Source organism: Cognatishimia sp. 1_MG-2023 (assembly GCF_030548175.1).
Taxonomy (GTDB): domain Bacteria; phylum Pseudomonadota; class Alphaproteobacteria; order Rhodobacterales; family Rhodobacteraceae; genus Cognatishimia.
The window spans coordinates 55709-112942 of the sequence record NZ_JAUORX010000001.1 but is presented as its reverse complement, the minus strand read 5'-3'; the positions used below and the strand labels follow the sequence as shown (position 1 = coordinate 112942).

52 protein-coding genes and 4 tRNA genes (2 of these 56 only partly in view) are annotated in these 57234 nt (G+C 52.4%); 26 read left to right on the top strand and 30 right to left on the bottom strand.

The window, feature by feature from the left end; genetic code table 11:
• The 4 genes from Q4544_RS00585 to Q4544_RS00570 all read right to left on the bottom strand — a co-directional run.
• Positions 1-449: the 5' portion of a DUF502 domain-containing protein gene (locus tag Q4544_RS00585; RefSeq protein WP_303503165.1), read on the bottom strand. 301 nt of this gene lie to the left of the window's left edge; only the first 449 of its 750 coding nucleotides appear in the window; it begins with the start codon at positions 447-449; the stop codon falls past the left edge of the window.
• Between the two features lie 72 nt (positions 450-521).
• A complete protein-coding gene (locus Q4544_RS00580; protein ID WP_303503163.1) occupies positions 522-1436 on the bottom strand; it encodes a pseudouridine-5'-phosphate glycosidase in 915 nt (304 codons plus the stop codon).
• Positions 1433-2326, bottom strand: coding sequence for a PfkB family carbohydrate kinase (locus Q4544_RS00575; protein ID WP_303503162.1), 894 nt, complete (start codon positions 2324-2326; stop codon positions 1433-1435). Before Q4544_RS00575 ends, Q4544_RS00580 begins: the two co-directional genes overlap by 4 nt.
• A 45-nt stretch (positions 2327-2371) precedes the next feature.
• A complete protein-coding gene (locus Q4544_RS00570; protein ID WP_303503160.1) occupies positions 2372-3160 on the bottom strand; it encodes a DUF4198 domain-containing protein in 789 nt (262 codons plus the stop codon).
• Here Q4544_RS00570 and Q4544_RS00565 point away from each other — a divergent pair.
• Positions 3159-4298, top strand: a complete 1140-nt coding sequence (locus tag Q4544_RS00565) for a HupE/UreJ family protein (RefSeq protein WP_303503158.1) — start codon at positions 3159-3161, stop codon at positions 4296-4298. The genes Q4544_RS00570 and Q4544_RS00565 overlap by 2 nt on opposite strands.
• 59 nt (positions 4299-4357) lie before the next feature.
• Here the strand turns inward: Q4544_RS00565 and Q4544_RS00560 are convergent, their stop codons facing one another.
• Together Q4544_RS00560 and Q4544_RS00555 are read right to left on the bottom strand one after the other, a co-directional pair.
• Positions 4358-4978, bottom strand: coding sequence for a thiamine phosphate synthase (locus Q4544_RS00560; RefSeq protein ID WP_303503156.1), 621 nt, complete (start codon positions 4976-4978; stop codon positions 4358-4360).
• A 66-nt stretch (positions 4979-5044) separates the two neighbouring features.
• The gene (locus Q4544_RS00555; RefSeq protein WP_303503155.1) at positions 5045-5374 is read right to left on the bottom strand and encodes a TfoX/Sxy family protein; all 330 of its coding nucleotides are present in this window, start codon (positions 5372-5374) and stop codon (positions 5045-5047) included.
• Positions 5375-5491: 117 nt separating this feature from the next.
• On the opposite strand from Q4544_RS00555, the gene Q4544_RS00550 reads away from it, so the two are divergent.
• The 3 genes from Q4544_RS00550 (at position 5492) to Q4544_RS00540 (ending at position 8981) form a co-directional block, all read left to right on the top strand.
• Positions 5492-6238, top strand: a complete 747-nt coding sequence (locus Q4544_RS00550; RefSeq protein WP_303503153.1) for an RNA methyltransferase — start codon at positions 5492-5494, stop codon at positions 6236-6238.
• A 124-nt stretch (positions 6239-6362) separates the two neighbouring features.
• A complete protein-coding gene (gene ctaA, locus Q4544_RS00545) occupies positions 6363-7502 on the top strand; it encodes a heme A synthase (RefSeq protein ID WP_303503152.1) in 1140 nt (379 codons plus the stop codon).
• 3 nt (positions 7503-7505) lie between these two features.
• The gene (locus Q4544_RS00540) at positions 7506-8981 is read left to right on the top strand and encodes a carboxypeptidase M32 (RefSeq protein WP_303503151.1); all 1476 of its coding nucleotides are present in this window, start codon (positions 7506-7508) and stop codon (positions 8979-8981) included.
• A gap of 63 nt (positions 8982-9044) precedes the next feature.
• Here Q4544_RS00540 and gyrA read toward each other — a convergent pair whose 3' ends face one another.
• On the bottom strand, positions 9045-11789 hold the full coding sequence (gene gyrA, locus Q4544_RS00535; protein WP_303503150.1) for a DNA gyrase subunit A: 2745 nt from the start codon (positions 11787-11789) through the stop codon (positions 9045-9047).
• A gap of 152 nt (positions 11790-11941) precedes the next feature.
• The gene (locus tag Q4544_RS00530) at positions 11942-12880 is read right to left on the bottom strand and encodes a radical SAM protein (protein WP_303503149.1); all 939 of its coding nucleotides are present in this window, start codon (positions 12878-12880) and stop codon (positions 11942-11944) included.
• Between the two features lie 178 nt (positions 12881-13058).
• Here Q4544_RS00530 and zwf point away from each other — a divergent pair, with 178 nt between their 5' ends.
• The 3 genes from zwf to pgi are packed head-to-tail and all read left to right on the top strand — an operon-like array spanning position 13059 to position 16788.
• Positions 13059-14507, top strand: coding sequence for a glucose-6-phosphate dehydrogenase (zwf, locus tag Q4544_RS00525; RefSeq protein WP_303503148.1), 1449 nt, complete (start codon positions 13059-13061; stop codon positions 14505-14507).
• A complete protein-coding gene (gene pgl / locus Q4544_RS00520; protein ID WP_303503146.1) occupies positions 14504-15178 on the top strand; it encodes a 6-phosphogluconolactonase in 675 nt (224 codons plus the stop codon). Before zwf ends, pgl begins: the two co-directional genes overlap by 4 nt.
• A gap of 2 nt (positions 15179-15180) precedes the next feature.
• Positions 15181-16788, top strand: coding sequence for a glucose-6-phosphate isomerase (gene pgi, locus Q4544_RS00515; RefSeq protein ID WP_303503144.1), 1608 nt, complete (start codon positions 15181-15183; stop codon positions 16786-16788).
• A 66-nt stretch (positions 16789-16854) separates the two neighbouring features.
• Here the strand turns inward: pgi and Q4544_RS00510 are convergent, their stop codons facing one another.
• The 3 genes from Q4544_RS00510 to Q4544_RS00500 are packed head-to-tail and all read right to left on the bottom strand — an operon-like array spanning position 16855 to position 19183.
• Positions 16855-17928 (bottom strand): methyltetrahydrofolate cobalamin methyltransferase, encoded by a 1074-nt coding sequence (locus Q4544_RS00510; RefSeq protein ID WP_303503142.1) that lies wholly within the window; start codon positions 17926-17928, stop codon positions 16855-16857.
• A 9-nt stretch (positions 17929-17937) separates the two neighbouring features.
• A complete protein-coding gene (locus Q4544_RS00505) occupies positions 17938-18861 on the bottom strand; it encodes a methylenetetrahydrofolate reductase (RefSeq protein ID WP_303503140.1) in 924 nt (307 codons plus the stop codon).
• 25 nt (positions 18862-18886) lie between these two features.
• A complete protein-coding gene (locus Q4544_RS00500; protein WP_303503138.1) occupies positions 18887-19183 on the bottom strand; it encodes a virulence factor in 297 nt (98 codons plus the stop codon).
• 242 nt (positions 19184-19425) lie between these two features.
• Here Q4544_RS00500 and Q4544_RS00495 point away from each other — a divergent pair, with 242 nt between their 5' ends.
• On the top strand, positions 19426-20538 hold the full coding sequence (locus Q4544_RS00495) for a Ppx/GppA phosphatase family protein (RefSeq protein ID WP_303503137.1): 1113 nt from the start codon (positions 19426-19428) through the stop codon (positions 20536-20538).
• Between the two features lie 49 nt (positions 20539-20587).
• Positions 20588-21292: an RlmE family RNA methyltransferase gene (locus tag Q4544_RS00490; protein ID WP_303503135.1), complete on the top strand. Its 705-nt coding sequence runs from the start codon at positions 20588-20590 to the stop codon at positions 21290-21292.
• A 14-nt stretch (positions 21293-21306) separates the two neighbouring features.
• Here Q4544_RS00490 and Q4544_RS00485 read toward each other — a convergent pair whose 3' ends face one another.
• Complete coding sequence (locus Q4544_RS00485) at positions 21307-21483, bottom strand: hypothetical protein (RefSeq protein ID WP_303503133.1); 177 nt, start codon at positions 21481-21483, stop codon at positions 21307-21309.
• Between the two features lie 121 nt (positions 21484-21604).
• Positions 21605-21680: transfer RNA gene (locus Q4544_RS00480), tRNA-Val, on the bottom strand.
• Between the two features lie 334 nt (positions 21681-22014).
• Here Q4544_RS00480 and Q4544_RS00475 point away from each other — a divergent pair.
• The 3 genes from Q4544_RS00475 (at position 22015) to Q4544_RS00465 (ending at position 23358) form a co-directional block, all read left to right on the top strand.
• A tRNA-Asp gene (locus Q4544_RS00475) sits at positions 22015-22091 on the top strand.
• Between the two features lie 47 nt (positions 22092-22138).
• A tRNA-Asp gene (locus tag Q4544_RS00470) sits at positions 22139-22215 on the top strand.
• Between the two features lie 189 nt (positions 22216-22404).
• A complete protein-coding gene (locus Q4544_RS00465) occupies positions 22405-23358 on the top strand; it encodes a serine hydrolase (protein ID WP_303503131.1) in 954 nt (317 codons plus the stop codon).
• A 163-nt stretch (positions 23359-23521) separates the two neighbouring features.
• Here the strand turns inward: Q4544_RS00465 and Q4544_RS00460 are convergent.
• Positions 23522-23611 (bottom strand) — tRNA-Ser (locus tag Q4544_RS00460).
• A 150-nt stretch (positions 23612-23761) separates the two neighbouring features.
• Complete coding sequence (locus Q4544_RS00455; RefSeq protein WP_303503129.1) at positions 23762-25138, bottom strand: M20/M25/M40 family metallo-hydrolase; 1377 nt, start codon at positions 25136-25138, stop codon at positions 23762-23764.
• Between the two features lie 219 nt (positions 25139-25357).
• On the opposite strand from Q4544_RS00455, the gene hemA reads away from it, so the two are divergent.
• From hemA to ispG, 3 genes are all read left to right on the top strand, one after another.
• Entirely contained in the window at positions 25358-26581 is a 1224-nt protein-coding gene (gene hemA, locus Q4544_RS00450; protein ID WP_303503128.1) for a 5-aminolevulinate synthase, read from the top strand.
• Positions 26582-26694: 113 nt separating this feature from the next.
• Positions 26695-27885, top strand: coding sequence for a helix-turn-helix domain-containing protein (locus Q4544_RS00445; RefSeq protein ID WP_303503126.1), 1191 nt, complete (start codon positions 26695-26697; stop codon positions 27883-27885).
• Positions 27886-27966: 81 nt separating this feature from the next.
• The gene (gene ispG, locus Q4544_RS00440; RefSeq protein WP_303503124.1) at positions 27967-29088 is read left to right on the top strand and encodes a flavodoxin-dependent (E)-4-hydroxy-3-methylbut-2-enyl-diphosphate synthase; all 1122 of its coding nucleotides are present in this window, start codon (positions 27967-27969) and stop codon (positions 29086-29088) included.
• Positions 29089-29094: 6 nt separating this feature from the next.
• On the opposite strand, the gene Q4544_RS00435 is transcribed toward ispG, so the two are convergent.
• Complete coding sequence (locus Q4544_RS00435) at positions 29095-29835, bottom strand: DsbA family protein (RefSeq protein ID WP_303503123.1); 741 nt, start codon at positions 29833-29835, stop codon at positions 29095-29097.
• A 9-nt stretch (positions 29836-29844) separates the two neighbouring features.
• Entirely contained in the window at positions 29845-31209 is a 1365-nt protein-coding gene (locus Q4544_RS00430) for a M48 family metalloprotease (RefSeq protein WP_407063018.1), read from the bottom strand.
• A 23-nt stretch (positions 31210-31232) separates the two neighbouring features.
• Between Q4544_RS00430 and Q4544_RS00425 the strand changes: the two genes are divergently transcribed.
• The 5 genes from Q4544_RS00425 to Q4544_RS00405 all read left to right on the top strand — a co-directional run bounded on the left by Q4544_RS00425 (position 31233) and on the right by Q4544_RS00405 (position 38446).
• Entirely contained in the window at positions 31233-32384 is a 1152-nt protein-coding gene (locus tag Q4544_RS00425; RefSeq protein ID WP_303503120.1) for a pyridoxal phosphate-dependent aminotransferase, read from the top strand.
• Between the two features lie 60 nt (positions 32385-32444).
• Positions 32445-33671 carry an N-acetylmuramoyl-L-alanine amidase gene (locus tag Q4544_RS00420; protein WP_303503118.1) on the top strand — a complete coding sequence of 409 codons (1227 nt, stop codon included), beginning with the start codon at positions 32445-32447 and terminating at the stop codon, positions 33669-33671.
• A 101-nt stretch (positions 33672-33772) separates the two neighbouring features.
• A complete protein-coding gene (locus Q4544_RS00415; protein WP_303503117.1) occupies positions 33773-36319 on the top strand; it encodes a penicillin-binding protein 1A in 2547 nt (848 codons plus the stop codon).
• 98 nt (positions 36320-36417) lie between these two features.
• Positions 36418-37539, top strand: coding sequence for a peptide chain release factor 2 (prfB, locus tag Q4544_RS00410; RefSeq protein WP_303503115.1), 1122 nt, complete (start codon positions 36418-36420; stop codon positions 37537-37539).
• Between the two features lie 136 nt (positions 37540-37675).
• Complete coding sequence (locus Q4544_RS00405) at positions 37676-38446, top strand: DUF2189 domain-containing protein (RefSeq protein WP_303503113.1); 771 nt, start codon at positions 37676-37678, stop codon at positions 38444-38446.
• A 43-nt stretch (positions 38447-38489) separates the two neighbouring features.
• On the opposite strand, the gene ilvN is transcribed toward Q4544_RS00405, so the two are convergent.
• The 4 genes from ilvN to Q4544_RS00385 form a co-directional block, all read right to left on the bottom strand.
• Positions 38490-39053, bottom strand: coding sequence for an acetolactate synthase small subunit (gene ilvN, locus Q4544_RS00400; protein ID WP_303503111.1), 564 nt, complete (start codon positions 39051-39053; stop codon positions 38490-38492).
• 11 nt (positions 39054-39064) lie between these two features.
• Positions 39065-40819 (bottom strand): acetolactate synthase 3 large subunit, encoded by a 1755-nt coding sequence (locus Q4544_RS00395; RefSeq protein WP_303503110.1) that lies wholly within the window; start codon positions 40817-40819, stop codon positions 39065-39067.
• A gap of 293 nt (positions 40820-41112) precedes the next feature.
• Positions 41113-41757 (bottom strand): response regulator transcription factor, encoded by a 645-nt coding sequence (locus Q4544_RS00390; RefSeq protein ID WP_303503109.1) that lies wholly within the window; start codon positions 41755-41757, stop codon positions 41113-41115.
• Positions 41754-43181, bottom strand: a complete 1428-nt coding sequence (locus Q4544_RS00385) for a cache domain-containing protein (protein ID WP_303503107.1) — start codon at positions 43179-43181, stop codon at positions 41754-41756. The genes Q4544_RS00390 and Q4544_RS00385 overlap by 4 nt, the downstream gene beginning before the upstream one ends.
• Positions 43182-43428: 247 nt before the next feature.
• On the opposite strand from Q4544_RS00385, the gene Q4544_RS00380 reads away from it, so the two are divergent.
• The 3 genes from Q4544_RS00380 to Q4544_RS00370 all read left to right on the top strand — a co-directional run bounded on the left by Q4544_RS00380 (position 43429) and on the right by Q4544_RS00370 (position 47925).
• Positions 43429-44514, top strand: a complete 1086-nt coding sequence (locus Q4544_RS00380; RefSeq protein WP_303503104.1) for a TRAP transporter substrate-binding protein — start codon at positions 43429-43431, stop codon at positions 44512-44514.
• A gap of 103 nt (positions 44515-44617) precedes the next feature.
• The gene (locus tag Q4544_RS00375; protein ID WP_303503102.1) at positions 44618-45553 is read left to right on the top strand and encodes a TRAP transporter small permease subunit; all 936 of its coding nucleotides are present in this window, start codon (positions 44618-44620) and stop codon (positions 45551-45553) included.
• 17 nt (positions 45554-45570) lie between these two features.
• The gene (locus tag Q4544_RS00370) at positions 45571-47925 is read left to right on the top strand and encodes a TRAP transporter large permease subunit (protein WP_303503101.1); all 2355 of its coding nucleotides are present in this window, start codon (positions 45571-45573) and stop codon (positions 47923-47925) included.
• A gap of 76 nt (positions 47926-48001) precedes the next feature.
• On the opposite strand, the gene Q4544_RS00365 is transcribed toward Q4544_RS00370, so the two are convergent.
• From Q4544_RS00365 to Q4544_RS00355, 3 genes are all read right to left on the bottom strand, one after another.
• Positions 48002-48823 carry an arginyltransferase gene (locus tag Q4544_RS00365; protein ID WP_303503099.1) on the bottom strand — a complete coding sequence of 274 codons (822 nt, stop codon included), beginning with the start codon at positions 48821-48823 and terminating at the stop codon, positions 48002-48004.
• A gap of 71 nt (positions 48824-48894) precedes the next feature.
• Complete coding sequence (locus Q4544_RS00360; RefSeq protein WP_303503098.1) at positions 48895-49344, bottom strand: RDD family protein; 450 nt, start codon at positions 49342-49344, stop codon at positions 48895-48897.
• 65 nt (positions 49345-49409) lie between these two features.
• Positions 49410-49835, bottom strand: a complete 426-nt coding sequence (locus Q4544_RS00355) for a DUF2852 domain-containing protein (protein WP_303503096.1) — start codon at positions 49833-49835, stop codon at positions 49410-49412.
• 329 nt (positions 49836-50164) lie between these two features.
• Here Q4544_RS00355 and aroQ point away from each other — a divergent pair, with 329 nt between their 5' ends.
• Both aroQ and Q4544_RS00345 read left to right on the top strand, forming a co-directional pair.
• Entirely contained in the window at positions 50165-50602 is a 438-nt protein-coding gene (gene aroQ, locus Q4544_RS00350; protein WP_303503094.1) for a type II 3-dehydroquinate dehydratase, read from the top strand.
• Positions 50603-51364, top strand: a complete 762-nt coding sequence (locus Q4544_RS00345; protein WP_303503092.1) for a LuxR family transcriptional regulator — start codon at positions 50603-50605, stop codon at positions 51362-51364.
• Positions 51365-51740: 376 nt separating this feature from the next.
• Here the strand turns inward: Q4544_RS00345 and tsf are convergent, their stop codons facing one another.
• From tsf to Q4544_RS00320, 5 genes are all read right to left on the bottom strand, one after another.
• Positions 51741-52616, bottom strand: a complete 876-nt coding sequence (gene tsf, locus Q4544_RS00340) for a translation elongation factor Ts (protein ID WP_303503090.1) — start codon at positions 52614-52616, stop codon at positions 51741-51743.
• Positions 52617-52690: 74 nt separating this feature from the next.
• Positions 52691-53464 carry a 30S ribosomal protein S2 gene (gene rpsB / locus Q4544_RS00335; protein WP_303503088.1) on the bottom strand — a complete coding sequence of 258 codons (774 nt, stop codon included), beginning with the start codon at positions 53462-53464 and terminating at the stop codon, positions 52691-52693.
• A 235-nt stretch (positions 53465-53699) separates the two neighbouring features.
• Positions 53700-54539, bottom strand: coding sequence for a 1-acyl-sn-glycerol-3-phosphate acyltransferase (locus tag Q4544_RS00330; protein ID WP_303503087.1), 840 nt, complete (start codon positions 54537-54539; stop codon positions 53700-53702).
• Entirely contained in the window at positions 54540-55280 is a 741-nt protein-coding gene (locus Q4544_RS00325; RefSeq protein WP_303503085.1) for a GNAT family N-acetyltransferase, read from the bottom strand.
• A gap of 151 nt (positions 55281-55431) precedes the next feature.
• Positions 55432-55623, bottom strand: coding sequence for a DUF3553 domain-containing protein (locus Q4544_RS00320; RefSeq protein ID WP_303503083.1), 192 nt, complete (start codon positions 55621-55623; stop codon positions 55432-55434).
• Positions 55624-55653: 30 nt separating this feature from the next.
• Here Q4544_RS00320 and Q4544_RS00315 point away from each other — a divergent pair, with 30 nt between their 5' ends.
• Positions 55654-56235 carry a histidine phosphotransferase family protein gene (locus tag Q4544_RS00315; protein ID WP_303503081.1) on the top strand — a complete coding sequence of 194 codons (582 nt, stop codon included), beginning with the start codon at positions 55654-55656 and terminating at the stop codon, positions 56233-56235.
• A gap of 4 nt (positions 56236-56239) precedes the next feature.
• On the opposite strand, the gene Q4544_RS00310 is transcribed toward Q4544_RS00315, so the two are convergent.
• On the bottom strand, positions 56240-57234 hold the 3' portion of the coding sequence (locus Q4544_RS00310) for a glutamate-5-semialdehyde dehydrogenase (RefSeq protein WP_303503079.1). It continues 271 nt past the right edge of the window; only the last 995 of its 1266 coding nucleotides appear in the window; its start codon lies off the right edge, out of view; its stop codon occupies positions 56240-56242.

Below are 57234 nucleotides of genomic sequence, written 5' to 3'. Positions count from 1 at the left end.
AAGCTGCGATCTGCCTGCGCAAATACGGTTTCCGCGATCTGTTTCACACCAGAATAGATAGACCGCACCACTGGCATCCGACCCACTAGGTTTTCGCCATAGCGGATCATGGATCTGCCGATCAGACCCTTTGCGATCCAACCCATAAACACGGTGAACAGTAAAAAGAAAACAACGCCAACGCCGCGGATGTTGATCGAATTGCCTTCGCCAATCCACGCATTGTAGCGCTCCACACCGATGACATAGCGCACCAGATTATCAGGCTGATAAAACTCTGGCACAAAGGGCAACACAAACCCATCAACCCAGCCAATAAATGACCACAGCAACCAAATGGTAAAGGCCACAGGGGCGATCACCACAAGACCCGTCAGGAACGAGGTTCTCAACCCAGCCAATAGACCGGGACGAGGTAGTTTTGGTTGTTCATCAAATGGTGTGGTCATGTGGCGCCCGTTGTTTAGTGGCTAAATAAGGTGTTTTACGCGCTGCTTCAACTGATGCAGCGCGGGATTTGCCTAACCTGCCATATTATTAAGGCGCGCAGCGATCTGTGCGGCCAGTTTTGCGTTGTTCAGAACCAAGGCAATATTCGCCTCAAGCGAGCGCCCCTCGGTCAATTCGAAAATACGACCCAGCAAGAAAGGCGTCACACCTTTGCCCGTCACACCCTGCGCATCCGCCTCGGCTGTGGCTTGGGCAATGATCGGTGCCAAATCCGCCGCAGGAATTTCATCCGCTGCTGGAATTGGGTTTGCAACCAATTGACCACCAGGCAGGCCCATACGGCCCCGCATAGCATGCGCTGCGGCGATCTCTTCGGCTGTGTCCAACCGCAAAGGTGCCGCTAGATCAGAGCCCGCAGACCAAAACGCCGGAAAGGCATCTTGGCCATAAGCAATCACAGGAACGCCATGTGTTTCCAACACTTCCAGCGTCTTAGGGATGTCCAAAATCGCCTTGGCACCAGCCGCAACAACAGTCACAGGTGTGGCCGCCAGTTCCAACAAATCGGCAGATACGTCAAAGCTTTCTTCGGCACCCTTGTGAACGCCGCCAATACCGCCTGTTGCGAAAACAGAAATACCAGCCAAGTCCGCAGCAATCATCGTGGCTGCAACCGTTGTCGCGCCATTGCGCCCAGCGGCCATGCACACGGGCATATCAGCTCGTGACACTTTCATCACGTCTTTGGCTGTCGCCAGTTGCTCTAGCTCGGCATCCGTTAAGCCAATGTGCAAAACACCATTCAAAACAGCGATTGTTGCCGGTACTGCGCCTTCGGCACGTACGGTCGCTTCGACGCGACGCGCCACTTCGACGTTCTGCGGGTAGGGCATCCCATGGGTGATAATTGTGCTTTCCAACGCCACAATTGGCGTGCCCGCCTCTTTGGCCGCAGCCACGTCAGGCGATAATACGAATAGGCTCATTTAGGGCTCCCACCAGAGACATAACTTGCCGCGGCCTTTAGCGCGCGGTTTAAACTTTCAGATCGGTCAGAACCGTCTTTTTCAGCAGCGATATGCGCCGCCATAAATGTATCACCCGCGCCAGTCACCCGTGTGACCATCACGGCAGGCGGTTGCTGTGTCAGCACACCGTCACCTGTCGCATCGCTGGCGCTATTGCCGCCATCGGTCACCAAGGCGCGCTTGGCACCGCGTTCCAATAGCCCAAGTGCAGCCGCTTCGGATGTTTCAAATTCGGTCTGACACAAAAGACCCGCTTCTTCGAGGTTCACGTAAAGCACGGCCCGCTGATGCACCAAAAACGGCAGCAACCGTTCTGCCTTGCCCGGGCTTGCAGGCGCTACACGCAGATCAGCCTTCGCAAAGGCAGGGCTGACCGCGATGTTTTCCAACAAGCGCTGGGTCAAATTGCCATCCAATGCAATGAACCCTTCATAAGGCGCGTCATCACTGCCTAGAACGCCATTCATCAACGGGCGCAAAATCTTGTCACCAGCCGCTTCCAGTGAATGCGCATCTGCAATCGCAGCAATCAGGCCATTCGCCCCTTCGACCGCCATATAGCGATCAGTTGGCAAATCTTCTGACCGGTAAACATGAAACGCATCAAGCCCCAACTCTTCGCAGGCCATGATCAACTCGTCACCTTCAGGGTCACGGCCAACCGCAGTTAGCAAAGACGCCTTTAGGCCAAATCGCGAAAGGGTCATGCCGATATTCATCGCCACGCCACCGGGAATGCGGGTAATACGTCCCGCCACATCTGACCCTTGCCGCATGTGAACTGGCGCGCGGCCAATCACATCCCAAAGCACAGAGCCGATGCACAGAATATCATGTGTGTCACTCATGTCTCGCTTGTGGCGTTAAAGCGCTAACATGGCAAGATCAGAAGCCTACTTTGGCACCGCAAAAGTCATTGCAGCCCATAGGGTCTCCCAGACGATGCCTTTTTCCTCAGCAATATCGGCCGTGGGCAAACGCAACACTACAGAATCCAACAGATAACTATGATCGGGTTTCACCGCCACAACGGCCTCTCCCTGCGCATCCGTACGCAATAAGGTGATCAATACCTCGCCATCAGGTGACTTCTCAAACACCTCCACCTGCGCATTCCCGCGCGGCACACCCTGATAGATCAGCCGCACCGGCAAACCATCAGATAGATCATCGACATAGGGGTTCTTTAACGCCAGAAACTCAATCTCTAATCCGGCAACATCATCTTGCCCCTGCGCATCACCCACAGCGATCAAGGATTTCACAAACCGCGTGTAACCTTCTTTGAACGGATAGACCGGCGCGGGCAGGGCTGACGTATCCAAATCCTTATGCTCAACAAAGGCACCAAACTTCTCAGCCTCTTTATAGGTGATCCGGTCCATCACTGTTTTATGCACCAAACGCAATAAACCGGCGTCCTCAGGCGTATACTGTATGGCGGGCAAATCACCGTCACGTCCAACCAGCGCGTCAACACCGTCCATACGCGCCTCAGACCGGAGCTTTCGATGATCAAACCAACTCAACGACCCGCCGTTAAACTCCTGCCCATTTCGCAGGTTTGCCACCACCTCTTGCCCCAGGGCAACTTGATAAGTTTGGGGTTCAATCCAAAACTCATGGGCAAACGCTGATTTCGCCGCCATAACTGACAACACAACAATTCCGAGCAGACGCATGACACGATTCCTAAATTCTTTTGCCCACAAGCTGGCCTCATGGCTGATTTTGTCAACGCTTATGGTGGCACATCCCGCCACCGCGCACGAGCTGAACCCGACAATCGCGGATCTGACCGTCACCGATGGCAAAGCCGAACTCACCCTGCGTCTCAACGCCGAGGCCTTTCTAGCAGGCCTCGACCTTGATGCACTCACCGACACAGACGAAGCCACAGAAGCCGACCGGTACGAAACCTTGCAAGATCGACCCGGTGATGAAATCGCCAATGAATTCAAAGCACAAAGCGACAGCTTCCTACAGGGCCTAACGCTTGCCGCCAATGAAACCGCCATTCCACTCACCCTAGATAGCGTTCAAACCCCAGCCGCATCCATTCCCGAAGTCGCCCGCCTCAGCCTCGCGACATTCACCGCGCAACTGCCCGAAAATACCCGCAACATCACAGTCGCGTGGGGGCAGGGCTACGGCGCATTTGTTCTGCGCCAACAGGGAGTCGAAGACCCCTACACCGGCATCTTACAAGGCGGCGACACCAGCCCCGCGATTCCCGTATCAGGTGGTGGCGAACAATCCAGCTGGCGCGTCTTTGCTTCCTACATTCCCGTCGGCTTTGACCACATCGTGCCACAAGGCCTTGATCACATCCTATTCGTGCTTGGCCTGTTCTTCCTATCGCTGAAACTCAGCGCGCTGCTATGGCAGGTCTCCGCCTTCACGCTGGCCCATACAGTCACACTGGCACTTGGCGTCATGGGCTGGGTCACAATTCCCGGCAGCATTGTCGAACCCATCATCGCTGCTAGCATCGTCTACGTGGGTGTTGAAAATATCCTGTCCAAAGGCAACAGCCCATCCAGACCGCTGTTTGTCTTTGGATTTGGCCTATTACACGGTCTAGGCTTTGCCACCGTCCTTGGTGAATTCGGCCTGCCAAGCGGGCAGATCATCCCAGCATTGATCGGCTTTAACATCGGCGTTGAAGTCGGCCAACTAACCGTTATCGCCGTGGCCTTCCTTGCCGTGGGCCTCTGGTTTGGTCGCAAACCGTGGTACCGCAAGGCCATCGCCAACCCAGCCTCCGCAGTCATTGCATTGGTTGGCGCATATTGGTTCATCGAACGCGTGTTCCTCTAAAGATCACGCGCCACATTCAGGATGTCATGTAAGAAACTGTAAAGGCGGGGAAATCCGCCTTACTTCATAGCCTGTATAAAGGTCGCAAGCTGTACCGCCGGATCATCCGCGCGCCAAATTTCTTCGCCGATGCCAAAGAAATCGGTCACAGGGGCTAGCTTGCGAATAATATCAACATCCAGCGCACCTTCGGCCACAACCGGAACTTCGATCATCTGCGACCACCATTCAAAGGTATCAAATTCTGCAACCGATCCATCGCCAAGCGGTGTTTGCGCCACGGGACCAAAGCTTACGTAATCCACACCGATTTCACCGGCAGTGATGCCATCATGACGGGACGCACCACAAAACGTGCCTACAATCGCATCGTCACCCAAATCTTTGCGCACCTTGCGTACAGAACGCGCCGCATCAGTCAAATGCACGCCATCCAAGCCTAGACGTTCCGCCAAAAGCACATGCTCGCTGATCACCAATGCGATGTCGCGAGGATAGCAAACTTCGCGCACTGCATCTGCGGCCCGGCTCAACCGGTCCTCATCGCGCGTCGCGAGGGCAACTCGCACGCAAGCAATATCAGTGCTATCCAGAACGCGGGCCAATTGATCTGGAAACTGGCTCAATTCGATTTCAGGTGGGGTGATCAGATAGATTTGTGGTTGCTCGAGATCGGACATGTCTAATTTCCTGGACGTCTTTTCCGCCCCTATACCGGGGTTTTCACGCTTTGGCTATCTTTGCCTTTATTTAGCGGGCATGGCCCCAACATAAGTTTTTGCCAAAGCCAGCATTTGATGCCGCCGCGCATCATCTTCGATAAGATCTTCGTTTACATCAATAAATCCCGGCATCCGACGTTTGGTAAACGCCATCTCACTCGCGCCTTCAATCGCCAAAGCATCCGCCTCTAGCTCTTTGCCCACGCGAAACATCCCGCCGCCTTTGTGAACGCCGCACAGCATATTGCCGTTCAACATAAAACAAATGCCACCAAACATCTTTTTCTCGGCAATGCCCGGATCGTCAATCAAATCGTCGCGCAAAAGGGCGAGATGTCCTTCGTCATATGCCATTGGGGTCTCTTTTCTGAACTGTGGAATTTTAGGTATTTAGATCAAGAAAAAGCATGAGCGCTTGTTTTGCAAGGGTCCCTTGGGTAAGAGCGCAAAGATCGGAATAGGAGACAGTTGATGCCCGTCGGAACCCCACAGCCTGCCATCGTGCTTGTGCGCCCTCAGATGGGCGAAAACATCGGCGGCGCGGCGCGTGCCATGTGGAATTTCGGCTTGGACCGGATGCGCATCGTCAATCCGCGCGATGGTTGGCCAAATCAAAAAGCAGTCGCCATGTCATCAGGAGCAGGGCGTTTGTTGGACGAGGCCAAGATTTGCACATCGGTCGCCGATGCCATTGACGACTGCACCTATGTCTTTGCGACAACCGCCCGCGCGCGTGATTTGACCAAACCGGTCATGACCCCAGAACATGCCATGGGTGTCGCACGCGAAAAAATCGCAGCGGGTGAAAAAGTGGCTGTGTTGTTTGGTCCAGAACGCTCTGGATTAGAAAACGAAGACATCGCGCCAGCCAACGCCATTATTAATGTGCCGGTAAACCCAGAGTACGCTTCGTTAAATCTGGCACAATGCGTGTTACTCACCTCTTACGAATGGATGCGCGGCCAAGTCGAGGTCGCCCCAGAACGTGTCGAGATGGCGAAAACCGATTGGGCGGTTCAGTCCGAAGTCGAAGCATTGGCCAACCACTACGAAGAGCGCATGGATGACGCGGGCTTTTTCTTTCCAGAGCACAAAGCCGAGAGCATGAAATTGAACCTGCGTAATATGTGGTCGCGCATGCCAATGACCCGCGCCGATGTGCAGATGCTGCATGGCATGATGCGCCAAATGGTGCGTTGGAAAGAGCGCAAAGACTGAAACGTACGTTTCAGCCCGGGAATCGTACGAATTTCCACATTTACAAGGTATTAATCCAGCGTTTCATGGCTTGAAGCTGGGTTTGCTGCGGCCTAATCTCCGCGCAAACCGCAAGGACAAGACCATGAGCCAAAAGCGCAGTATTTTCGAAGACGTCAGCGACCAGCAAACGCCTGCAACGCCAACAACAGGGGCCATTGATCGTGCGCCTAAAGGGGCTCGTCGTGGGATACGCGCATGGCTTATCATATTGTTTTCTATGGTTGTTTTGATGATTGCTGTAGGCGGTTTAACCCGTCTGACAGACAGTGGATTGTCGATCACAGAATGGAAACCGGTCACCGGTGCCATCCCTCCGATGGACGACGCGACCTGGCAGTCCGAGTTTGAGAAATACCAACAGATCCCGGAATATCAGTTACAAAACAAAGGGATGACCCTTTCTGAGTTCAAAAACATCTACTGGTGGGAATGGGGTCACCGCCAACTTGGTCGTTTTATTGGTCTTGTTTGGGCTGTTGGATTCCTTGGCTTTGCAATTACTCGAAAGATTCCAACAGGTTGGACTGGTCGCCTGATCCTTATTGGCGCCTTGGGCGGCCTGCAGGGTGCGATTGGTTGGTGGATGGTCTCCTCTGGTCTAGGTGGTGAACGGCTTGACGTGGCGTCTTACCGTTTGGCGATTCATCTTGGCTTAGCCTTTGTAATCCTTGGATTTATTGCGTGGTACGTCTTCCTTCTTGGTCGCGAAGAGCGCGACCTGATGCAAGCCCGTCGTGGTAAAGAGGCCAAATTGTTCAGTCTTTCCACAGGCTTACTGCACGCGTCTTTCATTCAAATCCTATTAGGCGCTTTGGTCGCTGGTATCGACGCCGGCCGCACCTTTACAGATTGGCCCTTAATGGCCGGAACCTTCTTGCCACCAGACATGTTCCACATGTCGCCTGCATGGACAAATTTCTTTGAAAATCCGGGACTTGTGCAGTTTATGCACCGGATGTGGGGATATGTTTTGGTCGCATTCGCCATCGTCGTTTGGCGCCGCGGACTTGGGTCCACACACAAAACCACGCGCTTTGCATTCAACGCAGTTATGGCCACATTGGCCTTGCAGATTGCCCTTGGCATCATGACAGTTCTCTATGTCGCACCTTGGCAGTTGGCGATCATCCATCAAATCATCGCGGTCACGCTTTGGGTCTTGATCCTGCGCGCGCGTTTCTTGGCACATTATCCTGTCACAACTTCCATTCGTGAGGCGTAAATTATGAATGACTTCAACGCGTTGATGATGTTTCAGAAAGAAACCGAAGCTCTGGCACAAGTAGCAGGTCGCCTTGGCTGGGACCAAGAAACCATGATGCCCCGCGCCGCTGCGCCCCAACGCGGTGAAGAGATGGCCGCGATGGAAAACATGCTGCACGCCCGCCGTATCGACCCACGCGTCGGAGAATGGCTCGCCACGATCAACGACGCAGATCTTGATCTAGTTGGCCAAAGCCAAATGCGCCATATCCGCAAATCCTACGCGCGTACGCAAAAGGTTCCGGCTGCATTGGCGGCAGAGCTGGCAAAGGTGACCAGCCTGGCGCAAGGCCAATGGGCCGAAGCCCGTGCAAACGAGGATACAAAGGCATTTTTGCCTATTTTACAGGACGTTGTCCGTCTAAGACGCGAAGAGGCGCAAGCGCTGGCAGAGGGTGGCGACCTATATGACGCGCTGTTGGATGACTATGAACCCGACATGACAGCCGCCAAGTTGGCAGAGATGTTCAACACCATGCGTCCGCGTCTGGTGACCTTACGCGCCGCAGTTCTGGATGCGCCTGCACCCCAAGCGCTGACAGGCCATTTCCCAGAAGCTGCACAGTTGGCGCTGTCCGATAAACTCGCAGCGGCGTTTGGTTACGATTTTGACCATGGTCGCATCGATAAAGCCGTGCATCCGTTTAGCTCTGGCTCTGGTCTTGATGTTCGGATCACAACGCGTGTCAGTGAAGATGATCCATTCAATTGCTTCTATTCAACGATCCACGAAGTTGGCCATGCATGTTATGAGCAAGGTATTGATAACGCATATCTTTTGACGCCAATCGGGCAGGGCGTTTCGATGGGTGTTCACGAAAGCCAAAGTCGGATTTATGAAAACCAATTGGGTCGCTCACGTGCGTTTACCGGTTGGATTTACGGCCAAATGCGCGACGCCTTTGGTGATTTTGGAATTGCGAGTGAGGATGCTTTCTACGCTGCGGTCAATCGTGTCAATCGCGGTTACATCCGGACTGAAGCGGATGAAATCCAGTATAATCTGCATGTTATGCTACGCTTTGATCTAGAGCGCGCGTTGATGGCGGGCGATCTAGAGGTCAATGACCTCGAGACCGCTTGGAATGATCGTTTCTTGGCTGATTTTGGCTATGCGGTTGATAAACCAAGCAACGGCGTTTTGCAGGATGTGCATTGGTCCGTTGGACTATTTGGCTATTTCCCAACATATGCCTTGGGGAACTTGTATGCCGGCTGTCTGCACGAAGCATTAAGAACCGATATTCCGCAATTAGATGAACAGCTTAGAGCTGGGAGCACATCCAATGCGACAAGTTGGTTGCGCGAAAACCTTCAGCAACACGGTGGTCTAAGATCACCGCAAGAGACAATCGCCCACGCAAGCGGAATGTCCCCAACGCCGGAGCCGATGCTCAACTATCTAGAGAAGAAGTTCCAAGAACTATATGATTTATAAATAAAAAACCCGCATCTTAGAACACAAAGATGCGGGTTTTTCTTTTAGGTCAGTGCGCGAAGTTTACTCTTCGCTGACGATCTCTGCGTCTTCGACTTCGTCATTCTGTTCAGCAATCCAAGCCACGGAAACGACTTCTTCGCCTTTACCCGTGTTAAATACTTTTACGCCGCCAGCAGACCGTGACCGGAACGAAATCCCATCAACCGGAACACGGATTGATTGGCCTTTGGATGTGGCCAGCATGATTTGATCCGGCATTTCAACTGGGAAGGACGCAACCAACTCACCACCGCGCATTGCTTTGTCCATCGCAGCAACGCCCATGCCACCACGACCGCGGACAGGGTAATCATGCGAGCTCGACAATTTACCAGAACCGCCGGAAGTGATCGTAAGGATCAACATTTCAGCCGCAGACATCTCCGCATAGCGTTCTTGAGAGATGCTTGCGTTTTCGTTGCCGTCTTCGTCGTTGCTTGCTTCTTCATCAACGGCACCAGAAACGGCGCGACGCATTTTCAGATAAGCCGCTCGTTCATCAGCCGATGCTTCGAAATGGCGGATGATGGACATGGAAACCACGCGATCATCGTTATTCAAACGAATGCCACGTACACCTGTTGAATCTCGGCCTTTAAACACACGAACGTCTGTTGTTGGGAAACGAATGGCGCGGCCGGAATTCGTAACCAGCATGACGTCGTCGTCTTCTGTTGCGATCCGCGCATTTACCAGCTCTACACCCTCTGGCAATTTCATCGCGATCTTGCCGTTGCGTTTGACATTTGTGAAGTCGCTCAGGGCGTTACGGCGCACATCTCCTGCAGAGGTTGCAAAGATGATTTGCAGATCGTTCCACTCATCCTCATCGCGATCCACTGGCATAATGGCGGCAATCGAAACACCTGTCGGGATCGGCAGAATATTCACAATCGCTTTGCCTTTTGACGTCCGGCCACCCAACGGCAAGCGCCAGGTTTTCAGCTTGTATGCCATCCCATCAGTCGTAAAGAACAAAAGCTGCGTGTGCGTGTTCGCTACAAAGAGCGTTGTGACAACGTCTTCTTCTTTGGTCTGCATGCCAGACAGACCTTTGCCGCCGCGTTTTTGCGCGCGGAAGTCGGCCAGTGCTGTACGTTTGATGTAGCCGCCAGACGTGATCGTCACGACCATATCTTCGCGTTCAATCAGATCCTCGTCTTCCATGTCGCCAGACCAATCGACGATCTCAGTACGACGCGGGACAGAGAATTTGTCTTTTACTTCAGTGACCTCTGCGGCGATCAAGCCCATGATACGCTCGCGCGATCCTAGGATTTCAAGGTATTCTTTGATCTTACCTGCAAGTTCTTCTAGCTCGTCCGTGACTTCGGACACACCCAGTTGCGTTAGGCGCTGCAAACGCAATTCCAAGATCGCGCGGGTTTGCGCTTCGGACAGGTTATATGTGCCGTCGTCATTCATCGTGTGCGTTGGATCGTCGATCAAACGGATGTAGGCCGCGATGTCGGCTGCGGGCCAACGGCGTTCCATCAATTTAGCGCGCGCTTCGGCGGCATCGGCAGAGGCACGGATCGTTGCGACAACTTCGTCAACGTTTGATACAGCAACGGCCAAACCACACAGGATATGGCTGCGCTCGCGTGCTTTGCGCAATTCAAACGCCGTCCGGCGCGCTACAACTTCTTCGCGGAAGTCGATGAAAGAAGTTAAAAACGCACGCAGGGTTAATTGCTCAGGGCGGCCGCCGTTTAGGGCCAGCATGTTGCAACCAAAATAGGTCTGCATGGATGTGAAACGGAAGAGTTGGTTTAGAACCACCTCCGCTGTCGCATCGCGTTTCAGTTCAACAACAACGCGCACGCCGTTCCGATCTGATTCATCTTGAACGTGGGAAACGCCTTCGACCTTTTTCTCGCGGACTTGTTCCGCGATTTTTTCGATCATCGCAGCTTTGTTCACTTGATAAGGAATTTCATCAATAACAATGGCGTAGCGGTCTTTCCTGATCTCTTCGACGCGAGTTTTTGCGCGAATGATAACGCTGCCGCGACCTTCCAAATAGGCTTTACGCGCGCCAGAACGGCCCAACATAATGCCACCGGTCGGGAAGTCCGGACCTGGGACATAGTCGATCAGCTCTTCGCTGGTCAGGTCAGGGTTTTCAATCAACGCAAGCGTGGCTTCGCAAACTTCGCCCAAGTTATGGGGCGGAATGTTTGTCGCCATACCAACCGCGATACCACCAGCACCGTTAACCAACATATTCGGGAAACGTGCAGGCAGTACCGTTGGTTCACGGTCTTTGCCGTCGTAGTTGTCTTGGAAGTCTACGGTGTCTTTATCAATATCGGCCAATACAAATGCGGCCGGTTTGTCCATGCGGACTTCGGTATAACGCATCGCAGCCGGGTTATCGCCGTCCATTGAGCCAAAGTTACCCTGACCGTCGAGAAGCGGCAGTGACATCGAGAAATCTTGCGCCATACGCACCAGCGCGTCGTAGATCGCACCATCACCGTGAGGGTGATATTTACCCATAACGTCGCCAACAGGACGTGCAGACTTACGATACGACTTGTCGTGCGTATTGTTTGTCTCGTGCATGGCGTAAAGAATACGTCGGTGAACCGGTTTCAGACCGTCCCGCAGGTCGGGAATCGCACGGCTTACGATTACGCTCATCGCGTAATCGAGATAGCTTGTGCGCATTTCTTCTTCGATGCTTACCGAAGGACCGTCATGCTCCATGCGCGTGACAGTGTTTTCTTCTTCGTTTTCAGGTGTTTCTGGCGTGTCGCTCACGTGAGGTGCTCGCTTCTCTGAGACGTCTAGATTTTGTTGTCACTTTTATAACAGACGCTGGATATAGGGTGCAATGGGTAGCGCACGCAAAGCTGCTTCCCTTAGCCGTTTACAGGCTAAGGGTTTGATAAATAAGGGTAGAATTTTACTGGTTACGCGGAACAGCTCGCGCCACCCAAAACGCAGAATTTTGCGCAATGTGGGTGGTTCAATTGAACGGGTCGCTCTGCGTCTTCTAACGTTGGGCCCATGTCGAATTCTGGCTCATAGGGCAATAGAGTACAGGCGATCACCGAAGGCGTGTCAGCGCCTTTGTGTTTTACAACCATCCGAGAATTGGAGCACATAACTTGTGTCGGGGATTTGTCCAAGATACCCCAACAGGCGGTAGTGATCTCAGGAACTTCGACTTTTTCATCCATTTCTGGAAATAAAACAGTGGTACCAGGATTATAAGCATCAATATTAAAGTCATACTTTAAAAATAGCTCTGCGTAGCCTTTGCGGGAGTCAGTGTCGGTTTCACCCCAAACGGTACGCCCGGCCACAGCCATCTGAAACCCATTGTCGCGAAGCCACTGCATACCTTGCACGGTTTTGGCAAAGCTGCCTTTGCCGCGCTCTTTGTCATGAAGATCCTCGGACCAATGATCTACAGAGATCCGAAACGTTAGCTTATCGCCATAAGACTTAAGCGCCAAAAGCCCTTCTTTTACGCGCTTTCGCTGCATTGGCAGCATGGCATTTGTCAGGATCAAGACCTCATAGCCGCGCTCAAGGGAGCGCTTCGCCATTTCGATCATTTCGGGATTCATAAAGGGCTCGCCACCCGTGAATGCGATTTCTTTCACACCCCATTTCCGCGAATCCAATTGATCAAGGTAATCCGAAACCTCATCCGCGGTTAGGTAAACAAGCGCATCATTGGTCGGAGAGCTAAGAATATAGCAGTTTTCACATTCGATGTTGCAAAGCGTTCCGGTGTTAAACCACAGGGTTTGAGGGTTTTCTAAGGCGACATGCGCCCGGTCTTCACCCTTGGCTGTGACATAAGGGTCTTGGAACTTGCCAATATTTGCGTGATCTTTCATGAACCTTGTCATCCTGTTGTTTCTTTTGTGCTATCGAAGAAATCACGTGTCGAAAACCGGTTTGCGTCTATTTGACAGAGATGTGAAGGGACTTGTGGCATCGGTAACAGGTTGCTAAGAGTTCGTTAGCGCTAACAATAAGGGCTGTAACAATGGCCTATGAACTGCAGGGGTTCTTATGGTTTCACGAATTATTCCGGTAGATGTCTTTGATCTAATCATATTCGGCGGAACGGGTGATTTGGCGCGCAGGAAGATCATTCCAGCGCTCTATAAACGGTTTGTTGATGGCCAAATTCCTGCCGGTTCCCGGATCATTGGGGCCGCGCGAACTGATATGGACCAAGCAGCGTTTCAATTGTTTGCGCGCGAATCTGTGAGTGATGCGATTGGCAAATCCGTCGCCTCAGAACCTTTGGCCCAGTTTATTGCCGCGTTTGACTACGTTCAGATTGATGCGATGGGCGATGAGGGCTGGGAAGCCCTTGTGGGCAAAATGCAATCAGATCGCATTCGGTCGTTCTATTTTTCTGTCGGACCAAGCCTATTTGACGATTTGGCGGAACGGCTGGATCGCTACAATTTGGTCGATGCCGAAACGCGCATCGTTGTTGAAAAACCATTTGGTCGCGACCAAGACTCTGCGCGTGCTTTGAACAAAGTTCTATCCAGCCGGTTTGATGAAACCCAAATTTACCGGATTGATCACTATCTTGGTAAAGAAACCGTTCAAAACCTGATGGCTGTACGGTTTGGCAATATGTTGTTTGAACCGTTGTGGAACAGCCAATACATTGATCACATCCAAATCACCGTCGCTGAACAGGTGGGCGTGGGTGGGCGTGGGGCCTATTACGACAAATCCGGCGCGATGCGCGATATGGTGCAAAACCACTTGATGCAATTGCTGTGTCTAACCGCGATGGAGCCGCCCGCGAAATTCGATCCTGACGCTGTGCGCGATGAAAAGCTAAAGGTGATCCGCGCTTTGGAAACAGTAGAGCCGCATCACATTGTGCGTGGCCAATACAGCGAAACAGAAGACGAATCTGGGTTCCGTGAAGACGCTGAAAACATGCAGTCGCGCACAGAAAGCTTTATTGCGCTCAAGACCCATGTTCAAAATTGGCGTTGGGCTGGCACTCCGTTTTACTTGCGCACAGGGAAGCGACTTGCTGCTCGTGATTCTGAAATTGTTGTCGTTTTCAAAGACACACCGCATTCCATTTTTGGCCCAGAGGCTGGCAAGCATCGCAACGAGTTGCGTATTCAATTGCAACCAGACGAAGGCATCACGCTAAAGGTGACCATCAAAGAACCGGGGCCGGGCGGTATGCGCCTGCTCGACGTGCCGCTTGATATGAGCTTTGCAGAAGCTCTGGGAGAAGACGCAGAGGCGCCTGACGCCTATGAAAGATTAATTATGGATGTTGTGCGGGGCAATCAGACGTTGTTCATGCGCGATGACGAAGTAGAGGCGGCTTGGGCCTGGACCGATCCGCTTATCCAAGGCTGGGAGGCACGTCATGATGTGCCCAAACCGTATGAATCCTATAGCCAAGGTCCGACTGACGCGAAATTGCTGATGCAGCGTGACGGTCGTGAATGGAGGGAGATTGGCGAATGAGAATTGAAACCTATTCCGATTCAGAAATGTTGGCGATTGATGTTGCCCAAGTCATCGCCGGTGATTTGACGGCCGCTTTGCAGCACCAAGACCGCGCTGTGCTGGCTGTTCCGGGCGGCACAACCCCGGGTCCAGTGTTTGACGACCTATGTGCCGCCGATCTTGATTGGTCCCGTGTGGATGTCATTTTGACTGATGAACGCTGGGTTCCAGAAGATCATCCTCGTAGCAACACCAAGCTTTTGCGGGAACGTTTGTTTGTAAATCGGGCGGCGGCTGCAACTTTACTACCGCTATGGGCCGATGCGCCAGCGCCTGAACAGGCCCTGAATGGCCTAATCGCCAATATCGAACCACGTCTGCCGATTTCAGTTGCGATATTGGGTATGGGCGCTGATATGCACACGGCGTCGCTGTTTCCTGACTCGGCAGAGCTTGGCGCGGCACTGGCGTCGGATGCGCCAGTCTTGGTGCCGGTACGCCCAGATAGCCAGCCAGAGGCGCGGGTGACCCTCTCTGCCAGAGTGCTGAATGGTGCGTTGCGCAAGCACATCGTCTTTAAAGGCAAAGATAAGCTAGAAGCGTTGAACGCTGCACGCCGTTTGCCTGCGGATCAAGCGCCCATCAGTGCCGTCCTGGATGGCGCTATTGTACATTACACGGAGAGTTAACCATGTGGGATAAGCTTAGATCATTACACGAGGTTTCGGCTGACCGTGCCATTACAACTTTGTTTGACGACGCTATGCGTTCAGACGTGTTTTCCGTTGAGGCAGATGATCTGTATTTTGATTACAGCAAAACCAACATTGATGCAGAAACGCTTTCTGCGCTGATCGCTTTGGCAGACGTCAAAAATGTCGAAGCGCGTCGTGCTGCGATGTTTTCTGGCGAAAAGATCAACGAAACCGAAGATCGCGCTGTGCTGCATACGGCATTGCGTAATCTCGATGGCGGGCCTGTTTTCGTGGATGGCGAAGATGTCATGCCCGGCGTGTTGCAAACTCTGGAGCAAATGGCGTCTTTCGCCAATGCAGTGCGAGACGGTCGCTTCACTGGGGCAGGCGGCAAGATCACGGATGTTGTGAATATCGGCATCGGCGGATCTGACCTTGGTCCAGCAATGGCCGTGCCTTCATTGGCGCCTTTCGCAGATGGTCCGCGTGTGCATTTCATCTCGAACGTAGATGGCGCGGATTTAGCGGATACATTGGCAACGCTTGATCCAACCACAACATTGGTTCTGGTGGCGTCAAAGACCTTTACGACCATGGAAACCATGATGAACGCGCAAAGTGCGTTCAACTGGATGAAACAAAAAGTCGCTGATCCCGCCGCCCAATTTGCAGCAATTTCCACAGCCATGGCAGAAACCGCAGCCTTTGGTATCCCAGCAGAGCGCGTCTTTGGGTTCTCTGATTGGGTTGGTGGGCGTTATTCCATGTGGGGGCCAATTGGTCTTTCGATCATGCTGGCCATCGGTCCAGACGATTTCAAAGATTTCTTGCGCGGTGGCCAAGCCATGGATCGCCACTTTTGCGAAGCGCCTCTGGCAAACAATATGCCAGTTGCATTAGCGCTTGTGGGCATCTGGCACCACCAAATCTGTGGCTTCGGCACACGTGCGGTTTTGCCTTATGAACAACGACTTGTCCGGCTGCCTGCCTATTTGCAGCAGCTTGAAATGGAATCAAACGGCAAAAGCGTTTCGATAGAAGGCAAAGAGCTTGATCAAACGGTTGGCCCAATTGTTTGGGGGGAACCCGGGACCAACGGCCAACACGCGTTTTATCAATTGATTCACCAAGGCAAACAGATCGTGCCTTGCGAATTTCTTGTGGGCGCTCAAGGCCATGAGTCTGAGCTGGCCGCGCATCACAAGGCTTTACTTGCCAATTGTCTCGCGCAATCCGAAGCGTTGCTGTTGGGGCGTGATCTGGACACCGCGCGCAGCATGATGGCCGCGAAGGGTTTTGAGGGCGCAGCGCTGGAAGCCAATGCAATGCAGCGCGTGTTCTCGGGCAATCGTCCATCTACAACATTGATGTATAAGAAACTGACGCCATTCGTGTTGGGGCAGATCATTGCGCTTTATGAACATCGCGTCTTTGTCGAGGGTACGATCCTTGGCATCAACTCGTATGATCAATGGGGTGTTGAGTTGGGAAAAGAGCTTGCTCAAAAGCTTGCTCCGGCCGTTGAGGAGAATGGCAGCACAGCTGATCTGCATCCTGCGACTGCAAATCTGGTCACTCGCGCAAAGGCGCTCCGCGACGCCTGATCGCATACCTGAAAAACAAAAAAGCCCCGCAAGCAATGTGCTGCGGGGCTTTTTTGATGTCTTAAATTAAGCGCGCCCGCGACGACCGCCGCGACGGCCACGTCCGCTGGCACCGCCGGTGCCTGCCGGTTTGTTGAACTTAATCCAGTCTGCACCACCTTCGTCATTGTTGGTCAGGAAGTTTGCGGCGCGAATGGCCTCCATTTCCTTACCCGGACGCGCCAAGGTTGATCCCATACCGAATAGTTTCACAAAGGTTTCATCATCCATTCCCTCTGGAAGGATAATGCCAGCCGCTTCTATTTCTTCTTTTTTCGCGGCAATTTTTTTCGGACCGACAGGTAGAGCAACTGGGTTCATGATCGCAGATGTCATTCCGGCCGCCATTGCCATTGGCAAGAAGGCGTTGTTGATCCCATGACGGTTTGGCAGGCCAAACGAGATATTGGATGCGCCACACGTTGTGTTCACGCCCAACTCTTCACGAAGACGACGCACCAATGTGAAAACCTGCAAACCTGCAGTTCCCATTGCGCCGATTGGCATGACCAGTGGATCAACAACGATGTCATGAGCAGGAATGCCGTGATCTGCCGCGCGTTCCACAATGCGTTTCGCAACGGCAAATCGCACATCTGGGTCTTCGGAAATACCGGTGTCATCATTTGAAATCGCAACAACGGGCACGTTGTACTTTTTGACCAGCGGCAAAACCAATTCCAAACGCTCTTCTTCGCCGGTCACAGAGTTCAGCAAGGGACGACCATTCGCAGCCTCAAGCCCAGCCTCAAGCGCGCCAGGAACGGAGCTGTCGATGCAAAGCGGGATGTCGGTGACTTCTTGTACCTTTTCAACCAATTGGCGCATCAAAGTTGGCTCAACAAAGTTGTTGTCAGCGTAACGGACATCTTCGGCCATTTTGTTTGAAAATACTGCACCCGAATTGATGTCCAAGATGGTAGCACCGGCAGCAACCTGGGCAAGGGCGTCGGCCTGAACACGCGAGAAATCTCCACGTTCCAGTTCTTCGTTCAGAATTTTGCGGCCAGTTGGGTTAATCCGTTCCCCGATGACGCTAAAGGGCTGATCAAAGCCGATGATCGAAGTTTTTGAATTGGATTCGACGACAGTACGGGTCATGGACAGTCCTTAAAGATTATCTGTTTGCGGCGCTGGTGCGCCATTTTCCAAAGCCCAGTTCGCATTGGCCTTGATCCCACCTAGTGGGAAAAAGTGCACGGACTCTATATTAAAATCAGGATTGGCAGCTTTGTGATCTGCCAATTCGCGAATGACGTCAGTTGGTTCGTAAGGCAATAACAACTTAGACACATCCATCGCGCGTTTCTGTAGAACTCGCAATGACGGGCCAACGCCGCAGGCGATTGCGAATTTGATCATTGTTTGCAATTTGGCTGGTCCCGCGATGCCGATATGGACGGGGATCGTAATTCCAGCTTCACGCAATGCATCAATCCATGCGATGATCGGTTTGGATTCAAAGCAGAACTGCGTCGCCAACGCCATTGATGCATCGGTGGTTTCAGAAAAACGCTGTTTCCATTGCAGAGCTTCGTCGACCAACCGTGTCGATCCATCTGGATCAATGTCTTTGTTACCCTCTGGGTGGCCAGCTACGTGCAGTCGTTTGAAACCCGCTTTGTCAAAAAGGCCAGTTTCAAGCAATTGCATTGAATTTTCAAAATCGCCTTTGGCCTCTGAAAGGCCACCTGCCAGCAAAAGCGCCTGGGATACGCCGGCTTCGCCTTGATACATGGCGATCCAGTTTTCCAAAGTTGCTTGGTCTTTGATAATACGCGCAGGAAAATGCGGCATGACTTCAAAGCCGTCAGTCGCCAAGCGCTTTGCGGTTGCGACCATGTCGTTGATTGGCGTGCCGTCGATATGTGCAATGTAAACGCGCGTGCCCTTAGGTAAAATCGCGCGAAAGTCGGCCACTTTCTCAGCGGTGCGGGGCATGACTTCGATAGAATAGTCTTTCAAGAAGTCTGAGACCGAAACGGGCACGCCTCGTCCATTTGGGGACTTTCGTTTGAAACTCAAAAGCGACATCGCGAATACCTTATGCCATGTGGACCTAGGCCCAACCATCATTGTCAATCAGGACCTTAAGGCGGTCCTGATCATATTCTGCATCCAAACGGTCCAGTTCAGCCTGGGCGATGTCTGCAGCGTCTCCATCAACGGTAAAGGGGTCAGCCTTGCGCCATTCAGCAAGGTAAGCATCAGTATCTGACGAGCCGATTTTCATAGCCGCACGGTCAATCGCTTGTTCAAAGCGTTCGGCCAGTTGCTTTTTCGCAGCACGTCGTCCTTTGCCCACAATGACTTGAGCGGGGATGTCACGCCAATAAACGATTGTGACTTCAGGCATGAGCTGATTCCTCTACTTTATATTTCTATTGGTAGACCAGCCACCAAGACACGCTGCGTTCATTTTCGACTTAACTGTCGCTATCCGCGACCTGTGATCTTCTAACGAGCTATAGCTAAGGCGGCTACAGCTAGGGCACTGAAAATTCTTAATGATGATCATGAAGAGAACCAAGGGCAGGGGATTGCGTGACGGCATTCAACTGACTAGGTTGGTATCAACTCGAAATGGAGGGCGTGACTATGGCGCCCAAGCGTCCCAAAGGTGCGGGCGCCTTCCCAAAACCGGTTGAGAGCCCCGCGCCCCAACAACCAGACCCAAGCGAGCTGTATGCCGCCTTGGATCTGGGTACGAACAGTTGCCGCATGTTGATTGCCCAACCTAAGGGCAATCAATTTCATGTGGTGGACAGCTTTTCAAAGTCTGTCCAACTTGGTTCCGGTCTTGAAAAGACTGGACGGTTGTCGCGTGGTTCTATGCGACGCACGATTCAAGCCTTGCGCATTTGTCAGCAAAAACTGAAACGCCATCGCGTGACACATATGCGTTTGGTTGCGACCGAAGCCTGCCGTCGCGCGCGCAATGCGAAGGACTTTATCAAACAGGTACGCCGCGAAACCGGCCTGCAGCTTGAGATTATCCCAGCAGAAGAAGAAGCGCGGCTCGCGGTCATTTCCTGTGCACCTTTGGTGTCGACCAAGACAGAACAGTTGTTGGTTGTGGACATTGGGGGTGGCTCGACGGAACTGGTATGGATTGATTTGTCGAGCGTGCCGCATCGTGAACGCCCTAAGGCGATCATGCGGATGCGTCGTGGTTTTGAGCAGTTTGATACACCGTTTCCAGCAGCTAAGGTTGTTGACTGGATTTCGGTTCCGCTTGGCGTTGCGACGCTGCGGGATCAATTCAATGACGTCGAAGATGACGCTGCGCGCTTTGCTTTGATGAGTTGGTTCTTTGAGGAAAACCTTTCAGAATTTGCACCATATAAAGATGCGCAACCGCGTGAAGGGTTTCAGATCGTTGGGACATCGGGAACGGTAACAACGGTTGCGGCCAGTCACCTTGGTCTTCGGCGTTATGACCGCACCAAGGTTGACGGTTTGCGTATGACGTCGGAACAAATTGATGTTGTGATCAACGACTACCTTAAGATGGGGCCAAATGGGCGGCGGCAAGACCCGCGGATTGGTCAGGATCGACATGCATTGATCATGTCTGGATCTGCGATTTTGCAAGCATTGCTAAGATGTTGGCCGACGGATCGACTGTCAGTTGCGGACCGTGGCCTGCGTGAAGGTTTGCTTTATGCGCAGATGTCTGCAGATGGTGTCTTGGAAGATGGACCGTTCTAGGTATAAAAGGCCCCCCCAATAGGATCATTCCGCCAAGGGCGATATTGACATGAAAAAGAAGAACACTTCCGGGCGCGGTCAACGTGATTTGACTGTAAAAGTCAAAACGGCGCGTGGCCGAAGCATCAGCTCGACCCGTTGGCTACAACGGCAGTTGAATGATCCATATGTCAAACGAGCACAGGCCGAAGGGTTTCGTGGGCGCGCGGCGTTTAAGATTATGGAAATCGACGACAAATATCGTTTCCTTGTGCCTGGCGCGCGGATTGTCGATTTGGGCTGTGCCCCTGGGGGCTGGCTGCAAATCGCGGTGAAGCGTGTGAATTCCTTGGGGGAACGCAAAGACAAAAAAGTCGGGACTGTTCTGGGAATCGATTTGCAAGAAGTCGAGCCATTGCCGGGTACTGTTGTTCATCAGCTTGATTTTCTTGACGAAGGTGCAGATGACCAAATCAAAGAATGGCTAAATGGTAAGGCCGATGTCGTGATGTCTGACATGGCGGCGTCGTCTTCTGGGCACAAGCAAACGGACCACTTGCGCATTATTTCGCTATGCGAAGCTGCGGCGTATTTGGCTTTTGATGTTTTGGAAGAGGGCGGCACATTTGTTGCCAAGGTTTTGGCGGGTGGCGCTGAGGGCGAGCTTCAGAAGCTGCTTAAGCAGAAGTTCACGAAGGTCGCGAATTTCAAACCGCCATCATCTCGGGCGGATTCGTCTGAGAAATTTGTCGTCGCAACTGGATTCCGCGGATAATTCAGCGGGTTAGATTAGCGACCCAAAGACGCGCAGGCCATGTCGCGGAATGCTTCCATCGCTTGATCTTGCGATTGGTGATCCGTGGCTTGGCGGCGTGTGTGCGTGTTTTCCTGACGGATCAGTTCAAACAAGCGCATGTGGCGCGGTAGGTTTGTGGCGTTCATAAATTGACGATGACGAATGTGCATGGCTTTGTTCCTTGTCACGCTGTGCAAGGGCAATATTCCACGACAATTTGGCAAAATATGTCCAAAACTCAGACCATTGCGGGTCTTATTGTGGTCGTGGCTCTGCGTGTCTTTGGGGGAATGGTGGGTCGTGAGAGGCTCGAACTCCCGACATCTTCGGTGTAAACGAAGCGCTCTACCAACTGAGCTAACGACCCGATGTGTGGCGGGTTTTAATCGTTTCCTATGGCAAAGGGCAAGTCCCAAAATACGCTTTTCTGAAAAAAAGATTTTTAACGGTGAAACCGTTAGATTTTCATGTTGATTCCGTGGCTTGCGTGAATCACTTGCTGCCTCGGGGTGGGTTTTGACGGATCAGAATTCGTCGGGGCGCAGAAAATTTCGGGGGAATATTCAATGGAATATGAAGGAAATTTAACAACGTGAAAAAAATGCAAAGAAGTCTCTCTAAAGCGCTTGACGCTGACATCACCTACGCATAAACCACAGCTCACCGAAGCGACGGCAACGTAGCCTCGGAGATTACAGAGGGCGGTTGTAGCTCAGTTGGTTAGAGTACCGGCCTGTCACGCCGGGGGTCGCGGGTTCGAGCCCCGTCAACCGCGCCACTCTGTTGTCCCTGACCCGGGTAGGGTGCATAGCCGAAAGGCATCGCGCGGTTGTAGCTCAGCTGGTTAGAGTACCGGCCTGTCACGCCGGGGGTCGCGGGTTCGAGCCCCGTCAACCGCGCCACTTTCTTCCTTTAGACATGATTAGGTTTCGCCGCGAAACGCGTTGCGTTTAAGGCGCGCGCTGCGTTCATTGTGGAAATTCGTACGATTCCCGCGTTGAAACGTACGTTTGGGAATTCACGATGGACGTTGACTGTGGTCCTTGCATCCCAGACAGTTCGAGTGACCTAAAAGCCGAATTGGATTTCTAATGCTAAAGATGATTTCACTTGCGGCTTGTTTTTTATGTCCCTCTTTAGCCTTTTCGGATGAGGTTGCATTTATCCGGTATTTCGAAAGCAACGGGGTTGTTACACTTGAAGCCGGAGGGGGAGCATCCGCGCAAACTCCGTTTGTTTTGGCTTCGGTTGGCAAAACAATGACCTCTGTTGCCGTTCTGCGGTTGGTGGAGGCCGGCGCTTTTTCTTTGGATGAGTTGGCTCGCCATTGGGTAGACGATGATATCAGGGACGGACTTGGTGAATTAGAGGGTGTGACGCTGCGCCATTTATTGACCATGACCAGCGGATTGCCAGACTACCTGAGTGACGAATACGTCGAAGATGCCTTGGCTGATCCGGATCATGTGCAAAATCCAGAAACGGCGTTGAGCTACGCATTTGGCGAAGACGCTTTGTTCCGCGTTGCCCGGGGCTTTGACTATAGCAATACAAACTATGTGCTGCTTGGGCATATCTTAGAGAATGCCACTGGTATGACCTACGCTCAGGCAATGGAGCGCCACGTTTTCAAGCCCGCAGGCATGACGCGTTCCTTTGTATTCGGATCAAGACCTTTGCCACGTGGCCTGCCGAATGGGCATGAGGGTGGTCACCATATACGTGACTACTACGAAGGTGACGGTTTTGGGGACGGTGGAGTTATTGCGACAGCTCCCGATCTTGCGCGGTTTTACAAAGCTTTGTTTGCTGAGCGCAGCTTGTTGTCAGGCAAGATGATGGGTGAATTGCTACGGGATCCCCGAGGTGAGGGATATGGCATGGGGGTTGAGATCGAAGATCGCATTTATGGCCATTCCGGAGGCGATCTAGGGTTTTCAACTGACGTTCGAATGGACGTAGCTACCGGTGACATCGCGTTGATTTTTGTGGCGGAAGGGGATGCCGCTACGGACTGGGCGATGGATACTATTCTTAAGCAGTAAGTATCGGACGTCAGTTGGCTGATATTAAGTCAGCTATTATTGTGGTTTAGATGAAGGTGGCAACTGCACCGCACTGATTGTTTTCAGAGCGAAGGGCCAAAACACAAAGGTAAACTCGCGCGAATGTGTTGGCTTTAGGTCAAATTTAATTGTGGGGGGGTAATGGCGGACAGACAGGGATTCGAACCCTGGAGACGGTCTCCCGCCTACACACTTTCCAGGCGTGCGCCTTCGACCACTCGGCCACCTGTCCGTGAGGCGGTGTTTAGCCAAAATCATGTGGGGGGTGCAAGGGGCAATTCGGAATTCTTTGAAAGTTTTTTTCGAAAAGATCCGAGTTCGAAAAAAGTGCCTTATTTGAAAGGCTTGCGCGCGCCGGTTTGTGGCCAGCGCGCGCGGATTGTTATGTGCGTGTCATTGCTTCGAGGATACGTGCCCAGCTGCGGATGCCTTTGTGGAAGCTTTCCAGATCGTATTTCTCGTTTGGCGAGTGGATTTGATCGTCGTCTTTGGCAAAGCCAATCAACATCGCGTCTGTGCCTAGGATTTCTTTGAAGTGGCCAGAAATGGGGATGGAGCCGCCACAGCCAGCAAAGGCTGCAGCCTCTGGCCATTCATCTGACAAAGCGGCGCGCGCTTGTTCAAACGCGGGGTGGTCTGTCGCCATGACCGAGCCTTGTGATGCGCCGTGGGCTTTGTATTCAACGGTACAATCCGCAGGCAGCATGGATTGCACATAAGCGCGGAAGCTTTCGCGGATTTTGTGCGGGTCTTGGTCGCCGACCAAGCGGAAGCTTATTTTGGCGGAGACTTCGGCAGGCAGGACGGTTTTAAAACCATCGCCCGTATAGCCGCCTGTAATGCCGTTCACTTCGCAAGTTGGGCGAGACCAGATCATTTCAAGTGGTGTGCGGTCTTGCTCGCCTGCGGGGACGGATAGATCGACATCGCCAAGGAAGGCTGCATGGTCAAATCCAAGCGCTTGCCATTGGGCTGCTAGGTCTTCGGAGAGTTCTGGAACGCCATCATAGAAACCCGGAACGGTGACGCGGCCCGTGTCGTCATGCAGGCCTGCAATGATTTTGGTTAGAACGCGGATCGGGTTCATGGCGACGCCACCGAACATGCCGGAATGCAGGTCTTTGTTGGCGGCTTTGATGGTCAGTTCTTCGCCCAGAAGTCCGCGCAGCGAGGTGATGATGGCTGGAGTTTTGCTTTGGAACAGGCCTGTGTCACAGATCAAAGCGATGTCAGATTTCAGTTCTGCGGCGTTTTCTTTCATGAAGGGAACAAGCGAAGGTGAGCCGCTTTCTTCTTCGCCTTCAAAGAAAAAGGTGATTTTGCAGGGTAGGGCGCCGTTCACTTCTTTCCATGCGCGGCAGGCCTCGACGAAGGTCATCAATTGGCCTTTGTCATCGGATGAGCCACGGCCACGGATCACTTTGCCATTTGGGGTATCTTCGATTGCTGGGGCGAAGGGATCAGAGTTCCAAAGCTCTAGCGGATCGACGGGTTGCACATCATAGTGGCCATAGAACAACACATGCGGACCGTCACCTTCGACATGGCCAACGACCATGGGATGGCCTGGGGTTGCCCGTTTTTCTGCCTTTACGCCAATGCTTTGCAGATCAGAGACCAGCCAATCGGCGGCGGTTTGGCAATCGTCTTTGAAGGCCGGGTCTGTTGAAATAGAAGGGATTTTCAACAGATCAAGCAAGCGATCGGTTGCAGCAGGCAGGTCCGCATCTATTCGAGCTAAGACAGAGTCCAGAGACATGGGGTGGAATCCTTTTGTGTGTATTTTTTGTGGACCGTATCAGGACCATCAGCGCTGTCCAGATAACTTGATCTTGATCAAAGTGTCGCGAGCGACAAAATGTATTCTGGCATTGATTGAAAACGCGCAGTATATCCACATCTTAACAGAACTATTTCGCCTACCGAGGCGAATCTCTTGAGGTCGCAAGCCGTGCGCCAGCAAACCGGAGGTAAGCCAGTGGACTATTCCGCTAAGCTCGATGATGCCCTTTCCCGTCTTCACTCAGAAGGCCGGTATCGCACCTTTATCGATATTGAGCGTAAGAATGGCCAGTTCCCACATGCGGTATGGCGCAAAGAGGACGGCAGCGAGCAACCGATCACCGTTTGGTGTGGCAACGATTATCTTGGTATGGGGCAGCATCCTGTTGTTCTGGAAGCGATGCACGAAGCGTTAGATGCGACTGGTGCTGGGTCTGGTGGCACGCGCAATATTTCTGGCACAACGGTTTATCACAACCGTTTAGAAGCCGAACTTGCGGATTTGCACGACAAAGACTCGGCTTTGCTTTTCACCAGCGCCTACAATGCCAATGACGCGACGCTTTCGACGTTGCACCAATTGTTTCCGGGGCTGATCATCTATTCAGATGAATTGAACCACGCTTCTATGATCGAAGGTATCCGCCGTCATGGTGGTCAGAAACGTATCTTCCGCCACAATGACGTCGCGCATTTGCGTGAGTTGCTTGAGGCAGACGATCCAGCAGCACCAAAGTTGCTGGCGTTTGAGTCGATTTATTCCATGGATGGCGACTTTGGTCCGATTGCAGAGATTTGCGATTTGGCTGATGAATTCAACGCGATGACGTATTTGGACGAAGTGCATGCTGTTGGCATGTATGGCCCACGTGGGGCCGGTGTAGCAGAGCGTGATGGCCTAGTTGATCGCATTACAATCATTAACGGCACCTTAGCTAAGGCGTTTGGCGTTCAAGGCGGTTATATCGCGGCAAGCGCTAAAATGTGTGACGCTATCCGTTCTTATGCACCTGGTTTTATCTTTACATCATCCATGCCGCCAGCTGTGGCTGCGGGTGCTGCTGCATCCATTGCGCATCTGAAACAAGATTCCACATTGCGTGAACAGCATCAGATGCAGGCAAAAATCCTTAAAATGCGCCTTAAGGGGTTGGGTTTGCCAATTATTGATCATGGCACGCACATCGTTCCGGTGATTGTTGGCAATCCAGTGCACACGAAAAAGCTAAGCGATATGCTGCTGGAAGACCACGGAATCTATGTTCAGCCGATCAATTTCCCGACCGTTCCGCGCGGAACTGAGCGTCTGCGCTTTACGCCGTCACCGGTACACGGACCAAAAGAGATTGATGCTTTAGTTCGCGCAATGGATGAGCTGTGGTCTCATTGTGCGCTAAATCGTGCCGAATTAGCGGGTTAACCACACCATCTGGTGCAAAAACCCTTGCCCTGTGTTAACTTAGCCTCAATTAAATGGGGGTGACTCGAATCGGGGATGTTTCTCGGGTCACTTTACACAGTGAGGCTTTGGGCATGATCAGGCGCAGGTGGCGCAAATCCGAGGGGGAGGACAGTAACCCCAAAGGATTTGACGATTACGATTTCCGGCTCGGCGACGAGATGCGCGGCGAACGCGCAACTATGGGCAAATCCCTTTTGGATGTGCAGCGCGAGCTTCGAATACGTGCCTCTTATATTGCAGCCATTGAAAACGCTGATCCGTCAGCCTTTGAAACCCCTGGGTTTATTGCGGGCTATGTGCGGTCCTATGCGCGTTATCTGAATTTGGACCCGGATGAGACCTTTGCGAAGTTCTGCCGCGAAAGTGGTTTTCAGACTGCGCATGGCATGTCCTCTGAGGCGTCTGGTAAGTCTAAGAAAGACGAAGTCCTGGTTGCGGCAGCAGCGCGTGATCCTTTTGCATCCGCAAATGCGACCTTTGTCCCGGTCCAAGAATCCGTCCTTTCGCGCATTGAACCACGTGCCATTGGCTCGTCCTTGGTTCTGTTGGCCTTGATCGGTGGTATTGGCTACGGCGGTTGGAGCGTTTTGAACGAAGTTCAGCGTGTGCGTCTGGCACCAGTCGAGCAAACGCCAGTGGTGCTGTCTGATCTTGATCCATTGGCTGAAGCTTCGGCAGCGGATGTCGAGGTTGCGGATAATGCATCTGGAGTCTTTACACCGCCAGAAAACAAACTGGATCGTCTATACCGCCCACAAGCGCTTGATGTGCCTGTATTGGTGGCGCGTGATGCTCCGATTTCAACGTTGAACCCGCATAGCGTTGGTACGTTCACACCAGAGCGTCCTTCGATCACGATTGCTGAGGCGATTGAACCCGCGGTTCCTGCGATCCCGCAAGTTCTGGAAGAAGCAGACCCAGAAGTCGTGATGTTTGTTGTGCGCCCAGCTTGGGTGCGTATCCGGTCGGCAGATGGTTCTGTTCTGTTTGAGAAGACTTTGAATGCCGGCGAAGAATTCAAAGTTCCAAACACCGAAATTGCGCCAACGTTGCAGGCTGGCATGTCTGGGTCGGTTTATTTCCGTCTGAATGGCGAAATTCGTGGTCCGGCCGGGCAGGGAACCGGTGTTGTCCGTAACCTTGCGATCGACGTGGATGCGGTTCAGGAAAACTTTGCTGTCGCAGACCTTTCTGGTGATGAAGCGCTGGCTGAAATCGTATCGGTTGCCGCCGCGCAGAACGTGGTTATTGGCAACGAATAATCTTTTCTTTGATTGCTGCATTGCCCCTGTCATGACGGGGGCTTACATAAGCCCCAGACGTTATTCGGATGGGGCTTTTGCATGTCTATGAACCATATTCGCCCGTGGCGTAACATTGAACGCCGCAAGTCTCGCCAGATCATGGTGGGGAATGTGCCTGTTGGCGGCGATGCACCCATTGCTGTGCAAACGATGACGAACACAGACAGTGGCGACGTGAAGGCGACGCTGGCGCAGGTTTTGGCCGCGGCTGACGCGGGTGCGGACATTGTTCGTATCTCAGCCCCCGATGTGGCGGCAACGACGGCCCTGCGTGAGATATGCAAAGAAAGCCCGGTTCCGATCGTGGCAGACATTCATTTCCACTACAAACGCGCGATTGAGGCTGCTGAAGCGGGCGCTGCGTGTTTGCGGATCAATCCCGGCAATATCGGTGATGACACGCGGGTCAAGGAAGTGATCAAAGCTGCCAAGGACTATGGTTGTTCGATCCGCATTGGCGTGAACGCTGGCTCGCTGGAAAAGCATCTGCTTGATAAATATGGAGAACCTTGCCCGGATGCGATGGTGGAATCTGGTTTGGACCACATCAAAATTCTGCAAGATAACGACTTTCACAACTTTAAGATCAGCGTAAAGGCGTCAGATGTCTTTATGTCGGCTGCGGCTTATCAGATGTTGGCGGATGCAACGGATGCGCCGATCCACCTTGGTATTACCGAGGCGGGGGGCTTTGTGTCCGGTACCATCAAATCTGCGATTGGTTTGGGGCAACTGCTGTGGATGGGGATTGGTGATACGATCCGCGTGAGCCTGTCTGCTGATCCGGTTGAAGAAGTCAAAGTTGGCTTTGAAATTCTTAAATCATTGGGGCTGCGTCATCGCGGTGTAAACATCATCTCTTGCCCGAGCTGTGCGCGCCAAGGCTTTGATGTCATTAAGACAGTTGAGACTCTTGAGAAACGACTCGAACATATCAAAACGCCGATGAGCCTGTCGATTATTGGCTGCGTTGTGAATGGTCCGGGCGAGGCTTTGATGACGGATGTTGGATTTACCGGCGGCGGTGCTGGTTCTGGCATGGTGTATTTGGCCGGTAAGCAAAGCCACAAGCTGTCTAACGATCAGATGGTTGATCACATCGTTGAGCAGGTCGAACAAAAGGCGGCCCAACTAGAGGCCGCCTCGTCAGAAGATGCGTAAGCGGGGTTAGCCCCGCTTTTGCGCCACCAATTGGCGCATGCTTTCCAACGGTAGATAGCCGCGCAGCATGTCGTCTTGCATTACAAATGTCGGCGTACCGGTGATTTGCAAACGCTGTGCCAATAGGCGCGTGCTTGCAATCTCTTCGCTGACTTCGTCGCTGTCCATATGGTCAATCAGCTCTGCGGCATCAAAGCCCAAGGACTGGGCCAAGCGGCGCAATGTCACTTCGTTAGCACCAGAGGACATACGGATCAGCGCGTCATTTGCTGCTTCGTAAGCGTCTGCACCCAGCTTTTGTTTCACAGCAATGGCGAAACGAGAGCTCAGCATGGAATCTTCGCCCAGAATGGGGAATTCTTTGACGATTATGCGAATGTTGCCATCGGCTTCGACCAGCTCTTTGACCTCGTCATGCGCGCGGCGGCAGTAGCCACAGCGGTAGTCAACGAATTCAACCAAGGTGATGTCTCCATCCGGATTGCCGCCAACCCAAGAATAGCCGTCGTCAAAAATATCGTCAGCATTTGCTGAAACCAGATTGAGGTCCTGCGAAACCTGTTGGGCGGCTTGACGCTCTTCTAATACGGCAACCGCCTCCATGATCACCTCTGGATTATCCAGAAGATAGGCGCGGACTTCTTCGCGAAAGAGGGCGCGCTCTTCGTCGCTCATTGCGTTCACATCCAGCGCGAACGCGGGCAGGGTCAAAACCGAAAGGGCCGCAGCCAACAATGGGGTTTTCACTAGGTTCTCCTATTTCTTTTTCTTCGCGGCGCGCTTTGCGGCCAGTACAATATCATCTGCTCGTCTCCACCCTGATGATCCTTCTGGTAAAAGATCAACAGCGCGTTTGGCTTGGATACCTGCATCTTTCATCCGCCCTTGCAAGGCGTATCTCTCTGCAGAAGCGACAGCCGCCATGCCACGATTGCCGTTCTTGGCATAGGCTGAGGCTAGGTCGCGCAGGATGCGTGAATCGCGAAAATCGCGGCTGCGGGCTTTTTCTAGAACATTAAGTGCGGCGCGTGTTTGACCGCTGGCCAATAGTGCACGGCCATAACTGCCAAGACACAGCGCGTTGTTCGGTGCTAGATCAACGCAGCGTTTATAGGCCGGAACCGCTGCTTTGATGTTGCGGCTTTCCATGAGGATCTGGCCCTTAAGTTCATAAAAGTATGGGTCTTTTGGGCGCAGTGCGATGGCTTTGTTCATAGAGGCCAAAGCGGATTTTGTATTGGATTGACGATGAAACATCACCGCTTCGCGCATCAACCGAACATCCTGCGAGGGGCTGTTTTTTAAATCACGCTTTGTGGTTTTAGGGCTGCGCAAGAAAGCAGATAGTTTTCCTTTGGCACGGCCAAACCAATATTCCGCCTGCGGATCAGGCTTGGCTTTGCCGGCATAGGCTTGCGCTGCTGCTTTGGCCGCCCGCAGTCGATCACGTGTGAGCGGGTGCGAGCGCACATAGGGATCTTGGCGGTTGGTGTTCAACGCTTCTTGGCCGCGGAACAGCTCGAATACATCCACAGCACCCTGCGTATTTGCACCGGATTGCACCAAATAGCTGATGCCGGATTTATCGGCAGAGGCTTCTTCCTCGCGTGTGTGCGAAAGGAATACGCGCTGCGCTGAACTGCTGACCCCGAGCGCCACGCCAGCCCCGATTTCGCCATTGCCAGATGCCGCTGCTGCCGCTGCCGCCAAGGCAATCCCAAGACCAGCCACCGTGCGGGCATTGCCAAAGTTCCGGTGACGCCGCGCGATGTGGCCATTTGCGATATGGGCGGCCTCGTGGGCAATGACGGCGCGCAGCATGTCGGCATTCTTGCTGCGCATCAAAAGACCCGAATGAATAAAGATGTGCTTTTGATCCACGACAAAGGCGTTCAACTTGCTGTCGTTCACCACCAGAATGCGCACCGAACTGCCAAGGCCAGCTGCATTCAAAATCGGTGAGGCGAGTCGTTGCAGCGAATATTCGATGTCAGGATCACGCAGCAAAGATGTTGCGCGCGCGGGTAGTGTCGTGACCAAAGTAAGGACAACTACGAAACTTGCTAAAATCAGCTGTCGCAGATTGGTTGACGGCCGGGAAAAATAACGCTCAATACTCATGCGGGGTAATAGGACGGAAAATCATGCAGAACTCAAGGCGCAGTGCAGTTGATCCCTTTATTGTGATGGATGTCATGGAAGCTGCGCGCAAAGCCGAAGCCGCTGGACGCCATATTATACACATGGAAGTCGGCCAGCCAGGCACGCCAGCGCCAAAAGCGGCTCGGCAAGTTTTAGCCGAACAGATGATGCATGACACGATGGGATACACCGTGGCGCTTGGCATTCCAGCGCTGCGCAAGCGCATCGCCCAGCTTTATGGGGAATGGTATAACGTCGATCTTAACCCGGATCGTGTTGTTGTGACATCTGGGTCTTCTGGTGCATTCTTGTTGGCATTCACGGCGCTCTTTGATGCAGGCGACCGCGTGGCCATCGGCGCGCCGGGTTATCCAAGCTATCGCCAAATCCTAAAGGCGTTGTCGCTGGAACCTGTTGATCTGCAAAGCTCCTTGTCAAACCGGTTGCAGCCTGTGCCTGCTGATTTCGCGGATCAAGACATTCAAGGGCTTTTGGTGGCGTCTCCGGGCAATCCAACTGGTACCATGCTGGATAAGCCCGCGCTTTCAACATTGATTGACGCTTGCAAGGCGAAGAATGCGGCCTTTATCAGCGACGAAATTTATCACGGCATCGAATATGACGCCAAGGCGGTGACGGCGCTTGAGATCACGGATGATTGCTATGTGATTAACTCATTCTCCAAGTATTTCAGTATGACGGGCTGGCGCGTTGGCTGGATGGTTGTGCCAGAAGATCATGTGCGCACTATTGAACGGCTTGCACAGAATATGTTCATTTGCCCGCCGCATGTGTCGCAGGTCGCGGCCCTTGCGGCCATGGACTGCACCGAAGAGCTAGAGGCCAACATGGACGTGTATCGTGCCAATCGGCAGCTGATGCTGGAAGGGTTGCCAACGGCGGGGTTCACCAAGTTCGCACCGCCTGATGGGGCGTTCTATGTGTATGCGGATGTGAGTGATTTGACCGATGACAGTCGTGCCTTTGCTGCTGAGATTTTGGAAGAGGCGGGAGTTGCCGTCACACCGGGGTTGGACTTTGATCCGATCCGTGGGGCTGGCACGCTGCGCTTTTCCTATGCGCGCGCGACCGGAGACATAATCGAAGGGCTTGCGCGGTTGACCGCCTTTATGAAGGCCCGTGGTCATATCTAAGTATCCAATGGCTGCAACACAGGTTAAACTATCAAAAATTCATTCAGGCACCCATTCTACATGCGCAGAACTTTCTTTTCGATCCTGATCCTTTGGCTGTGTTCAGCGTTGACCATCCAAGCCCAAGAATTCAGCGGCTTAGCGCGGTTAAATGCAGAGGGCAGCGCCATCGTTGATGCGCGCAAAGGCGGGGCACAGATTGATCTGGCGTTGTCACAGGGCGTGCCATGGCGCGTGTTTACGCTGGATGAGCCACGCCGGCTTGTCATCGACTTTCGCGAGGTGGATTGGTCAAACGCGGATACAAACACGCTTTTGCAATCTGAACGCATCGAAGCCATTCGTGTTGGTGGGTTTCGTCCTGGGTGGAGCCGCCTTGTCGCCGATCTTAGCGCACCCATGGCAATCACAAGCGCGGAGATGCAGGTCGATGAGACGACGGGTAACGCACATTTACAGCTAAAATTGATCGCGACGGAACCGGAAGCCTTTGCGCAATCCGCAGGTACGCCGAAAGACCCGCGTTGGGATTTGCCAAGCCCGTCCATTGTGACAGCTCCGAAATCAGGCAAGCCAGATTGGGCCGCAACCGTTGTCGTGCTTGATCCCGGCCATGGTGGTGTTGATCCGGGGGCAGAGCGTGGGCATGTGCAGGAAAAAGTGCTGATGTTGACGCTCGCGCGTGAAATTCGTGACACGCTGCGCCGTGCTGGTGGGTTTGAGGTGTTCTTGACCCGTGATGAAGACAGTTTTGTTTCGCTCGAGGGCCGTGTTGCCACGGCGCACGAGGTCAATGCCGATATTTTCATTTCGCTTCATGCGGATGTGCTGAAGCTTGGGCAGGCCAGTGGCGCGACTGTTTACACGTTATCCAAAGAGGCCAGCGATGCCGCTTCGCAATATCTTGCCGAGCGCCATGATCGCAGCGCTTTGCTTGCGGGTATCGACCTAAGTGGGACGGACGATCAGATTGCCAATATTTTGCTGGACTTGGTGCGCCAAGAAACGACACCCCGGACGGAACGATTGGCCCAAGCGATGGTGCTGGGGATGCAGGGCACATTGGGTAAGCTGAACAACAAACCCTACCGCCAAGCGGCCTTTTCTGTGTTGAAAGCTGCTGATATTCCTTCGGTTTTGATCGAAGTGGGCTTTATGTCCTCTGACCGTGACCTACAAAATCTAAATGACCCATCTTGGCGCCAACGGTTGGCCGAAGGTATTCGCGATGGTTTGCAGGCGTGGGTGATCGCCGATAAGGCTGCACGCGACCTGGTGCGCCAATAAACTTTCGTACAGGCGAAATTCTGCAAGAAATTCCCCGCCTTGTGTTTTGACCGCCCCGGCGGCAGGCAGTATAGAGGGGGGGACTTACCCCGGGGGCCCTTGTGCTGCGATTCATTCTGTCTTTCTTCGGAAGCCTTTTTACATTGATCACAATGGGCGCTGCCTTTGTGGCGCTTTCGATTGGCGCGGTTTTTTACATTTATGGCCGCGATCTGCCTAGCCATGAGGCTTTGGCGCAATATCGCCCGCCGACGATCAGCCGGATTTACTCGGCAGAGGGGCGTATTATTGATGAATTCGCCAAGGAACGCCGTTTGTTTGCACCTGCGGACGAAATCCCTGATCTGGTTAAAAACGCGTTCATTTCTGCCGAAGACAAGAATTTCTACACACACAAAGGGTACGATGCCCGCGGTATGGTTGCCGCAGCTGTTGAGGCCGCACAGGGTGGGCGCCTTCGTGGTGCGTCTACAATCACCCAACAGGTTATGAAAAACTTCCTGTTGTCCGGCGACCGGTCTGCAGAGCGTAAGATCAAAGAACTGATCCTTGCTTCGCGCGTTGAAAACGTGCTGAGCAAAGACAAAATCCTAGAGCTTTACCTGAACGAGATTTTCCTTGGTCAAAACTCGTTTGGCGTCGCAGCTGCCGCGCAGACCTATTTCAACAAGCCATTGGCAGAGCTTCAGCCGCAAGAAGCCGCATATTTGGCGACCTTGCCAAAGAAACCGTCCAATTTGCATCCTGTGCGCCACAAAGAGGCGGCCGTAGATCGGCGGAACTTCGTCCTGAAAGAGATGAAGGAAAACGGGTATCTAACTGAAGCGAGCTATCAAGCTGCACGTGCACAGCCGTTGCTATCCGTACAAAACGGCGATTACGATAGCTACAAAGCGCAGCGTCCACCGCGTGACTATTTCACCGATGAAATCCGTCGTCAGCTCAGCCGAGACTTTGGTGAAGAGGAATTCTTTACCGGTGGTATGGCGGTACGCGCCACAATTGACCCAGAACTTCAAGCTGTGGCCGCACAAGCCCTGCAGCATTCGCTGGAGAAATACGACCGCAGCCAAGGCATTTGGCGCGGTACTGGCAAGACGATCCCGCTTGATCAACTGACCAACGAAGATGACTGGCGCAATGCGCTCGCCAACGTCAATGTGCCACGAGACATCAATGTTGATGGCGAATGGTTTCCTGCCGTCGTTCTAAGCGTTGGTTCAAACGATGCCCGTATCGGCATTGAAAGCGTTGGCGAAGATGAAGATGGCCACTTTATTCCGGCCAAAGACGTCCAATGGGCTCGCAAGCGACGCACAGATGGCACATTGGGTCGCAAAGCCAAAGTTGCGGGCGATCTTTTAGAAGCCGGTGAAGTTGTTCTTGTGCGCGCCATGACAAAAGACAGCGATGGCAGCTTTATTCGCTGGACCCTGCGTCAAGTGTCCGAAGTACAGGGCGGCTTTATGGCCATGGACGTGAACACCGGCCGCGTGATTGCGATGCAGGGCGGGTTCTCTTACCAGAATTCTGTCTTTAACCGCGCGACACAGGCACGCCGCCAGCCGGGCTCTAGCTTTAAGCCCTTTGTTTATGCGTCGGCACTCGACAGTGGGTACACACCAGCGACCATCGTTATTGACGCACCGATTGAAATCAACACACCCCAAGGCCTGTGGCGGCCGCGAAACTCGTCTAACAAGTTCTACGGCCCAACGCCGCTGCGGACAGGTATTGAGCAATCCAGAAACCTGATGACCATCCGTTTGGCGCAAGAGGTCGGCATGGATGTTGTCGGCGATTACGCCCGCCGATTTGGTGTTTATGACAATATGGGTCTTTTCCTTGCGAACTCGCTTGGGTCTGAGGAATCGACGCTTTTCAAAATGGTGTCTGCCTATGCCATGTTCGCCAATGGCGGCGAACGTGTTGAGCCAACACTTGTGGATCGTATCCAAGACCGCTTTGGCCGCACGATTTATCGTCATGACCAACGCGTTTGTACTGAGTGTGATGAACCTGGCATTGAGATCGACAAAGCGCCCAAAATCGTCACCAACCGCGAGCGCGTGATGGACCCGATCACCGCCTACCAGCTGACATCAATGATGCGCGGCGTTGTGGACCGCGGGACAGCGAGCACAGCCATCAACCTGCCCGTTCCTGTGGCCGGCAAAACCGGTACAACCAACGAGGCCCGTGATGTTTGGTTCATTGGTTTCACCAACACCATGGTGGCTGGGTGCTATATTGGCCATGACACACCACGCCCGCTGGGTCGTGGGACCTATGGCGGCAACACCTGTGGTCCTGTGTTCCAAGAATTCATGAAAGCAGCCATCAAGAAAAACGGCGCTGGTAAGTTCCGGGTGCCGCCCGGTGGTCAGTTTATCAAGATTGATCGGTTCTCTGGTGCGCGTCTTTCGGATGATGCAAGCGGCGACCATGTTGTGGCCGAATACTTCCGCGTTGGCGAAGAGCCATTGTTTGGCGTCGCCTTTGATGGTGGCTTTGAAATGGGGTCCAACTTGCCGTTGTTTGAAGATGCGCAAGGTGGGGGCACGACCGTTACCACGTCCACTGGTAAAAAGGCCGTCGTTGGACCAAAGGCCAGCTTTGGGACGCTCAGCTCTGGCGGGCTATATTAACGACATCACGAGATTTTCGAAGGAAAGGGCAGGGTGATCTTGCCCGCTTCTCTGGGGTGGTCTATCACCACCTTTGAAACGATGAACAGGACTGTCACATGCGCGCTGAGGTACAGAATACCGTTGCCGAAATCGAAAAATCCATTGAACTGCTGAAACAGCGGCTCAACTGGGAGACTGCCGAATTTCGCCTCGAAGAATTCAATGCGCGCGTCGAAGATCCTAACCTATGGGATGACGCGGACGCCGCACAAAAGCTGATGCGCGAACGCCAGATGTTGGTGGATGCGATTGACGGCGTCAAAGCCTTGGCGACTGACCTCTCCGACAACATCGAGATGATTGAACTCGGTGAAATGGAAGAAGATGACGAGGTCATCAAAGATGCCGAAAACGCGATTTTCAAGTTAAAGAATATTGCGGCCGAGAAAGAGCTTGAGGCACTGCTTGACGGCGAAGCGGACAGCAACGACACCTTCCTAGAAATCAACTCTGGTGCCGGTGGGACGGAAAGCTGTGACTGGGCTTCGATGCTGGCGCGTATGTATGTGCGTTGGGCCGAAAAGCGCGGCTATACGGTCGAGCTGCAATCCATGACCGCGGGCGAAGAAGCGGGTATCAAATCAGCAGCTTACAAAATCACGGGCCACAACGCCTATGGTTGGCTGAAATCAGAGGCGGGCGTGCACCGTTTGGTGCGTATCTCGCCATTTGACAGCGCTGCGAAACGGCACACGTCGTTTAGTTCTGTCTGGGTATATCCGGTTGTGGATGACAACATTGATATCGAAGTGAACCCATCGGACATTCGGATTGATACCTATCGTTCCTCTGGTGCCGGTGGTCAGCACGTGAACACAACCGACTCTGCAGTGCGTATTACACACATGCCAACCGGTATTGTTGTGACTAGCTCTGAGAAGTCACAGCACCAAAACCGTGACATCGCGATGAAAGCTTTGAAATCAAGGCTTTATCAACAAGAGCTCGACCGTCGCAATGCGGCCATCAACGAAGCCCATGAAAACAAAGGCGATGCGGGTTGGGGTAACCAGATCCGGTCTTATGTTTTGCAGCCGTACCAGATGGTCAAAGACCTTAGAACAAGCTTTGAAACCTCTGATACCAAAGGTGTTTTGGATGGCGACCTGGACGAGCTGATGGCTGCGACACTGGCGATGAACGTATCCGGTAAGAGCCGCGCTGACGCGCAGGGTTAAGACCCACGATTTGGGGTTTTAGCCCCCAAACGTGGTATTTATGGAAAGATGAAGAGCACAACCGCATTCCGCACTTGCAAAAGGTGCGGGTAAGCGGTGAAGTAGGGCTGCGCGAACGTACATCTGGGAGGATTGTATGCACGAGGCACCCAAGCCACTGGGGGTGCCCGATTTGGGCGCCGTGGAGTTTTCGACCTTAAAACAGGCCTTAGCGTTGGGATGGCATGATTTCCATGCGCGCCCCGGCTATGGATTGTTCTTTGCGGCCCTTACCGTTGTGGGCGGCTGGCTGATCAGCTGGGTCACCCTATCAACGAGTCAAAGCTATTGGCTGGTCTTTGCAGCCATTGGGTTTCCATTGATCGGGCCATTCGCGGCCGTCGGGCTATATGAAGTCTCACATCGGTTACAAATGGGGTATGAGGTGACGCCAGCGGCCATTACACATGCCGTATTGCACCAAAGAAAGCGGCAACTGCCGTCACTTTGTTCAATCATCGTCACTGCGTTTCTGTTTTGGTTCTTTCTGGCTCATATGATTTTTGCGCTGTTTCTGGGGCTGACGCCGATGACCAATATCTCATCGAGTTTTGAAGTCTTTTTGCAACCAAACGGACTTATGATGCTGGCCTTTGGCACAGCGGTTGGGGCGATCTTTGCCGCACTTTTATATTCACTGACCGTTTTCGGCATGCCATTGCTTTTGGACAGGGACATTGATTTTGTCACAGCGATGCTGACCAGCTTAAAGGTCGTCACAGATGCACCAGTGGTCATGTTGTCCTGGGGGGCATTTGTCGCCGCGGTCACATTCGTTTCTATGATACCGGGGTTTCTGGGGCTCTTCATCGCTATCCCAATTTTCGGGCATGCGAGCTGGCACCTGTATGCTCAGGTAAAGCATTAAAAAGGGGAGCTAACGCTCCCCAATTCTTTAGTATTTAGAAAGCTTACTCTGCACCGCGTGCCAGAGCAGCCACACCAGTACGCGCCACTTCGACAAGGCCAAGTGGGCGCATCAAGTCGGCAAAGGCGTCAATCTTTTCCGGTGCACCTGTGATTTCGAACACAAAGCTTTCTAGCGTTGTATCAACCACATTTGCGCGGAAAATATCGGCCAAGCGCATGGCTTCGACGCGTTTGTCACCTTGGCCTGCAACTTTGAACAAGCCCAATTCACGCTCAACAGATGGGCCCTCGACCGTTAGATCATGCACTTCGTGAACAGGAACAATACGACCCAATTGCGTTTTGATCTGTTCGATCACCTGCGGTGTACCGTTGGTGACAATGGTAATGCGCGACTGGTGCCCAGTGTGATCCACCTCGGCCACTGTCAGGCTGTCGATGTTATACCCACGTCCAGAAAACAGACCAATCACACGTGCCAGCGCACCTGGTTCGTTCTCAACGAGAACGGCCAAAGTATGCGTTTCACGAACGTCTGAAAAATTCGGACGCAGGTTGTAGGCAGAGTGGCTCGTGGAGCCTTTTTTGATTTTCAATGCAGCCATGATTTCTCTCCTTACACCAGAACCGCGCCGCCGGCCTGAATGGCCCCTTGGGTGGAATCTTCGCCCAACAGCATTTCATTATGCGGCTTGCCTGATGGGATCATCGGGAAGCAGTTTTCGTGTTTCTCAACCAAGCAATCAAAGATTACCGGGCCGTCGTGATTGATCATTTCCATGATCGCATCGTCCAAGTCAGCGGGATCTGAGCAGCGGATACCTTTTGCGCCAAACGCTTCTGCTAACTTAACAAAATCGGGCAGGGCTTCGGACCAGCTGTGGCTGTAACGTTCGCCGTGCAGCAACTCTTGCCACTGACGTACCATGCCTAGACGTTCGTTGTTCAGAATGAACTGCTTCACAGGCAGGCGGAACTGAACCGCGGTGCCCATTTCTTGCATGTTCATCAACCAGCTCGCTTCGCCAGCCACGTTTACAACCAACGCATCACGATGCGCCATTTGCACACCGATAGAGGCAGGGAAGCCGTAACCCATGGTGCCCAAGCCACCGGATGTCATCCAGCGATTTGGATCATCAAAGTTTAAGTATTGCGCAGCCCACATCTGGTGCTGACCAACTTCGGTTGTGACGTAGCGGTCCATACCACGGCTTAGCTCTTCGAAACGCTGAAGTGCATATTGCGGTTTAATTACAGAGCCTTCTTGCGTGAACTTCAAGCAGTCAACAGTCCGCCATTCGTCGATCTGTGCCATCCACTTGGCCAAACCTTCTTTGTTCGTTTTGCGGCCACGTGATTTCCAGACTTTCAAAAGGTCTTCGAGCACATGCGCAACATCGCCAACAATAGGAATATCCACACGGATCACTTTGTTGATTGAGCTTGGGTCAATATCAATATGGGCCTTTTTCGAATTCGGCGAAAAGGCCGAGATCAAGCCAGTGATCCGGTCATCAAATCGCGCACCGATGTTGATCATCAGATCACAGTCATGCATCGCCATGTTGGCTTCGTACAAGCCGTGCATGCCCAACATACCCAACCAAGATTTGCCGGATGCAGGGTAGGCGCCCAGACCCATCAAAGTCGATGTAATTGGGAAGCCGGTTGTATCCACAAGTTCGCGCAGCAATTGGCTTGCTGCCGGACCAGAGTTGATAACACCGCCGCCTGTATAGAACACAGGACGTTCGGCTTTTTCCATCAATTCGACCAAAGCTTCGATTTCGGTAATGTCACCTTTAAGCTGTGGTTGGTAATGCTCTGTCCGTGCGGTTTTTGGATCGGTATAAGCGCCGTTCGCGAATTGAACGTCCTTTGGAATATCAACCAATACCGGGCCAGGGCGGCCGGAACGCGCAACGTGGAACGCCTCGTGAAGGGTTGCAGCCAGCGTTGTTGTATCTTTTGCCAACCAGTTATGCTTTGTGCACGGGCGTGTGATGCCAACTGTATCCGCCTCTTGGAAAGCATCTGAGCCGATCATAAAGGTTGGAACCTGACCAGAGATCACCAGAATTGGAATACTGTCCAACAATGCGTCTGTCAGACCTGTCACAGCATTTGTCGCGCCGGGGCCAGAAGTAACCAATGCCACACCAACCTTGCCGGTAGAGCGCGCATAGCCCTCTGCGGCATGAACAGCAGCTTGTTCGTGACGCACCAGAATGTGTTTAATGTCATTCTGTTGAAAGATTGCATCGTAAATTGGCAGGACAGCCCCGCCGGGGTATCCAAAGACGGTATCCACACCCTGATCTTTCAGAGCTTGAACCACCATATCCGCACCGGTCATCTGACGTGTCATCTGTCTCTCCACTTACAACGTCTGTTCTAACAAAAAAGCCCCCGAAAATGTCGGGGGCGCATGGGTTACCTTTTGGGTGTCCGTTACCGGCCCATGCGCCTATTTCCAACAATGACGACTAGCTTAAACATGCGTCAGGTCCTTCTTGTGTTGCAGCGGACATTATGGCTGTGGAAAACAGGCGTCAACAGGCAAACGTCGAAAATATATGTCGCAAGGTCATTTTTTTCTTTTCATTTATTGCGCATGGCGGTCATTTTGGCATTTTTTCGCAAAGATCAGGCTGAAATTCCCTAAATAACCACCCCAGTGCCCTGCAAAACCCCATGCTCGATCGCATATCGCGTCAATCCAGCCGTTGAGCTGATGCCCAACTTCCGTTTGATATTCTTGCGATGGGTCTCAACTGTGCGGACAGAGATATTTAATTCAATGGCAACTTCTTTGTTGGACTTTCCTTGCGCCAATTGCAGCAGAACCGTTTGCTCTCTACTTGTCAGCGGTTCGCGGTCATCGCTGTCATTGGGTTCAAGCGAACCTTTGGCACCTGTGCATAGATAACGCTCGCCACTCATCACCGTATCTATGGCCGTCTTGATTTCATCGGTTGGCACATCTTTTAGAACATAACCGCGCGCGCCATGGCTTAGTGCAGTAGAGATGTATTCCGGGCTGTCATGCATCGTTAGGATCAGAATATGCGTGTCCGGTTTGCTTTCCAAAATCATCTCTGTCGCGGTCAAGCCGCTCAGATCGGGCATGTTTAGGTCCATCAAGACCACATCCACGGTGTTATTCTTTAAGAAACCAACCGCTTCGCGCCCATTCGTCAATGTTGCTTTGACTTCGATGTCATCAAAGCTTTCCAAAACAGATTGGATGCCTTCTGCGACCATTGGATGGTCGTCAACAATCACAACAGAGACTACTTCACTCATGTCTGTGCCTTTCGTTTGGTTGCGCCATCTTGCTCAGGAGGGAGCAATTGGCTCAAAGGAATGTCCGCGACGATCACAGTACCATGTTTACTGGAATGAATACGCAACGTGCCACCAAGCTGCTCAACGCGCTCTTGCATGTTCCGTAATCCCAGCCCACCCACGGGACCAGATCGAGAGGTTTGCTGTGGAATGCCGCCACCATTGTCGCTAATGCGCAAAGTCGCGCCGCGTTTATGGCCGCGCATGTCGATCGTTACTTTTGTCGCGCCCGCGTGCCGTTCGATATTCGTCAAGGCTTCTTGGGCAATACGGTAGAGCGAGAACTTAGCGTCTGGGTTCAGGCGGTTGCGAAACACCACGGTGTTGATATCCGTTTCAATGCCAGTCCGGCTGCCGAATTCTTCGGTGAGGGCACGCAGGGCAGGGCCTAATCCAAGGTCATCCAAAACACCCGGACGCAAATCCCGCGAAATCCGCCGCACCTCGTGAATGGCGGTCGAAAGGTGCCCCATGCCGCGCTCTAACGTTTCGCCAGCGCGCTCATCGCCTGCGGTCATGCGGCGGCGCGTACTGTCCAAAGCGTAACGTACGCCAACTAATATCTGCGAAATACCGTCATGCAGTTCGCGGGCCACTCGGCCACGTTCTTGTTCTTGGGCATCAAAAACCCGTTGCGTCAGCTTTTTGAGCTTAACGTCAGCAAGCCGCCGCTCCCGGATGTTGATCACCAAACCAGACAAGAACACCAAAAGCACCGCGCCCAGGGTAATGCCGCCGATATATAAGAACGTTCGCTGCACGCGTGCTTCTACCTCTGCGCGTGCAGCCGCAGTTGTGCGCAAGATGTCATCAATAAACACCCCCGTACCAACCGCCCAACGCCAACTGGGGAAAGAGGTCACGTAAGAAATCATACGCACTTCTTCACCGGTGGAGGGTTTTGGCCATAAATGCTCGACGTAACCGGCACCATCACGCGCAGTGTCGATAAAATTGGCAACTACTGGCGTGCCAGTCGAATCACGCAAGTCTATCCAGTTCTGATCAATCAGCTCTGTTTGACGAGGGGAAACCAGGTTGTTGCCGTCATAGTCATAGACAAAGAAAAACCCTTCGTCGCCATAGATCATCGCCGCCAAAATTTGCATGACTTGTTGCTTTGCAAAATCATCATCTGGCGCAGCATTTCCGTAGATGAAGTAGAACCCGTTACGTGCTTGAGTTACATAGTTTTTTAGCTCTGCCTTCTTGGCTTCGATAAGCTGCGTTTCAAGCGCTTGGATTTCGCGTTCCGCAAGTTGTCTTGATTGGTTTGCAACAAGCAATGAAATGGCTGTCACCGCCAAGATCAAAGGTAGCGTTGCCAGAAGAAATAACTTCTGCCCGTAAGAAAGACGTATGTGCCGAAACAATTCTCGCATGGACGATTCGAATAGGGGCTCCTTCGCTCGAATCATAGTGTGTTTTTTAGAAATGACATTGAACAATGCTCAAAAATGATGCGCAAAAACCGAGGTTTGTCTGAAAAATACCTAATTTCAGAACCCAGCTACGTAGTTATAGGTATTTTCACAAATCCCCTGTGTGAGTAGGCTCTTCACACTACTAACGGTCCGCTCTTCTGGTTTGATCACTAGAATGAGCACAAATATTCTGGGAGGAAACTTAATGGATCGTCGTTCATTCCTAAAAACTTCAGCAATCGGTGGCTCAGCAGCCGCAGCCACAACATTGGCAGCACCTGCTTACGCCCAAGGTAAGCGCACGCTCACCATGGTAACCTCCTGGCCACGCGGCTTTGCGGTTCTTGATGATGCGGCCACATACATGGAGAACATGGTTTCTGAAATGTCTGGTGGTTCTTTGACCATCGACAAAAAAGCACCAGGCGAGCTGGTTGGCGCGCTGGAAGTCTTTGACGCGGTAACATCCGGTCAGGCTGACATGTACCACTCTGCCGACTATTATTTCATCGGTCAGCATCCAGGTTACGCATATTTCACAGCGGTACCATTTGGCGGCACAGCACAAGAAGTCAGCAACTGGTATTACCATGGTGGCGGCGAGCAGCTGCATGACGAGCTTGGCTCGATCTTCAACCTAAAAGGCCTACTGGCAGGTAACTCTGGTTCTCAGTCTGGTGGTTGGTTCCGTAAAGAGATCAACTCTGCGGCTGATTTCAACGGTTTGAAATTCCGTATGCCAGGTCTTGGCGGTAAAGTTCTCGGTAAATTGGGCGCATCTGTTCAGAACATTCCGGGCGGCGAACTGTACCAAGCGCTGTCTTCTGGTGCGCTTGACGGCCTAGAGTGGGTTGGTCCAATGGCCGACGAACGCGCGGGCTTCCAAGAAGTTGCAAAAATCTACTACACAGCGGGCTTCCACGAGCCGGGCTCTGCTCTGTCTTCTTCCGTCAACCTAGACGTTTGGAACGAGCTGTCTGACCAGCACAAAGCAATCCTGCGTTATGCATCCATGGCGACAACACAGTTCCAGTTGGCAGAAACTCTGTCCAACAACGGTGCGGCACTGGCACGTCTGCAAGCGCAAGGCGTTAAAACAATGCAATTCCCTGATGATGTTTGGGATGCATTCGGTGCAGCGTCTAAAGAAGTTATGGACGAAAACATGGGTGACGAATTGTTCGCGAAGATCCGCACATCGTTCGAAGCATCCTTGGCGAACTCTTCTTCTTGGATCAACAAATCCGATGCTTACTACGTACAGCAGCGTATTCGCGTTCTGGGCGGCTAAGTAGCGTCTTATTCACAGTGGTCCCGGAATTCCGGGGCCACTCTTTCGTTCTCGCCACGGTAGGAGTGGTTTGAGAACGGCACACTGACCTCAGGGGGACATCATGGAAGACACTGGCGCCGCCAGCTTCGGGCAGATCCTTTCTGCTCTCGGGGATGGCATTGTCTGGGGTATCCAGAACATCCTTATGGCATTCGCAAACATTGCTTATGCTGTTTCACATCCGCAGTTATGGCTAGATTGGTCTGACAAAGAAGCCATCATGCGGTTCGTTTATTTCGGCGGTTCTGTCGAGTTTTTCTTTGCAGCCTTTACCATCTTCTTGATCGTTACAGCGATTGGCCTTTGGAAAAACAGCGTCCTTTGGGCCGTTGTCCGCGTGCTAGAAGGCATGGCTAATACCATCGGTCGCTTCTTTGCTTGGGCCGGTCTTTTGATGGTGCTGCAGCAGATCATCATCGTCTTTATGCAACGGATTTTCACACGGCCAGACATCGTCTTTGGCTTTGGTATTCCACTGCAATTTGACATCAGCTGGTACGCCGAAGAGTTGAAGCTTTACAATGCGTTGATCGTTGCTCTTTGCGCAACTTACGCCTTTGTCCAAGGCTCGCATGTGCGCGTTGACCTTGTGTATTCAGCCGTCAGCTACCGCACCCGTAAAATCATCGACATGTGTGGCTCGATCTTCTTTATGATGCCAATGGCTGTGATGGTCTGGCTCTATGGTTGGTACTTTATGTGGCGCCATTTGATCGTTCCAAAACCATCCGCCAGTGACACATTGGAACGGCTCTTGCTGAAATCCAAAGCACTGCGCTGGAACGTGGAAACCATTGGCTTCTCGCCAAATGGGTTCACCGCATATTTCATCTTTAAAATCCTTCTCGTGGCATTCGCAGGTCTCGTGTTCCTGCATGCAATTGCCTTTTTCTATCGCTCGTACCTTGAGCTGAAAGAAGGCCCTGAGAGCGAAGGCAAATACCTTGACCGTGATTCACTCGGTGAAGGCGAAGAAGCCTTCGAAGGCACGCACTGAGGTAGGGGACAGAAACAATGTTATTCGGACTTGATGGGGTCGAGATCGGCCTGATTATCGTCTTCCTCTGCCTGTTCGGGGGGATTCTTTCGGGCTTCCCCGTGGCATTCGCCATTGGCGGGGCAGGGATCATATCATTCGGGATTATCGCCGCACTTGATAGCGCCGGCATCCTAATTCACCAAGCGATCGACACCGCGTCGCCGCTATACAACGACTTGGTCAACCAAGGGATCAAAGCAGACACAATATCTATCTTTAGATACCCGGATCTGCCGAGGATCGCAGAACCGGTCTTTCCAAGTGGTTGGGAAACCGCCATGGACCGTAACCTATCGTTCATTGTGAACCGCATGAACGAGCGTGTGCTTGCAGGTCAATCCATCGAAACGCTTTTAGCTGTTCTGATGTTTGTTCTGATGGGTATCACACTGGAACGCTCTAAGATCGCGAACGATCTGCTGACAACGATGGCGCGCGTCTTTGGTCCGCTGCCAGGTGGTTTGGCTGTGTCTGTTGTGGTTGTGGGCGCGTTTCTAGCGGCCTCTACAGGTATCGTTGGTGCAACTGTTGTGACCATGGGCTTGCTGAGCTTGCCAACCATGCTGCGCAACAACTACTCACCGGAATTGGCGACTGGTGTCATCGCGGCATCTGGCACATTGGGTCAGATCATCCCACCATCCATCGTGATCGTCCTGCTAGGGACACTCGCGGGTGACTTGTACTCCGGCGCTCAAGAGGCACGGGCACAGGTTGCAGGTTGTACGGATGCTTTGACCTACTTGGGTGAGCCTGCGGTTGTATCCGTGGGGACCTTGTTCCAAGCGGCACTTATCCCAGGGATCATGCTGGCTGGGCTGTATGGCTTGTACGCCTTTGGCTACGCCATGATGAACCCAACCAAAGCTCCTGCTGTCACACTTGGTAAAAGCGGTGGCGAGATCACAACACGCAACGAACGTCTGACATGGTTTGTCATTGCACCTATCGTGTTGATTGGCGGTTTGATCGCGATGAACTCTGCCAATATCGTCGGCAGCCAGTCCATCTTGGTTGATAGCTATTCTGACACGGGCCAAGCAGCCAGCTTGCGCACAAACGTCGGTGCAGAATGTCAGGCGTCCATGATCGAACTGCATGGTCAAGAAGCTTGGGACTTTGCTGTTGCTGAAAACGAGGTCATCAACGCAGCTGGCGGCGTAGAGCAATCTCGCCAACTGACGCCAGAAGAGTTATCTGCCAAAAAGGCCGAGAAAATCGCGGCAGCTGCACCTATTGGGTCCGGTTTGGCGATTGGTATGGTGCTAATGGCATTGATCTTGACCACGGCACGCGGTGTGGCTCCTTCAGCTGACACAAAGCCTTTGCTTATCGGCGCGGCAGGGATCGTTCTTACGTTGCTCGTGGATGTGGTTCTGTTGTCTCCGGTGGCGACGGCAGGTGAACGCCTTGTTCTCTTTGCTCTCCCGTTGTTGGCGGTGCTATATGGCGCCAAATACGCGGCGGGTCTGCTTGGCAAGAACGAGCTTCTGCGCGTGGTATTTCCACCGCTGGTGCTGATCATTGCTGTGCTCGGTTCAATCCTTGGTGGCATCACAAACCCAACGCCAGCAGCGGCACTTGGGGCAGGCGGCGCGCTTCTGCTCGCGGCTTATCGTAAGCTGCAAGAAGAGGGCAATTCCGGCAATGTCATCCTGCAGGCATCCTTTGCCATCGTTGTGATGATCCTTGTGGGTGTGAACTTTGATCTACGGATCAACCAGCCGGGTGCTTCGACCGAAAGCTGGATCGCGTTCATCGTGGCCTATGGTGCGTATCTCTTTGCAATGTTTGGCATTTTGTTCAGCTGCTGGGTTCTTTTCCGCAATGCGGTCATGACACCAATCGTGCGTGAAACAGCCAAAGTCACCTCGATGGTCTTTACCATTCTGATCGGCTCTCAGATCCTCAATCTGGTGGTCATCTCCTTTGGTGGCGAGCATTACATCCAGCAGTTCCTGCGGGCCTTTGACAACGAGTTTACGGTCTTCTTGCTGGTTATGTTGGTGCTCTTTGTTCTGGGCTTCGTGTTGGATTTCCTAGAGATCATCTACATCGTTATCCCAATCGTTGGTCCGGTCATCTACGGCGGCAGCTTCGATCCAAAGTGGGTAACAATCATGATCGCTGTGAACCTTCAGACGTCCTTCCTGACACCGCCATTCGGCTTCGCGCTCTTCTATCTGCGCGGCGTTGCACCGGCGTCTGTCACGACACGCCACATCTACCGCGGGGTTGCACCCTTTGTGTTGATCCAGGTGGTGGGTCTTGGAATTCTCTGGTTCTTCCCAAGCATCGTGACAATCTTGCCAGCGCTTATTGGCAATTGATCGGCAACCAAATACTTAAAAGAAAAGGGGCCCTTAGGGGCCCCTTTTTACGTAACAGATGATCTAAGAAACACCGTTAGCGTACGGGTTCAGAAGACGTTGGTAGTTTGATTTTCGCCACTTGTTCTGCAATCGGATCCGCCGCCGCGGGCAGATCATCTTGGTGAATAGTCTCAGGCTGTTGAATCGGCTGCCACTTGTTGCGCAAAAAGACCTCAAGTCCCGAAAACCGTGCCTTGTATCCCATCTTATCACTGCCCGGAACCCAATATCCTAGATACACGTAGGGCAGGTTGGCCTCTTGGGCGATGCGGATATGATCCAAGATCAGATAGGTCCCAAGCGATTGGCGCATCAGGTCTGGCTGAAAGAAGCTGTAAACCATACTTAACCCGTCTTCCAAGACATCGGTCAAGCAAACTGCTGTTAGTAAACGATTTTCTGCGTTCGTATATTCAACCACACGCGTTCGGATCGGCGTTTCTTCGACCATTGCCGCGAATTCAAACACATCCATATCTGCCATACCGCCATCCGCATGACGCGCATCCAAATAGGTGCGGAACAGTTCGTATTGCTCCTCAGTCGCCCAAGGTGATGTCGCTTTACGACGCAATCCTTCATTCCGCTTTAGAATACGGCGTTGGCTTTTGGATGGCTTAAACTTGCGCACATCAATGCGCGCCGACAAACATGCTGAACATTCGGTGCAAGATGGCCGATACAGCACATTCTGCGAGCGACGAAAGCCTTGATGCGAAAGCGCGTCGTTTAATTCAGCCGCGTTATCGCCTTGTAATGCTGTGAATAACTTCCGCTCCATACGCCCTGGTAAATACGGACACGGCTGTGGCGCCGTTACATAAAACTGTGGGGCAAGGGGCAGGGAATGACGCATAGGGGCCGCATGTTTTGTTCAAGTCTTAGAAACTCTAGCAACGGGAAGCGGCCCCGCCAAGCGAAATGCAATTAATATCGAGCGGCTTTGTTAATCACGACAGAGCCAAGCACGTGATCTGTTAACCCTTGGGATCGCGATGACGTCATCATCAACACAATCGAAATGATCTGCAGGACAAAGAACGTGAACGAAACGCTATAACCCAGCGTGTGCATAAACGCAGTTCCCAGATCAAAGCGATCGCCATGTTGGGTGCGAAATTCAATGCCAAAGAACCGCATACCAAGCGTTGCAGACCCGTTGGTTAACGTAATAACGCGATATGCAAAGCCGACGACCATGATAAGGAACGGGAAAAAGAAGATGCCGGTAAAGGCTGTGAACGGTAAAATCAGGACACATAGAATGCCGATCAGAACCATATCTGCAATCCAGGACAGAAACCGTTTCATCGGAACATCAGCGTAAAACTCAGGTTGCGACACAGGATCGGGTAGGGCGTAAGCGCGGGTATTCATGGCTCTCCAAGCTCAATAAGATGGGCTCCCGCAGAAACGGGAGCCAATTGCATTTATACTATATATCAGGCGTCTGCGCGATTTTCTTCACGTTCTTGCGCAGCTTGTTTTGCGCGCTCGTCCATAAAGTCATCAAACTCAGACTTGTCTTTTGCTTCACGCAGGCGTTCAAGAAACGCCTCAAAGCTCGCTTGCTCATCTTCCAAACGCTTGATCATCTCATCACGATACGAGTCAAACGCAGAGTTACCGGTTGGCCGCGTCACATGCATGCGGCGCTTATGAGTGCTACAGGAACGGTTTTTGCTAAACATGCGTTTGCTCCAGATCATGTAAAAGAGAAGTGCCAAACCAACTGGCCAGAAAAAGACGAACCCAAGGACCATTGCCGCGATCCAAGCGCCTTTGCCTTTGCTATCCAACCAAGCCTCTGTGCGTGAGAACCATCCCATATGGGAAGTGTCTTGGGCGGCGGTCGCTACAGGTGTCATTAGTATCTCCGTGGTTAATTGTTAATGTGAATGCCTTTCACATGACTACAGATGGGGATGCCATTTAAGGAAACAAGAGGTAATGTAAAACTTTTTAACATCACGGTGATTTTATAAGTTTTCACAATAGGATAGAGCCACAGCCCATACGTAAATTCCCACTTCCATATAACGTATAATGGTAATTATGTTATTTATTGATGTGGTGGAATATCCAGAAACGCTGAATTTCCCCAATAAATACGGCTTTATCGCAATCTAACGCCGCCATACTGTGGACAGCCCTCAGAAATTCAAGCTAAACACGTTCTATATTCGAGGAACGCAATATGTCATCAATTCTTATCCTAAACGGTCCAAATCTAAACCTGCTCGGCACACGTCAGCCCGAGGTTTACGGTAAGACCACTTTGCAAGATATTGAAAACATGTGCGTCTCTCATGGGGAATCCTTGGGCGTTTCAGTGAGCTGCATTCAAAGCAATCACGAAGGCGCGCTCGTGGACGCAATTCATGCGGCCAAAGGACAGCACGACGGCATCGTATTAAACGCCGGCGCGTACACCCATACTTCTATTGCACTGATGGACGCCATTTCGTCCGTCGCCCTACCAGTTATTGAATTGCATTTATCCAATATTCACGCCCGTGAAAGCTTTCGCCATAAGTCCTTCATCGCGCCCGTCGCGGTTGGTCAGATTTGTGGGTTTGGTGCTCTGGGATACCGTTTAGCGATAGATGCGATGTTAAATCACATCGGAAAATAAATGCCTGACGCAATTTTGCGCTACATCTCAGACATGACCAACGCCGGAACGCTCGAAGAGCTTTGGACCATGCATGTTAATAAAATGGCCGAATACGGATTTGATCGTCTGATCTATGGCTACACGAACTTTCGCGTCGATTACAATCTTGGTGATCCCGAAGATTTCGTCATTCTGTCTAATCACTCACGCGAGTATCTGGATCCGTTCTTTGGCGAACGCATGTTCTTGCACGGCCCTATGATCAAGTGGGCGTTGAACAATGTTGGCGCGTGTAGCTGGCGTTTGATGGCCGAATTGGCCGCGAGCGATGGGCTAACGAAAGAGCAAGCAGACGTTTTGGAATTCAACGCCACGCAAGGTGTTGCCACAGGTTATACCATCAGCTTCAAAACAGTTTCGCAGCGCTCCAAGGGCGCAATTGGTTTGACCGGTCCCGTTGGCTCTACTCAAGATGAGTTGGATGCGATTTGGCAAGAACACGGCGAAGCGCTTGTACTTATGAATAACGTGCTGCACCTCAAAATCCTCAACCTGCCCTACAAGAACCCAAAACGCGCCCTGACGAAACGTCAGCGCGAAGTTCTGGAATGGGTATCTGACGGCAAAACAATCCAAGACATCGCGACCCTTATGGGGCGCACGTCTGCCACAGTTGAAAAGCACCTTCGCCTTGCGCGAGAATCTCTTGGCGTCGAGACCACACCTCAGGCGGTCCTCAAAGCCAGCTTCCTCAACCAGATGTTTACTTTCGAAGGCTAAACTCGCCTTTTGGATGGATAAAATTGTGGGAAAGTACGGGTTTCCTTACCTTACGTAACACACGTTTAGCGCGTAAACTTATTAAGTTCCGTGAGTGTGGCATTAGCCTAGGGACGCTAAGGGCGCAATCTCTGCAATTTCAGGGCTCTGCGCTCTTAAATTGCGACCTGTTCGCATTTAGGTGATTTGATTTTTTGGGATCATTTCGTCTGTTTTAGGCCCACCATCCCCATGTAATGGGTCTAGAGATTGAAACGACGCCTTGGGTTCGTCCTCTGGCGTCGTTTCTTTTATTAATCTAATGAAATCAGATCTGTAAGAACAAAAAACGCCGCCCATTTCTGGACGGCGTTTCTAATTTCAAAAGTCAGATGACTTAGCCTTGAGCGGCTTTAGCAACCTCAGCTGCAAAGTCTTCTTCTTTTTTCTCGATGCCTTCGCCAACTTCCATGCGAACAAAACCAACGATCTCAGCGCCAGCTTCTTTTGCTGCTGCTTCAACTGTCAGGTCTGGGTTGATCACAAAAGCTTGGCCCAGCAAAGTCACTTCGCCCAAGAATTTCTTCATGCGGCCAACGATCATTTTCTCGATCACTTGCTCTGGCTTGCCAGATTCACGCGCGATGTCGATTTGAACTTGCTTTTCTTTTTCAACAACAGCTGCGTCAAGGTCCGCTTCGGACAAAGACTGTGGGTTTGCTGCCGCGATATGCATCGCAACCTGCTTACCGAATGCTTCGTCGCCGCCTTTCAGCGCAACAAGAACACCGATGTTACCCATGCCAGCAGTCGCTGGGTTGTGGATGTAGGATGCAACAACGTCACCTTCTACAGTCGCCATGCGACGCAGAGACATGTTCTCGCCGATAGTCGCGATGTTGTCTGTGATCACTTCGGAAACAGGCTTGCCGCCCAGGTCCGCTGCGTTCAGCGCGTCAATATCTGCAACGTTCAATGCAGCACCCGCGATACCAGCAACCATGGCTTGGAAATCAGCGTTTTTGCCAACAAAGTCGGTTTCAGAGTTTACTTCAACAGCAACACCTTTACCGCCTTCAACTTGAACAGCCACAAGACCTTCTGCCGCAACACGGCCAGATTTCTTTGCAGCTTTCGCCAGACCTTTAGTACGCAGCCAATCAATTGCTGCCTCTTGGTCACCGTTGTTTTCAGTCAGCGCTTTTTTCGCGTCCATCATGCCTGCGCCGGTCATCTCGCGCAGTTCTTTCACCATTGCGGCAGTAACAGCCATCGTGGTTCTCCTAATATTTGATAGGTCGTTAATGGGGGCGGGTGTACCCTGCCCCCATGTCAGAAAAGTAACGCTTACGCGCCTGCAGGAGCTTCTTCAGCAACAGCTTCTTCAACTGGTGCTTCTTCGAATTCGCCCAGATCAACGCCAGCAGCGCCCATCATTGCAGACATGCCGTCCAGTGCCGCACGTGCAACAAGATCACAGTACAGAGCGATCGCGCGGGACGCGTCGTCGTTGCCTGGGATGATGTAGTCGATGCCGTCAGGAGAGCAGTTGGTGTCAACAACAGCAACAACAGGGATACCCAGTTTGTTTGCTTCTGCGATGGCCAGTGCTTCTTTTTTCACGTCGATGACGAACAGCAGATCAGGAACGCCGCCCATTTCGCGGATACCGCCCAAAGACGCTTGCAGTTTCGCTTGGTCACGTTCCATGCCCAGACGTTCTTTTTTGGTCAGACCTTCTGCACCAGAAACCAATTTCTCGTCGATTTCTTTCAGACGGTTGATGGACTGAGAAACTGTTTTCCAGTTTGTCAGCGTGCCACCCAACCAACGGTGGTTCATGAAGTACTGAGCGGATTTCTCAGCAGCATCTGCGATCGGCGCAGCTGCTTGACGCTTTGTACCAACGAACAGTACGCGGCCGCCTTTAGCAACAGTCTCACGAACAACGTTCAGAGCGGCGTCCAGCATTGGAACAGTCTGTGTAAGGTCCATGATGTGGATACCATTGCGCGAGCCATAAATGAACTCACCCATACGAGGGTTCCAGCGTTGTGTTTGGTGACCAAAGTGTACGCCTGCTTCTAGCAGCTGGCGCATTGTGAACTCAGGAAGAGCCATGCGTGTATTTCCTTTTTCCGGTTTACGCCTTGGTGGGGGAAGTAGGAAGCATTTGCTCCAACCGGCGGACCGTCAGGGATGTCTCCCCTGAACCAGCCCAAACCCCACCTGCGGGTTTGAATGCGCGCGGAATACATCGCTTTATAAAGGCTGGCAAGCGCTCTTTGCGTCTTTCGCACGTTTCGAACGAAAAATCGCGCGAAATCCCAGAAACAAAGGGGATTTAAGTGAAACCCTAGACCTCAGTCTTGGCTAAGTAATGCCCAGACTTCACATGCCGCCCCAGATATTCAGCCAAATCTTTGCGGTTCTTAAAATCAGCGACTGCAACTGGTTCGTGATACACAACGTCCACACGCCCGTGCCGCCGCTGCGCTAGCATTTGCAACATATGCGGGCCAAAATCCATGCCACCCCACCAGGCATAGAACCGTTGATCAACATGCTCCGGTGCATGGTAATTCACTGATACGGCCTGAATATGCGAAATCGGCTTTAAGCTTTCCGTAAAGAACGCCGCGAAAAGCGTTGATTTAAAATCTAAAACCCGCAGTGAATCTGTTGACGTGCCTTCTGGGAAAAACAACAACTTATGACCAGCTGATAGGCGATCTTCGAACACTTGTTGCTGCGCTTTGGCTTCTTTCCGGTCACGCGCGATAAAAACGGTGCCGGTGGCTTTTGCCAAAGTTCCGATCCCCGGCCAATTCGCCACTTCGGCCTTTGATACAAAATACGGTTGATCCTTGGCATTCAGCACAAAAATATCCAGCCAAGAGGCATGATTGGCCACCAAAGCACCCGGCAACCGCATCGGCCTGCCCTGCGTTTGAAATCCAATCCCCATAAACCGTAATACATTCCGGCAAACAAACTGCGTGATGCGCGGCGACCATGGGCGTTTAACCCCAAATATCGGCCGTTCAATCAACCGAACAAGCAGCAAAACAAGCAAGCCAACAATCAACAAAGAGAACACAAAGAACCCGCGAACACCCACACGCAACCAAGCCACGCCCTTAATCTCCGGATACTCCGGATAGCCATTCTCGCTATGCCAAGTTGGGCTGCTCACTTAGGCGCCTCGCGTATAAATGCTGCGTTGGGTGGCATTCAGCCGTTCGGTATCCATCACCAGACAAACGTCCGTTGTGTTAAACGCATGGTCCACATAAGCGCCCTCGCCCACATAACCACCTAGGCGCAGATAGCCTTTGATCAAAGCAGGCACCGCTAGCATCGCCTTGCGTCGATCTATGTCAACTTCGGCGTGTAAGTTCATATTTTGAAAGTGTTCTTTACGCGCGCGCACACGAAGGTCTTCGGGCGCTAAATGCCGATGATGCAACAGCGACAGCGGCGCAGACAAGGCGTCAATATCGGTGCCATGAAAACTTGCTGTGCCAAACAGAATATCAATCCCATGTTTCGCGACATATTCCGCAAGCCCATTCCACAAAACATACATCGCAGCCCCGCCGCGATAATCCTTATGCAAACAAGACCGGCCAAGTTCTAACAGCTTACGACCGCCCTCTTTCAAAACCGTCAGATCATATTCGTTTTCGGTATAGTATTTCCCGACCTTCGGCATCTGGTCATCACGTAACAACCTGTAAACGCCTATGATTTTATCATCCAAACCGCCCTCGCGGTCTTCATCCAACAACATCATATGATCAAAAAACGGATCAAACTCATCGCGTTCCAAACGCGCGTCGTGATCCACCATATCGCCCTGCCCGCCAAGTTCTTCGACAAACACGTCATAGCGCAACCGCTGCGCCGCGCGGATATCATCGGCAGTCTCAGCCATCTTTAGGACAAGATTTTGGGTCGCAGCGCGCATTGATAGATAAACCTGTTATTTTCTTTTGCTTTTACGGGGGACCAATGACCTTGGCAACTCTGCCGCCGCACCAGAATTCACTTCAAAATTTTCAATTCAGGGTTGAATTAGGCTTTCATTAACCATTACTTGTTTGATTAACAGGAAAGAGACCAACACGCTGACTATCTAGAACAACCTTTCCAACCTCTTGGAAGTTAACCGTAATTTTCCCGGAGATATTGGATTGGACTTGGCCAACGCCCCAATCAGGCTGGTCAGGATGCTGCACCAGCATACCCGGTTCGAAAAAGGCGTTTAGGTCTTCCATACTATTGCTCCAATGGATTCATGTATCTGTATGTCAAATTTTGCCGAACTTGTAGCCTCTCGTATTTGCCACGATCTCATTAGCCCCGTTGGCGCCATTTCCAATGGCGTTGAACTACTCGCAATGACTGGCGCACAAAGCGAAGAGCTACAGCTTGTCAATGACAGCGCCCAAAATGCCAGCGGCCGCGTGCGCTTCTTCCGTGTGGCCTTTGGTGCTGCAAATCCAGAACAGGTCATTTCCTCCGCCGAAATCAAAGGCATACTCGCAGATCTGGCCGGAGACCGCCTGCAATACGATTGGCAGGCCAAAGGCACCTTCCCACGCCCTGCCCTGCGCGCTTGCTTCCTCTCGATACTTTGCATCGAACGTGCCTTACCGCGCGGCGGATACCTGTTCATTCAGGAAAAAGAGGACACCTGGCACATCCAAGCCAATGGCCCGATCCTAAAGATCGACGAATCCCTCTGGCACCCCATGTCCCAAGGCCGTCCTGCGGATGAAATCACACCTGCAACGGTGTCTTTCGGCCTGCTGCCAATGGCAATATCTGATTTGCAAAGAACATTGGATATCCAGCTTTCGGAAAGCCAGATATCCATTTCTTTTTAATCGCTTAGGCGCGGGTCGTACCATCACCCACGACAAGATATTTAAAGCTGGTCAGTTGCTCTGCACCAACGGGGCCACGTGCGTGCATTTTGCCGGTCGCAATGCCAATCTCTGCACCCATCCCAAATTCGCCACCATCGGCGAACTGCGTGGACGCATTTCGCATCAAGATCGCTGAATCCAACCGCTCAAAGAACCGGTCTGCGATGGCGTCATCTTCGGCCAAAATACAATCCGTGTGGCTGGAACTAAACGCGCGAATATGGGCAATCGCACCGTCCACATCATCCACAACTTTCGCCGCAATATCCATGTCGAGGTATTCTTTCCCCCAATCATCGGATGTTGCAGGCATTGTGCCCTCGATGGTTTGCAACGTTTCGTCCGCGTGAACACGCACGCCGGTATCAACCAACATGCTGACAATGTCCTTGCCCAAAGTCGCTGCGATGTCTTTGTGGATCAACAAACACTCTGCCGCGCCACAAATTCCCGTGCGTCGCGTTTTGGCATTTAGTATTACTTCCAATGCCTTACGCGGATCAGCTGATGCATCAACGTAGATATGAACGATGCCCTCAAGATGCGCAAACACCGGCACCCGCGCCTCGCGCTGTACTAGACCGACCAAGCCTTTACCACCGCGCGGCACGATCACATCAACGGTATCCACCATGGTTAGCAATTCTTGAACCGCAGCCCGATCACGCGTTGGCACCAATTGCACTGCATCTTCTGGCAAACCAGCGGCTTTCAATCCTTCAACCAAACACGCGTGGATGGCGCCCGAGGAATGAAAGCTTTCCGAGCCACCGCGCAAAATCACCGCGTTGCCTGATTTTAGGCAAAGCGCACCAGCATCCGCCGTCACATTCGGGCGGCTTTCATAGATCACACCGATCACCCCCAAAGGCGTACGCACACGTTTGATGTTTAGACCAGTCGGACGATCCCAATCTGCCATGACCTGCCCCACAGGATCAGCCTGCCCCGCAACTG

Bases quoted from the DNA above. Each gene is read 5' to 3' on its own strand.
- Q4544_RS00580 (WP_303503163.1), bottom strand. From the start codon at position 1,436: ATGAGCCTATTCGTATTATCGCCTGACGTGGCTGCGGCCAAAGAGGCG.
- Q4544_RS00575 (WP_303503162.1), bottom strand. From the start codon at position 2,326: ATGAGTGACACACATGATATTCTGTGCATCGGCTCTGTGCTTTGGGAT.
- Q4544_RS00565 (WP_303503158.1), top strand. From the start codon at position 3,159: ATGACACGATTCCTAAATTCTTTTGCCCACAAGCTGGCCTCATGGCTG.
- Q4544_RS00570 (WP_303503160.1), bottom strand. From the start codon at position 3,160: ATGCGTCTGCTCGGAATTGTTGTGTTGTCAGTTATGGCGGCGAAATCA.
- Q4544_RS00560 (WP_303503156.1), bottom strand. From the start codon at position 4,978: ATGTCCGATCTCGAGCAACCACAAATCTATCTGATCACCCCACCTGAA.
- Q4544_RS00555 (WP_303503155.1), bottom strand. From the start codon at position 5,374: ATGGCATATGACGAAGGACATCTCGCCCTTTTGCGCGACGATTTGATT.
- Q4544_RS00550 (WP_303503153.1), top strand. From the start codon at position 5,492: ATGCCCGTCGGAACCCCACAGCCTGCCATCGTGCTTGTGCGCCCTCAG.
- ctaA (WP_303503152.1), top strand. From the start codon at position 6,363: ATGAGCCAAAAGCGCAGTATTTTCGAAGACGTCAGCGACCAGCAAACG.
- Q4544_RS00540 (WP_303503151.1), top strand. From the start codon at position 7,506: ATGAATGACTTCAACGCGTTGATGATGTTTCAGAAAGAAACCGAAGCT.
- Q4544_RS00530 (WP_303503149.1), bottom strand. From the start codon at position 12,880: ATGAAAGATCACGCAAATATTGGCAAGTTCCAAGACCCTTATGTCACA.
- zwf (WP_303503148.1), top strand. From the start codon at position 13,059: ATGGTTTCACGAATTATTCCGGTAGATGTCTTTGATCTAATCATATTC.
- pgl (WP_303503146.1), top strand. From the start codon at position 14,504: ATGAGAATTGAAACCTATTCCGATTCAGAAATGTTGGCGATTGATGTT.
- pgi (WP_303503144.1), top strand. From the start codon at position 15,181: ATGTGGGATAAGCTTAGATCATTACACGAGGTTTCGGCTGACCGTGCC.
- Q4544_RS00510 (WP_303503142.1), bottom strand. From the start codon at position 17,928: ATGACCCGTACTGTCGTCGAATCCAATTCAAAAACTTCGATCATCGGC.
- Q4544_RS00505 (WP_303503140.1), bottom strand. From the start codon at position 18,861: ATGTCGCTTTTGAGTTTCAAACGAAAGTCCCCAAATGGACGAGGCGTG.
- Q4544_RS00500 (WP_303503138.1), bottom strand. From the start codon at position 19,183: ATGCCTGAAGTCACAATCGTTTATTGGCGTGACATCCCCGCTCAAGTC.
- Q4544_RS00495 (WP_303503137.1), top strand. From the start codon at position 19,426: ATGGCGCCCAAGCGTCCCAAAGGTGCGGGCGCCTTCCCAAAACCGGTT.
- Q4544_RS00490 (WP_303503135.1), top strand. From the start codon at position 20,588: ATGAAAAAGAAGAACACTTCCGGGCGCGGTCAACGTGATTTGACTGTA.
- Q4544_RS00485 (WP_303503133.1), bottom strand. From the start codon at position 21,483: ATGCACATTCGTCATCGTCAATTTATGAACGCCACAAACCTACCGCGC.
- Q4544_RS00465 (WP_303503131.1), top strand. From the start codon at position 22,405: ATGCTAAAGATGATTTCACTTGCGGCTTGTTTTTTATGTCCCTCTTTA.
- Q4544_RS00455 (WP_303503129.1), bottom strand. From the start codon at position 25,138: ATGTCTCTGGACTCTGTCTTAGCTCGAATAGATGCGGACCTGCCTGCT.
- Q4544_RS00445 (WP_303503126.1), top strand. From the start codon at position 26,695: ATGATCAGGCGCAGGTGGCGCAAATCCGAGGGGGAGGACAGTAACCCC.
- ispG (WP_303503124.1), top strand. From the start codon at position 27,967: ATGTCTATGAACCATATTCGCCCGTGGCGTAACATTGAACGCCGCAAG.
- Q4544_RS00430 (WP_407063018.1), bottom strand. From the start codon at position 31,209: ATGAGTATTGAGCGTTATTTTTCCCGGCCGTCAACCAATCTGCGACAG.
- Q4544_RS00425 (WP_303503120.1), top strand. From the start codon at position 31,233: ATGCAGAACTCAAGGCGCAGTGCAGTTGATCCCTTTATTGTGATGGAT.
- Q4544_RS00420 (WP_303503118.1), top strand. From the start codon at position 32,445: ATGCGCAGAACTTTCTTTTCGATCCTGATCCTTTGGCTGTGTTCAGCG.
- prfB (WP_303503115.1), top strand. From the start codon at position 36,418: ATGCGCGCTGAGGTACAGAATACCGTTGCCGAAATCGAAAAATCCATT.
- Q4544_RS00405 (WP_303503113.1), top strand. From the start codon at position 37,676: ATGCACGAGGCACCCAAGCCACTGGGGGTGCCCGATTTGGGCGCCGTG.
- ilvN (WP_303503111.1), bottom strand. From the start codon at position 39,053: ATGGCTGCATTGAAAATCAAAAAAGGCTCCACGAGCCACTCTGCCTAC.
- Q4544_RS00395 (WP_303503110.1), bottom strand. From the start codon at position 40,819: ATGACACGTCAGATGACCGGTGCGGATATGGTGGTTCAAGCTCTGAAA.
- Q4544_RS00390 (WP_303503109.1), bottom strand. From the start codon at position 41,757: ATGAGTGAAGTAGTCTCTGTTGTGATTGTTGACGACCATCCAATGGTC.
- Q4544_RS00385 (WP_303503107.1), bottom strand. From the start codon at position 43,181: ATGCGAGAATTGTTTCGGCACATACGTCTTTCTTACGGGCAGAAGTTA.
- Q4544_RS00380 (WP_303503104.1), top strand. From the start codon at position 43,429: ATGGATCGTCGTTCATTCCTAAAAACTTCAGCAATCGGTGGCTCAGCA.
- Q4544_RS00375 (WP_303503102.1), top strand. From the start codon at position 44,618: ATGGAAGACACTGGCGCCGCCAGCTTCGGGCAGATCCTTTCTGCTCTC.
- Q4544_RS00370 (WP_303503101.1), top strand. From the start codon at position 45,571: ATGTTATTCGGACTTGATGGGGTCGAGATCGGCCTGATTATCGTCTTC.
- Q4544_RS00365 (WP_303503099.1), bottom strand. From the start codon at position 48,823: ATGCGTCATTCCCTGCCCCTTGCCCCACAGTTTTATGTAACGGCGCCA.
- Q4544_RS00360 (WP_303503098.1), bottom strand. From the start codon at position 49,344: ATGAATACCCGCGCTTACGCCCTACCCGATCCTGTGTCGCAACCTGAG.
- Q4544_RS00355 (WP_303503096.1), bottom strand. From the start codon at position 49,835: ATGACACCTGTAGCGACCGCCGCCCAAGACACTTCCCATATGGGATGG.
- aroQ (WP_303503094.1), top strand. From the start codon at position 50,165: ATGTCATCAATTCTTATCCTAAACGGTCCAAATCTAAACCTGCTCGGC.
- Q4544_RS00345 (WP_303503092.1), top strand. From the start codon at position 50,603: ATGCCTGACGCAATTTTGCGCTACATCTCAGACATGACCAACGCCGGA.
- tsf (WP_303503090.1), bottom strand. From the start codon at position 52,616: ATGGCTGTTACTGCCGCAATGGTGAAAGAACTGCGCGAGATGACCGGC.
- rpsB (WP_303503088.1), bottom strand. From the start codon at position 53,464: ATGGCTCTTCCTGAGTTCACAATGCGCCAGCTGCTAGAAGCAGGCGTA.
- Q4544_RS00325 (WP_303503085.1), bottom strand. From the start codon at position 55,280: ATGGCTGAGACTGCCGATGATATCCGCGCGGCGCAGCGGTTGCGCTAT.
- Q4544_RS00320 (WP_303503083.1), bottom strand. From the start codon at position 55,623: ATGGAAGACCTAAACGCCTTTTTCGAACCGGGTATGCTGGTGCAGCAT.
- Q4544_RS00315 (WP_303503081.1), top strand. From the start codon at position 55,654: ATGTCAAATTTTGCCGAACTTGTAGCCTCTCGTATTTGCCACGATCTC.